This window comes from Marinobacter sp. (assembly GCF_034669625.1).
Lineage (GTDB): Bacteria > Pseudomonadota > Gammaproteobacteria > Pseudomonadales > Oleiphilaceae > Marinobacter.
Window position 1 is genome coordinate 113,336 of record NZ_JAXMOY010000008.1, and the last position, 49,044, is coordinate 162,379.

Consider the following 49,044-nt stretch of genomic DNA (forward strand, 5'->3'; position numbering starts at 1 on the left):
CCGCCGATTACAAACAGGTGCCAAATAGCGTGCATGTAAGGGATGCGGTCTGCCAGGTAAAACACCACGCCAGCGGTATAAACGATACCGCCCGCAACGGTGAGGTATAGGGCGGTTTCACTCATGCTGGCGGCCAGATCTGCTGACGCAAAAGTAATGAGCCAGCCCATGGCCACGTAGATGCCGACCCGGGCCAATTTGAAGCGATTCTTGAAAATCACTTTTAATACCACGCCGGTTAAGGCCAACGACCAGATGATGGCGAACAGTATCCAGCCGGTGGTGCCTCGCATGTTGACCAGTAGAAACGGAGTGTAGGTGCCGGCGATCAGCAGGAAGATGGCGCAGTGATCCAGGGTTTTAAAGAGGGATTTTAATTGCGGGCTGCGGGCACCGTGATAAAGGGCTGAGGCCATATAGAGCAGAATCAGCGACAGGCCAAATACACTGAAACTGACGATTTTCCAGATATCGCCCATCTGACTGGCGCCGGCAATCAGCGCAGTGGTGCCGATAACACTCAGAACGGCGCCCAGCCCGTGTGTGGCGCTGTTGATCCATTCTTCGATGCGGTCGTGAGCTGTTTTTGTGGTTGTTTCCGAGAGCTTCATTTCGTGTGTCATCTGCAATGCCTGAATCCGCTTAAGAGAGAATGCGTTTCAGCGTACAGGTGTACGCACAAATTTTCCATTAACATCCTGTGACAGTGGCGAGAAAAAAGACAACGGGTAATGGTTTCACCGATTCCAATCGTTCTCAGCGGTTGGTGTTGCCTGTTTTCAGGCGGGAGAACGTTGCCGGGACTACGCCAAGCCAGGCGGCCAGTTGGTTATCTGGTACACGCTTCATCAGCTCCGGATATTCGTCAAGCAACAGCTCGTATCGCTCTTTGGCGGGCATGGTTTGCTTGCGAAATTCCCGCATGCTGGTTAGTTCTGCAAGCTCTTCGGTCAGCATAAGCGCAAATTTTGCCCAGAGGCCGTCACCGTGACCTTGAATGGCCGAGCGAAACGCCGCGAAGTCAGCCACCCACAGTGTGGCTGGCACAACGCTGGTCAGGCACAGGGTGTTACGAATTGTTCTGGTGCGGCCAAACACTGGCCAAACCAAGTCACCTTCGGTGAAAAAGTGATGGACCGCGACTTTGCCGGTTGAGGATTCGCGGAATAAACGCAAAATTCCGTACTGGATCAGATACACGTTCGACCAAGGGCTGTCGTGCTTTTCCAGGGGCGTTTCGGCATCAAAGCGACGCAGATGAAACAGGCGGGCGATATCGTTCAGGAAAAGCGCCTCGTTGGTTTCCTGTTTTTCGTTCAGGCAGATGCCAAAAACACGGCTAAGGCTGTTCATCAAGGCCACTTCGGTAGGGGCGGCTTCTTGGTAAATAATCTCTGAATTATCTTCGCCCAAAAGGCAGGGAGCGGATGCCAGTGGGGGGCTGAAACGACTGTTCATAATCTCACCCTTTCTGCGTAGGCCTGCGCTCATTATCCTGCTGAAAAACAAAGATCTCAAATGACTTAAATAGTTAAGGGTTTGTGGTGAAATGAATAAGTCTGCACCTGGAAAGTTAACTCATGCTGGCCTGGTGGTAGACTGCCTCGTTTACTGTGTTTGCCGGAAATAACTTTGGAGACGCCATGACGGCCGCTTTGGCATTGTTTGTAAAGCTTCTACCTTTATATGTGACGGTGGCCCTTGGCTGGGTGGCAGGCCGCTATCTGGACGTTAGCGGAAAGCACATTGCGGGCATGATGCTCTATATCGTGACACCCTCGGTGGTGTTTTCCGGCGTGATGGCGGCACCCTTATCCACTGAAGTCATTCTGTTGCCATTTCTGGTGTTTGGCTTCTGTACGATTCTGGCTTTAATTCATATGGCGCTGGGGCGGAAGTTACTGACGGATGGCAGTGCGTCGGTGATTCCACTGACCGTGGGGACCGGCAATACCGGCTATTTCGGTATCCCGGTGGCGTTGTTGTTGTTCGGTGAACAAGGTTTGGCGCTGTATATCGTCTGCATGCTGGGCACCACCCTGTTTGAAAATTCGGTCGGTTTCTATCTGGCGGCTCGGGGCAAATACAGTATTCGCGATGCTTTGATTCGAGTCGCGAGGCTGCCTTCTGTGTACGCCTTCCTGGTGGCGGTCGGGTTGAACCTCTCCGGCATTGGTATACCCGATCCTTTCGTGCCGCTGTTTGACAACTTGCGCGGTGCCTACAGCATTTTAGGCATGATGATTATCGGGATGGGTATTCTGAGTTTCAGGGGATTGGCTGGAAACCCGGTGTTCACCGGGGTGGCATTTTTCGGAAAGTTTGTGTCTTGGCCGGTGCTAGCGTTGGCGTTCTGGTGGCTCGATGCCAGTGTACTGGGCATCTACGACCAAGCCGTACATCAGGCGATTTTTCTGATTTCCATTACTCCGATCGCAGCCAATACGGTGGTGATTGCCACGCTGCTGGACGCATCGCCCCAGCAGGCGGCAGGTACCACGCTTCTCAGCACGTTGTTTGCGCTTGTCTTTATTCCGGTGATGGTGTCGCTGGTGCTCTAGTGGCTGTGTGACGGCGATGCGGCCGTTTCCTGGTTTGTGTTTTCAGCACGCGCCTCGGCAATATCTTTTCGGGCATGGCGCACGACACTCACACCGGCGGTGATGGCAAGCGTGCCCATGATCGCTGCCACAGCAAGATCCGGCCATGCGCTGCCGGTGCCGAAAACGCCCAACGCCGCCCCCATAACCGCGATGTTGCTGATGGCGTCGTTACGGCTGCAGAGCCACACCGAACGCATGTCGGAATCGCCTTCCCGAAACTTGAACAGTACCACGGCAACACAAACGTTGGCCGCCAGCGCGAGAACACCGATGCTGCCCATAGTGAACGGTTCAAGCCGTATGCGGTCGGGCGGGTTTATACGCCGCCGGCGTTGCCATGTGTTCCGGGTACGTGGTTGTGGAACTCGGTTTCAGCGGCTTTGCCAAGCTCGGTATTGAGCCCGTCAAGAATGCCTTAGTCGCTGATGCTGCCGGTTGATGAACACGCACGCTGAAGACTTACTAGGGTTTGTTCCAGGCTGGCCAACTCTTGCAGGCGTTCCAGATGTGCTTTCCGGTAACTTCGGTATCCGTTTTTCCCGCGTTCGGGGCGGGGCATCAGTTCGATCTTTTCGTAGTAACGAATGTTTTCGACGGGCACATCGGCTTGTTGGGAAAGGGCTCCGATTTTCATGTTATACCTCGCTCAGCTTCAGGTCTGCACTGTTACGCACTTTATGCGTCAGGTAAATCACCGTTAAAGCTCCTCAAGGTGTTCCAGCAACCAGTTGGCCCGCTGTAGCAGCGCGTCGCGGCGTTCCGGATTCTGTTTGTCCCAGTTCCGATACATCATGCCCATGCGGTGATTGCTGGCAAAATCGTCCCGGTGCCGATCGATGAAGTGCCAGTAAAGGGCATTGAAGGGACAGGCATCCCCTTCCGTTGCCTTGTTGACGTTGTAGTGGCAGTTGGCGCAGTGATCGGACATGCGCTGGATGTATTTACCGCTGGCTGCGTAGGGTTTGGAGCCCAAATAACCGCCATCGGCGTGCATCACCATGCCTAATACATTCGGCAGCTCAACCCAGTCATAGGCGTCGGCGTAGACGGCCAGATACCAGTCGCAGATCTCTTCCGGATTCACTCCGACCAGCAGGGCGAAGTTGCCGGTGACCATTAAGCGCTGAATGTGATGGGCATAGGCGTTCCGGTAAGTGGCGTCGATCGCCTTGTGCATGCAGCGCATTCTGGTGTCACCGGTCCAGTAAAACCAGGGCAGTTTTCGAGTATTGCCTAAACGGTTCTCCTGAGCGTAGTCGGGCATTAACCGCCAGTAGATGCCACGTACAAACTCTCGCCAGCCGAGGATCTGGCGCACAAAACCTTCGACGGCGTTTAAGGGAGCCTGGCCCGAGTGCCAGGAATGGACTGTGGCCTCGCAGACGTCTATGGGTTCGAGTAATCCGGCGTTAAGGTATGGCGATAGAATGGCGTGGAACAGCCAGTCTTCGCTGTCAGACATGGCGTCTTGATAATCGCCAAAGCAGGGCAACGCGAAGTCGATGAAGTGTGCCAGTGCCTGCTGGGCTTGCTCTGCCGTGACGGCAAAGTGAAAGTCGTCTGTGGTACCAAAGTGTTCTGAAAACTGCTCATCCACCAGCTTGATGACCGCTCGAGTGATGTCGTCGGGCTCGACTCGAAACGGGCTGGGGGCGGGCGGCTTGCCGCTCCACTTTTTTCGGTTGTCGGCATCGTAGTTCCAGTTTCCTCCCTCAGGTTGACCGTCCGGTGTCATCAACAGGCCGGTTTTTTTACGCATTTCCCGGTAAAAGAACTCCATGCGCAGCTGCTTCTTGCCCTCCGCCCATCGGGCGAATTCATGGATGCTGCAGATGAACCGGGTGTCTGGGCGGATCTCGACGTGGACACCCAAGATTTTGTGCCACTGACGGATCTGGGCATGCAGTCGCCATTCACCGCATTCGGTCGTGATCAGGCGTTTCGGTGAATGCTCTTGAACCGCAGCGCGGATGAACTGTTCAAGCGATTGCGCCGGATTATCCGGGTGATAAGGTTGATATTGAACCCGCCAACCTTGCTGTTCCAGTTCTTGGGCGAAGTGCCTCATGGCACTGAATAGAAACACCAGCTTTTTCTTGTGATGATTGGTATAGCTGGCTTCATCATGAACCTCGGCCATCACAATCAGATCGCTTTCCCGGTCTGCTCCTTCAAGCGCCGAGAGGGTAGGGCTGAGCTGATCACCCAGAATCAGAATGAGGTTGGCCATAGAGTTCTCCGGTAAAGAGTATTCTTAAGAGGTAGACACACTACGCCATGAGCACAAGTTTGGTTCAGAGGGCGGAGTGATATGCATCACTGATCCGCGTCAATATATACGGCGGCCCGGTCAGGCATAATCTTCTCTTCCGGTTTACCGCTTTACCTGACGCTAGAGTTACCCCTATGGCTCCCAATAGTTCTGTCGACAGTAACCTGCCCGCTTTTATCTGGGACGAGGCCCTGATTCGCCGTTATGACCTCAGTGGTCCGCGATATACCTCTTACCCTACGGCGGTGGAGTTTGCTCAGGAATATTCCATTGAAGACATGGCAGAAGCAGCCGCTCGAAGTAAAGCCGCGGGCGGGCCTATTTCTTTGTATACCCACCTGCCGTTCTGTGCTCACCTTTGCTACTACTGTGCCTGTAACAAGGTGATCAGCAAAAAACGCGACAAGGCAATGCCCTATGTTGAGCGGGTTTTGAAAGAAGCGGCGATCCAGTCAAAGCTGTTTGGTGCAGACCGGCCGGTGCAGCAGCTGCACTGGGGAGGCGGTACGCCAACGTTTCTGCCCAAGGATGTCATGCGGCATCTGATGGAAGGCTATGCTGAACTGTTTAATCTGCAGTCCGGGGGGCATCGGGATTACAGCGTTGAAATTGATCCTCGCGAAGTGGATGAAGATACCCTGCCCACCCTGTGGGATCTGGGATTTAACCGCATCAGCTTGGGGGTGCAGGATGTGAATCCTGACGTGCAGAAAGCGGTTAACCGGATTCAGCCCCGGGATATGACGGAAGGGGTGCTGAATGAGGCGCGCCGTCTTGGTTTTCGCTCGATCAATCTTGATTTGATCTATGGTTTGCCGCACCAAACCCCTGAGAGCTTTGCTGAGACGTTGGAGTCCGTGATTGAAATGTCGCCCGATAGGTTGTCTGTGTTTAGTTACGCACACCTGCCGGATCGCTTCTATCCGCAAACCCGAATCCTGACGGACACTCTGCCAACTCCTCAGCAGAAGCTGACGATCCTTCACAACACCATCAATCGCTTGCTGGAAGCGGGTTACGAATACATTGGGATGGACCACTTCGCCAAGCCCGATGACAGCTTGGCGGTCGCCCAGGGCGCGGGCCGTCTGCATCGGAACTTCCAGGGCTACACCACTCACGCGGATTGTGATTTGGTCTCGCTGGGTGTGTCGGCCATTGGTCAAACCGATGATGCGTATTTTCAGAACAACCACGATTTACCTTCCTGGGAAGCTTCGATTGATGCCGGGCAGTTGGCCATTGTTCGTGGTGTGGGGCTAAGCCGGGATGACCGTATCCGGCGCTGGGTAATCGGCCAGTTGATTTGCCAGTTCCGATTGGATCGTAAGCAGTTTTCGGATCATTGGAGTGAGGACTTTGACCGTTACTTTGCGGATGAATTGGCGCGTTTGAAACCGATGATTCAGGACGAACTGATTGCAGATTCGGGCTCGGTTCTTCAGGTTCAGCCCGCAGGAAGATTGTTAATTCGTGCCATTTGCCAGATCTTCGATCTGTACCGAAAAGAGGGCGCCAGCCAGCGTTTCTCCAGAATTATCTGAAAACGATAATGATGATGTTAATGAGCAAGCAGGGCTGCCTTCGGGTGTCCCTGTTTGCGTTGTGCCCGACACCGAGCCTGGAAAGAGTGTGAGTTAGTAGTTGTGTCGTACACTAATATTCTGCCCTCTATAGACTAGACAATGTGCCGCTAAATGCGTATCGTTTTTTGGCCTCACGTCTGGGCTGCTATGTAATTAACCTGAAACTCAATGCATTGAAGGCGTCTGTTCTGTTACTCAGAGCGCTCTCTGATATCGAAAATGGGCGTCAGTCTGTTTAGCTTCTGGTTAAAAGGATTGAAAATACCATGACATCTAAAGAATTTTCCGAGCTTTTGCCTCGCCTTAATATTCCCTAGCTACGTTTAGCTACCGGGCCTCCTAGCCTGCTTCCTGTTGCCCCAGGCAATATCCCCCCCGCTTGAGCGGAAATGACAGCTCCCTGCTCGATCCTTGGCGACCGAAATTAATCATTCGGGCAGACAGCGGATATTTGTTTCTTCGAAAAGAGGTTGAGTCTTGAACGAGAACGGATTTACCCAGTTTTCCACAGTGACCGTGCTGTTGCTGCTTGCTGCCTTCTATGGCGGTACTTACTTGCTGACTTTGCTGATCCGCAAAGACAAGGAAGATACTTCCGGCTTTATGGTGGCAGGTCACCAGGTTGGTTTCGGAATGGGCGCGGCCAGTATGACCGCCACCTGGATTTGGGCCGCGTCTTTCTACGCTGCCGCGACTTCCGGTTACACCTACGGGGTTTCCGGGCCTATTCACTACGGTTTCTGGGGCGCGTTGATGATTCTGTTCATCTATCCGTTCGGACGCCGGTTCCGCGAGTTAGCCCCGAACGGTCATACTCTTGGGGAGTTGATCCACGCACGCCACGGCGCATCCAGTCAGCTGATTCTGGCCGGCTCCAACGTGTTGGGCAGCGTTATCAGTTTGATGGTGAACTTCACCGCCGCCGGCGCATTGGTGTCTGTGTTGTCGCCTTTGTCGTTTGAAACCGGCGTGCTGGTGGCTGGCGTGGGGGTGTTGTCCTACACCTTGACCTCAGGCTTCCGTGCATCGGTCTTTACCGATTTCGCCCAGTTGGTAGCGTTGATGGCCATCGCCGTGGTGATCATCCCGGCTGTACTGTTCTCTGCCGGTGGTCCGAGTGTGATGGTGGAAGGCCTGAGCCGCATGACCGATGAACAGGCCAGCTTGTTCTCAGTCGATGCGATTATGAATCAGGGCGCTCCGTTCTTTGTGGCGGTACTGGCCTATGCCATCGGTAACCAGACCATTTCCCAACGCTTGTTTGCGGTTCGCGAAAAGAACATCAAATCCACCTTCGTAACTGCCACGCTTGGCTACGGCGCGATCGTGATCGGGCTGGGTATGATCGGCTTGATGGCGCTGTCTGTGGGTGTAGAACCGATTAATGGCGAAATGAATAACCTGATTCCGCAGATGGTTTCCACCTATCTGTCGCCGTTCTTTGTGGCGTTGTTCTTCGTGCTGGTGATCGGCTCTCTGTCCTCAACGGCGGACTCCGATCTGTCTGCGCTGTCCACCATCATGATGGCGGACGTCTACGGTAAAAATATTGCCGGCGATAACCCCAACCCGAAGGTCATGATGATGATCGGTCGGATCACCATGATTGTGGCCACTGTGGCAGGCCTGATCTTCGCCAGCTTCTCGTTGGATATTCTGGTCATGCTGGTGTTTGTTGGTGCCCTGTGGGGCGCGATTGTATTCCCGGTTATCGTCAGCTGCTATTGGGACCGAGTGACGAACGCGGCTTTCACCTGGTCGGTTGTGGTGGCGATGGCCTTCTTCTGCATTGCCCGCTTCGAGCTGGTGGAAATGACAGGCCTGACGGTGCTGTTGTTTGAAATTCTTGCGTCAGCGGGTGGCGCTGTGGTGATCGGCATGATGGTGTTCGGCTTCTTTGGCCGTGCCGCGGGATTGGTTGCTGGCGTTGTTACATTGATCGTGATGCTGGTGTTTGCGACCGGATTCCTGCGTGATTACATGGTTCTGGTGGCATCGTTGACTGCATACGGAGCCAGTGCCTTGGTCTGCACGGTAATGACATTGCTCAGTAAGGAAGAGCGTTTTGACTTTGATTTGATCGAAAAACGGGTTGGCTCCTACGACGATGTAGAAGCAGACGAAGCTGTTGATATGATCCCGGAGGGTGCAAAATGACAAACGAATTGGTTTATGGCGCGTATATTCTGGTGTGGCCGGCCCTTACGTTGGGGGTGCTGGCGGTTATCTGTGGCGCGGTGGTGCGTGATGCGCGCGCCTGCCGCAAGTCGGATGAAGATTTGATCTGACCCGTATCAGGTCGTGTTGCCAGCAGCCCTTCGGGGCTGTTGGTGTTGGCGAGCCCCGTTAGCTGTCGTGCCAGATGTCTGTGGGCCGCCAGTTTGCCAGCCATCGGGGAACCTCTTCGGCAGGCATGGGGCGGCCAATCCCGAACCCTTGCCCGGCGCTGCAGCCGAGTGCAATCAGTTCCTTTCCTTGCTCTTCGGTTTCCACGCCTTCTGCGATCACCTTGAAACCAAATGCGTCAGCCAACCCGATAATACCTTTTACAATCGCCTTGTTGCCCGTGTCGGACTGCATGTCCTGAACAAACCCCTGATCGATTTTCAGCGTTTCGGCCGGAAGGCGTTTCAGATAATCCAGTGATGCGTACCCCGTTCCGAAATCATCCAGAGACGCATGAATGCCCAGTCTCCGGCATTTCTCAAGAACGTCACCAGCCAGTTTTATGTCGTTAATGGCTGTGCTTTCGAGAATCTCGAGTTCCAGGCTTCTGGCGTCAAATTCGGGATGGTTTTGAATCTGCTCTTCCAGTTGCTGTACGAAATTCGGGGCCAGCAACTGCAGTGAGTTAATGTTGACGCTCACGGACGTTTGAATACCTTCCGCTTTCCAGTGTTCAATCTGAGCAATGGCAGACCGAATGACCCAGTTCCCCACGTTGATAGATATGGGGTGTTGCTCGATTTGAGGTAGGAACTGTCCGGGTGGCACTAACCCTCGGTGAGGGGCTTGCCATCGTAACAAGGCTTCGAAACCGATCACGTCGCCGGTCACCATGTTGACCTTCGGTTGAAAATGCAGGCGGAATTCGTTGTGGGTGAGAGCGTTCTCCACTTGTTTCAATAACAGTGACAGAGCGCTCTGGCTGCGCTCTTTTTCCGAATCAAACCAGATTAGGCGGCCTCTACCGTTTCGTTTGGCCTCATGCAGAGCTTGTGTCGCGTGGCGGATGAGTGCATCACCATCAGACCTGTCTTCGGGAAAGTAGCTGGCACCGATACTGGTTCTCACTGATATAGTTTGGCCGTCGAGACAGATGGGTTGGGCGAGTTCACTCTGGACTCGTTCCAGAATATGATTCACCAACGTTGTATCGTTGATCGATTCCAGAACCATGAGGAACTCATCGCCACCGGTGCGAGCGAGTGAGTCGACATCACGCAAGCTGGCAAGCAAGCGTTTGCCCACAATCTCGAGCAGCTGGTCGCCAACGGCATGACCATGACGGTCGTTGATCTCTCTGAAGTGGTCGATGTCCAGAGCGGCCACAACGACCCCCTTACCTCTGTGGGCCGAGGTGCTCAGAGCGTGCACCAGTCGGTCGCGGATCAGGGCCTCGTTCGGTAACTTGGTCAGCGGGTCGTGATAGGCGCTGAATTCCAGTTGTTCTTGGTGCTGCCGGGCTCTCTCGGTGATCTCGGAGGACACTGAAACATAGTAGTTGGTGGTGCCTTTGCGGTTTTTTACCGCGCTGATGGTGGTCAGTTCGGCGTAAAACTCTCCGTTTTTTCGACGATTCCAGACTTCGCCTTGCCAGCTACCGGTGCGTATGAGCTGTTCCCATAGCTGTTTGTAGAAGGCTTTGTCTTGCCTGCCAGATTGTAAAATACGGGAATTTTTGCCTAACACCTCGCTCCGTGAGTAGCCGGTAATCTCGGTGAACGCCTTGTTAACTTCAACAATATTCCCGTTCTGGTCGGCGATCGTAACTCGATCATGGCTGTGCTCAAAGACCGCTTCAGCGAGTTGGAGCTGTGTTTTGATGTGCCTGAGCACCAGATAGGCGAAGCCCAGACTGCCTAGCAGTATTAAGGGTGAGAAGATAATGTAGCGCCATAAATGTTGCTGGGCTTGAGAGCGCATGGTTGATGTTTCATGCAGTATATCTTGAGCCAGAGCGGTCTCAATCGTGCTGAGTTGTGCGATATGCTGGTCTTGAAGCGTGATCCACTCCTGCAGTGACATGCTTTGTAATAGCGGAGCTAGGTTCGGTGATTTCATCAGTTGATCACTGAACCGTATACCTTCTGGGATAATCGGGGGCGCTTGAAGGCCATTCCGGGACTCGGTTTGAATATCAAGCATCATACGGGCACTGAATTGGCGACCTGCGTTGAACGTAAGCTCGTATAGCTGGCTTTCCGTGAGCCGTTGATTGATTAAGGCTCCGGAAATAATGACGCGCTCCCGTCCCACAAGCTCTTTCAATCTGTTAAGCAGGAAATAAGCTCTGAGTTTACGGCCGATATGATTGAGGCTGGTTTGCTCGGAGAGGCTGCTAATCAGTTCATTGAACCCGTCGACGTGAAGGGTGAAATAGTTGCGTGCCTCTGCACTGGGAGCACTGAGCGAATCGACACGTTGCCTATAATGTTGCAAGCGTGTCAGTGCTTTTACTCGCCGCTTGAGGTTCTGCTCAAAGTTGGATGCTGACGTTCCCTTTGCGGTGTCGGTCAGCGCTGTTTTTAGTATTGCCAGTTTCCGGTTTGTGTTTTTTCGTGCGTCTTGGAGCTTCTGCGAGTGGAGTTGTCCGCGGCTTTCGACGTAGATACTGCTTGCGGCTCGTTCATTCTGAAGCGCGCCAACCAGAAACCCTGCGTCAACGGCGCGCTGGGTGTCTTTTTCGAGTAGTTCAAGATCCTGTGCAGTCTGGAACAGTGTCAGGCCATTGGCCAGAGACATCCAGGCCACCGCAATAAACAACGGTGTAAAGGTCAGAAAAGCCCGAGCGGCCAAAGGGAGTTTGTCGAATCTCCGGATCGTTTTTTCAACGTAACGTTTATGGAACATTAACCCGGTTGGCCTGCAGTAAAGGTGAGTGGCGCGGTAACTAGAAAGGTCAGGCGGTAGCGTGGTGAGAGTTTGCGCAAAAACCTTTGATTTTGTGGGGGTAATCTTACTTCTATTTCCGGGTGGGGTCACCGAAGTGTCGATGATCTTTAGTCTTAATACGTATCGTGTACGTACCTTTTCGTATGCGTGATGGGTCGCTGGTAGGGGCTGGGGGAATGGAACAGGTTAGAAGCTGACGGGTCTTTTTGTTTGGTGAGGGTCTGGCATTATTGCCAGACCCCGAGCAAGGCACCGGAGCCCAACACGAAAGATCCGGCCACTTCCGCAACAACCAAAGCGATCATGAAACCATGTATCAGCCAGCCGGGCAGGTTTGACTGGCCCAATTTATGGGGCTTACGCAGTTGGTTGCTGGTGTCCCGAAGAATGCCGTGAATGATGTAGGTGCCAATCGCCAGGGCAAAGAAGCCCAATGCGCCCGCAGCAGCTAAGGTATTCAGCCAGTCCGCGTACACACTATAGCCGGCAAACCAGCCCAATAGCATGGCGGCGAAGCTATACATGAGTGAGCTTCGGTGCGCGATGTCAACGTACCTGGGGGCGGCCGCCTTGGGGCTGGTGGCTATGCACCAATACTTCCAGATGCCGGTAATCAGCCCGGTCATAAAGAAGAGAAAAGCGGCGGATAGGCAAAGCTTTACGGCCAAAGTCATTACGGTCAGTCCTTCCAAGAAAGTCATGACCAAGGTCATGTCTCAATGTGTGAGCTTGGGTTGAGGCAAGGCTAGCTAGCGAATCTATCAGAAACCCTGACACAAGCCCTAGTCCGGACAGGCCGGTCTGTATTTCCGGCGCCGAGCTTATACGCGTTCGGCGTGGAAGGTGTTTCCGGATTGTCGTAAAGTGCATAGCGCTGACTTCTAATAAAAACAGTGAGCTAAAAGCTCCGTAACATGAGTGTCGCCTATGCTTGCCCCTGCATCTGTCTCTGATTACCGCATACTCGCCAAACGAAAGTTACCTCGCATGTTGTTCGACTATCTGGATGGCGGTGCCTTTTCTGAACATACCCTTGCGGAGAATCGCCAGGCCTTTACTCAGTGGAGCTTTCGCCAGCGGGTGATGCAAGATGTGGCTCAGGTTGATACGTCTACGACGTTGCTGGGCGCGCCAGCCTCTCTGCCATTGGTTATGGCACCCATGGGGCTGGCGGGGATGTTGGCTAAGCGAGGGGAGGTGCAGGCGGCCGGTGCCGGTGCTCGCGCAGGCGTTCCGTTTTGTTTGAGCACCGTGGGCATCTGCTCGGTCGAGGAAGTGGCGAAGGACGTCCCGAACGCAGACCTGTGGTTTCAGCTCTATGTCCTGAAAGACCGAGGGTTCTCGGCGGAATTGTTGCAAAGGGCCTGGCAAGCGGGGTTCAAGACCTTGGTGTTCACGGTCGATCTTGCACGCTTAGGGCTGCGCTACCGTGATGTACGTAACGGCATGAACGGAAATCTGTCGTTCTCAGCAAAGATACGCAAGGCACTGGATTTGCTGGGTCATCCACGTTGGTTGGCGGATGTTCCCATTGGGGGCAAACCACTGACATTTGGCAATCTCGCCAGTGCCGTGCCGTCCGGGCGCAAGCTGGAAGACTTCAAGGCGTGGGTGGAGAGCCAGTTTGATCCTTCGGTGACCTGGAGCGACCTGGATTGGATACGCCAGAATTGGCCAGGAAAACTGATCATTAAAGGCATTATGGAGGTTGATGACGCTCTGTCAGCGGTTGAGGTCGGGGCCGACGCCGTGGTGGTGTCGAATCATGGGGGCCGCCAATTGGACGGAGCGCCAGCGTCTTTAAGTGTGTTGCCCGCTATTGCGGAAACGGTGGCGGGAAAGTGCCAGGTATTTGTGGACGGTGGCGTTCAGTCCGGTCAGGATTTGGTGCGGGCTTTGTGCTTAGGAGCAGACGGTTGCCTGATGGGGAGGCCCTGGGGATATGCCTTGGCAGCAGGTGGGCAGGCTGCTGTGGAAAGCCTGTTGGATAACATCCGGCTGGAAACCGAGTTAACCCTATCGCTGATGGGTAAAACGGCGCTTGGCGAGCTGAGTCGATCGGATCTGTTGTCACTGTCGGAAGTGCAGGCGATGGCAAGGCTAGGCGGCTGAAGGGGGTTATCCCCCCGTCATATTCATAAACCGGAGTATCTCCACATCCCCCTCACTGGAGAAGTGGTGCCGTTCCGGTTTTAAATCCATCGCCGCAATAATTGCTTCCCGAAGCCGCTCATCATCCCCCGGATGCTCCCGCAACAACGGCAACAAATCCATAGAGTGCTCATTGCCGAGACACAACAACAGGCGCCCCTCCACCGTTACCCGAACCCGATTACAGGTCGAACAAAAATTATGAGAATGTGGTGAGATAAATCCAACCCGGGTAGAACTGTCCCGCATCCGGTAATAACGGGACGGCCCACCAGAATCATCATCGGTCAGCTCGAGATCATGATGCCGAGCAATGATTGCCCGAACCTCCTCGCTCGTACACAACGCCAACCCCCGGTCATGCTCCGAGATCTCCCCGAGTGGCATCTCCTCAATGAATGTAATATCCAGACCTTTGGCACGAGCAAACTCAACCAGATCCGGGATTTCCTCCTCATTACGGCCTTTCATCACCACCGTATTGAGCTTAATGTTCTTGAACCCCGCCTGTTGGGCAGCATCAATGCCATCCAGAACCTGACTCAGTTTGCCGGTACGGGTGATGTTCTTGAATTTCTCCGTATCCAACGAATCCAGGCTGACATTGAGCCGGTCCAGACCGCCTTTTCGCAAATCCTCGGCCAGCGCAGGTAACTGGCTTCCATTGGTCGTCATGGCAAAGTCACGCAAACCGAAACTGCCGATTTCCCGAACCAGATCAACAACACCCTTCCGGACCAATGGTTCCCCGCCGGTCAGACGAATCTTCTGCGTGCCCAGCGAGACAAAATTGCGAGCCACCTGAGTAATCTCTTCAAGCGACATGATTTTTTCCCGCGGAAGAAACGTCATCTCCTCAGCCATACAGTACACGCAGCGGAAATCACAGCGATCTGTCACCGAGAGACGAACATAATTCACTGTGCGGCCGAAGCGGTCTACTAGCTCGGATTGCGGCATGTCATGGATCCTATGTGTGCATGGGCACAAGCGTAATGACTCAGTATCTCAAAGCACAGGGTGTTGTTGATACCCCCTTTTCCCATTATGCAAGCTAACGGACCTTCGTATGGATTAAAGGCATGATTGGTCTGACAACCAGAATCTTTAGTTTTCAGTCCGCCCGACGCTCCGGATGTGCATCCCCCCCGAATTGCTTCGCTTGTTGCAGGGTGTGTAGCGGGGCGATACACACCGTTACGAACAAACGCCATTCCTTACGCTTGATATAGCCGGAATCAGCTACTATTTAGGTGCGTGTATAGAACCATAAATTTATTCGGGGTCTGCTTGATTCGTTTACTGTTAGTCACAATGCTGGCTTTAAGCTCGTTGCAGGCCATGGCTGCAGGGGCTCCCGATATCTTTTCCGTTGAACTGGATAGGGCCAGTGACGAGATTGATATATCCCGAAATCTCGCTTTCTATGAAGACCCTAGCTCCAACCTGAATATTTATCAGATCAAACGGCGCTGGCCGGAGCTTGGTTCAAAAGAGATTCCGGAAAAAGCCTATAATTTTGGTTTTACCGACTCGACGTATTGGTTTCATACTCGTGTGGAAAATGTCTCCAGCCCGAACGATCAGTGGGTGATCGAAGGGTTGTATCCGATTATTGATGAAATGGAGTTGTTTGTTGTCCGGGCAGCGGGGCCGATGGAACGCCAGATCGCCGGCGACTCAGTACCGTTTCACCGGCGCGCCAAGGGTCACCACAACATCAACTTCGACCTGAATCTGAGCCAAGGTGAAAGTGCCGATTTGTATTTCCGCGTGAAAACCAGTGGCGCGGTTCAAATGCGGACCAAGCTCTGGAGTTTGGACAGCTTCAGTCAGGCCGATCATCAGGAGCGATTTGTTCTGGGTTTGTTCTATGGCTTGCTGGTGGCCATGCTGGTCTTTAGCTTTCTGATTTTCCTTTCAATTCGCGACACCAACTATCTCTGGTATTCAGGTTACATCCTGAACTATGCGGTTCTTCAATTCAGTTTGAATGGCCTTTCTTTTGAGCATCTGTGGCCGGAGTCTCCCTGGTGGAATAATCGCTCTGTAGCCTTTCTGATCGCCTCGGGCATGGTCTTTGTGCTGGGTTTCTCCCGGTCGTTTTTGGCGTTGAAAGTGAATGCACCGCGGTTGAATCGTGCTTTTCTGGCCATGATGGGTGTCTTTGTTGTGGCGGCTGTAGCGCCGATTATTTCTTCGAATTACGCGCCGGTTATCCGCTTTAATAGTTTCGTCGCCGTTTTGGCGACAATGTTGGTGATGTTCGCCGGTGGTTTGTGCCTGTATCGGAAGTTCAGGCCCGCGCGCTTCTTTATGCTGGCTTGGACGGCTTTATTGGCGGGTATGCTGCTCTATCTGTTCAAGACATTTGGTGTTTTGCCAACAAATTTCGTGACTGAGTATGCCATTCAGATAGGCTCGGCGTTCGAGGTGATTCTCCTGTCGATAGCACTGACAGATCGTTTGCGGCATATGGCACAGGAAACTCAACGGATTCAGGGGGAAATGAACACCGCTCTCGAATCGCGTGTTGCAGAACGAACGGCGGCCTTGGAATCGGCTAATCGACAGCTGGAGATGCTGAGTTCAACGGATGGGTTAACCGGTATCTTCAATCGGCGATACTTCGATACGCACTTGCGGGAAGAGGTGATCCGATGCCGTCGTAAGGGATCGCTGGCACTTATCATGCTGGACGTGGATCATTTCAAAGCGTTTAACGATAATTTGGGCCATCAGGCAGGCGACAGTTGCCTGAGCAAATTAGCGGACAAACTGACCAATATTATTCGGCGTGAAACGGACATCGTGTGTCGATACGGTGGCGAAGAGTTTGCCATTGTATTGCCCTACACCGATGCGGCAGGTGCCGAGCAGGTTGCCCAGAACATACGCAGGGGTATTGACTCAGATCTATGGTTTGAATGGGAAGGTCAGCCGATTTCCGTGACCGTAAGTATCGGTGTGGCTGTGGTTGGTTCAGGTATTATCGTTGAGCCGGATGATGTTGTGGCTGTGGCGGACGAAGCGCTGTATGCGTCCAAGGCCGCAGGTCGAAACAGAGTGACCACTCTGGATGTGAGCGGTCACTCATTTCGTCAGACCGCTGCAATTACGCGGTAGCTGGTCGGTGAGTAAAGCGATCCGGCAACGAGTATCGAAGGATGCGCTTTAACACGGTGCTGTACTGCTTTCCGAAGCTGCCGGTGTTGTAGTGAATGCCGTGCTTACGGCACACCTTTTGGACCTTTTCGGATATTTCCGGGTATCGGTGGGCCGGTAGGTCTGGAAATACGTGGTGCTCAATCTGAAAGCTCAGGTGGCCACTCATGATGTGCATCCATTTCCCGCCGCTAAAGTTGGACGATCCCGTCAGCTGTCGAAGATACCAATGGCCTTTACTTTCCCCTTCCGCTTCTTCCTCGGTAAACGTTTCTGCATCCTGAGTGAAGTGTCCACAAAAGATTACGGTGGACGACCACAGATTGCGGATCAGGTTCGCACAGGCATTGCCCGCGAGCACGATTGGCGCAACCGGCAGGGTCAGGACCGGGAAGAACACATAGTCTTTAAAAGCTTGGCGGCCAGCTTTCTTGGCCGCGACTTTTAGAAAAGGCCGCTTTTCTTTCAGGTGGCTTTTCCCATGGTTCAGCTTTTCCGCTTCTAATTCATGCAGGGCGACGCCCCACTGGAACAGGATGCTTAACGCCGCATAGTTCAGAATCTGGAAGGTGTGGCGGGGCTTCCAGGGGTCGTCGTCGCTCAATCTGAGAACGGCGTAACCGTAATCCCGGTCTTTACCGATCACGTTGGTGTAGGTGTGGTGCTCGAAGTTGTGCGTGCGGCGCCAGGATTCGCTGGAACAGGCCGTATCCCACTCGTAGGTCTGAGAATTCAGGCTGGGGTCGTTCATCCAGTCGTATTGGCCGTGCATCACGTTGTGGCCTATTTCCATGTTCTCGAGGATTTTGGCCAGACCCAGTGACACGGTAGCCGCAAGAAACACCGGAGGAATGAAACCAAAGGGCATCATCACCCGGCCCGCGACTTCCAGTTTGCGGTGCAGGCGCACCATGCTGCGGATATGGTTGGCATCGCGTTCGCCCAGATCGGCCAGTACTTCATCGCGAATGGCGTCGAGATCTTTTTGAAGTTCGTCCAACTGTTGATCACTTAGGTTCTTCATTGTGTACTCCTTGCAGCCAGTCCGGCCACAGTGCAAATAATAAAAAGGGTTATGCCTCCAGAGCCACCGGGCCCTGGGGGATGGAAATGCATAATTGAACGCTCTCTGAGCCGGGGCCGGACACTTGACCTGTCAGCCGGTTTACCACCGTGCCGCTGGTTTTCGTGCAGCTGCACTGATGGCATATGCCCATACGGCAGCCATGCTGGGGCGATAGGCCGGCGGCTTCCGCAATCTCCAGTAAATTGGCGTCGCCTTTAGAGTCCACGGTCAGGTTGCTTGTACTGAACGTTACTTCGCCACCGATGTCGTTAGTGGCAAGCTTCGCCGGAGCCGGTGGGGCGAAGAAGGTGCTGTGCAGTTCATCCTCGTTGATGCCCCGCTGGCAAAGCTGTTCTGTGGCTAAATCCATCAAACCTTTCGGTCCGCACAGAAAGATCTCGCAGCCTGTCAGACCGGGGATCGAGTCCAGATCTTCACCCTTCAGATAGCGAGGCGCTGAGCCCTCGTGGGTGGTGATGATGTTCAGTGAGAAAGCCGGATAGCGGCTACGCAGCGCGCTCAGCTTTTCCTCACCGATCACATCGCTTTGAGTGCGGACGTAATAGAGCAGCGTGACGGGCCCCGGATAATGTTCCAGGGCCATGGTGTCGAGTTGGCTCAGGATTGGCGTAATACCGCTGCCGCCCGCAATGAACAGTACGGGCTTCTTTTCCTCCGGAATCAGGAAGTCGCCAAAGGCTTCCGTGAGCCCGATTACATCGCCAGCTTTCAGGTCGTCGTGCAGCCAGTTTGTGACCAACCCGCCCGGTAAGCGCTTGATCGTCAGAGTTATGAGTCCCTGACTTTCCCAGAGCGCCGGTGAGCTGGACAGACTGAAGGTTCTGGTTCGCCGAGTGCCGTTGATTTCAACATTCACATTCAAATGCTGGCCCGCTTTAAAACCACCCCAACGATTCGCGGGTCTCAGTTCAAACGTTTTGGTGTCTTGGGTCTCTGCTGTTATGCGCTCGACTCGGGCGGGTGTGTACTGTTGTACCCACATGGGGTTAATGGCCGTGGTCAGAGGGTCAAAAAATGCGCGGGGATCTTCGCGATTCAGCAACTGCCGGCCAAGCCAATGTAACGTTTTGGACTGCGTAATTTTTGCCAGCATGGTGTATCTCCAAGTGCTTAAAGCGGTCATTTAAAATATCATGTGTACAGTTGTTCACTTGATGTGTACGACTGTACACATGAGTTTGGGCCTGAACAATGGCTTGGGTGGAAAGATGGCTCATAATGACAAGCTGGGAAGGTTTTTAATCGGCTGAGTGTGTACACTTGTGAACTTGATCTTGTTGTACGGATAGAGCCATGGCAAATGTACAAAGGCGACGGCCGGGAGAAACCCGCGAAAAGCTGATGACGGCGGCATTGACGCTGGTGGGTAAAGGGCGGCATTTCGCCAGCATAGGTATTCGCGAAGTCACCCGGCAGGCAGGTGTGGTGCCGACCTCTTTCTATCGGCACTTTCGCAGTGTTGATGACCTGGGGCTGCAGCTGGTTGATGAGCTGGGGTTGGTGTTACGCAGGATGATGCGTGAAGCCCGGGCGAATGTGTTGCAAGCCGATAAGTTGATAGAAGAGTCGGTGGGTATTTTCGTGGCTCATGTTCTGGCCAATCGAAACTTCTTTATGTTTATGGCGCAAGGATTGGCGGGTGAAAGCCGTGCTGTCCAGGAAGGCATTCGCAGTGAAATGCGGTTCTTTGCTGGCGAGTTGGCTAACGACTTACGTCGACTCAAATTGCTCGGGCACCTGAGTGATTCGGATCTGGATATGGCGTGTGATCTGCTGGTCAGGACTGTTGCCTTCAGCCTGACCGACATCCTCAGTATTTCACCGGAAGACGATTACCAGATCGAACAGGTGCGCAAGCTCACCTCCCGTTTTTTGCAGCTTGTTATGATAGGCGCTGGCCACTGGGAAAGTGGCTAGGCCTTACTGCTTTTTTTCTTGCGAGCCGGAGCTTTCTCCGGTTTCGGCGGCAGAATCAGCGCTTCCAGCTCGTCCAGAGCTTCACCGGTGAAAACGGCGATTTTCTGCATGCTCGGGAGGGTATCCCGACATCCGGTGTAGCCGAAGTTGAGCGTGCCTGCGTAGCTCAGGCAGGTGATGTTCAATGCACCACCATGAGCGATCAGAGAGACCGGATAGGTCGCTTCCAGTTTTGCCCCTTCAAAGTACAAGGTTTCTTCCGGGCCTGGCACGTTGGAAATCGTCACGTTGAACACCGGCCGCATGCGCCCGCCCAACCCAGACATCAGCTGCAGAATGTATGGTGACATTAACAGCATGGTGTATTGGGTCAGCGCCTTTTTAGGCAGCTTTTGTAAGTGTTCTTTGGCGCGGCGGCAGGACTCTTTGATCTGCTGCAGACGGTTCAGAGGGTCGGCTTCGTCGGTCGCCAGCGAGGCAATCATAAAGCTGATCTGAGTACCTGTTCCCTGATCGTCAGCCGGACGTATGTTGACCGGGATGCCGGCGGTGAGCGGCGTGTGGGGAAGGTTGTTTTGCTCTAGCAGGAAACGACGCAAGGCTGTTCCACACAAGTACAGAACTATGTCGTTCAGGGAGCCGCCTGAAGCGTGCGCTAGCGCTTTAATACGATCGATCGGATAGTGCTGAGTGGCTAGCCGGCGCTGGCCTTTGACCCGATGGTTAAGAATGGAAACAGGACCGGTAAACGGTGCAGTCAGACCATCCGAAGGATGCAGCGCAGACTGTGCCAGCCGGTTACCGGCTTGCCACAGCCTGGGGGCCATATCGACCTGCAGCTTCAAGGCATCCACGGCCTGAGAAAAGGCTCCGGGTACACTGGCTTCGCGATCGCCTTTGTGGGCTCTCCGCTTGATCGGCTGCACAGCCCACGGTGGTGGCATGTTTCTGCGTTGCGAATCGGTGGTCAGCACTCGCTGCATCAAACGTACACCGCTTATGCCATCGATCATTGAGTGATGCATCTTGGTATACATGGCAAAGCGGTTGCCTTCCAGCCCTTCAATCACATGACATTCCCAAAGTGGTCGGGAAAAATCCAGAGGGTTGGAATGGAGGCGTGATACCAGAATACCGAGTTCTCTTTCGCCGCCGGGGCGCGGAAGCGCTGAATGTCGGACGTGATAGTCGAGGTCGATGTCCTTGTCTTTGACCCAAGCCGGAGCAATCAGCCGCCCGAGAAAGCCCGACCAGGCCAGCTTGTCGCCCCATGGCGCGGCCACCTCGTGGGATTCCTTCATGCGGAGAACCATGTCCCGCAGATAAGTTTCAGGGGCCCCTTCGGGTAAAGAAAAAATTTGCAGGTTGCCCACGTGCATCGGGGTATCTTCAGATTCTACTGCCAACCAAGATGCGTCCAGTGTGTTGAGGCGTGCCATTCCGTTGTAGTCTCCGTCAATTATAAAATTATAGTTATGAATGCAAGTATACCGACTAGCAGACGTTTCCACGATGAAAAGCGTTCCGTCTCCAGCGTCCTATTTCAGGGTTTGGAGCAGGAATTAAGGGGCGCTCGTCAGAACTAATCTTCATCGACAATTTGAGGGGGGCAGCGATGCGTGTTTTGTACCTTGCCGTTGTCCACTGTCTCGAGAAAAACATCAAACCCCCACAGTCGGTGAACGTGCCGAAGGACCTCATCGGTCTCCTTGCCCAGAGGGATATGATCAACCGGGATGTGCCTGAGGGTCAGTGAACGGTCGCCGCGTACATCCACATTCCAGATCTGAATGTTAGGTTCGCGATAACTCAGGTTGTATTGACCCGCGAGTTTCTCGCGCAGGGTGCGATATCCGGATTCATCGTGGATTGCCGTCACGGTGTAGTGGTTTTCCTGGTCGTCATCCTCTATCGCAAACAGCTTGAGGTCTCGCATCACTTTCGGTGAAAGGTATTGCAGAATGAAGCTCTCGTCTTTGAAATTTTGCATGGCGAAGTGCAGGGTTTCCAGCCAGTCGGTACCTGCGATGTCCGGGAACCATTCGCGGTCTTCGTCAGTTGGCTCTTCACACATCCGGCGCAAGTCTGTGTAGATCGAGAACCCGAGCGTATAGGGATTGATCCCCGAATACCAAGGGCTATTGAAGGGGGGCTGATACACCACAGAGGTGTGGCTTTGCAGAAATTCCAGCATGAAGCCATCAGTCACCAGTCCTTTTTCGTACAGCCGGTGCAGCAGTGTGTAATGCCAGAAGCTCGCCCAACCTTCATTCATGACCTGGGTTTGGCGTTGAGGGTAAAAGTATTGGGCCAGTTTACGCACAATGCGAACCAGTTCCCGTTGCCAGGTTTCTAGCAAGGGAGCGTTTTTCTCGATGAAATACAGAAGGTTCTCTTGTGGCTCCGACGGATATCGGGGCTGGCGCTTTACCGGGTCGTCTTCGTCCGGTTTTGGAATGGTGCGCCACAGATCGTTAATACGGCGTTGCAGGTACTCTTCTCGTTCCTGTTGCCGAAGAATCTCTTCGTCTGCCGAGATCGGGGATGGTCGTTTGTAGCGGTCTACGCCATAGTTCATCAGGGCATGACAGGAGTCCAGAATCTCCTCGACCGCATCAATGCCATGGCGTTCTTCGCATTCGGACACGTAGTTTCGGGCGAACACCAGGTAATCGATAATAGCGTTAGCGTCGGTCCAGGTACGGAACAGATAATTGCCTTTGAAAAACGAGTTATGTCCGTAGCTTGCATGGGCGACAACCAACGCTTGCATCGGTAAGGTGTTCTCCTCCATCAGGTAGGCGATGCAGGGGTTGGAGTTGATCACAATCTCATAGGCCAACCCCATCTGGCCGCGCTGGTAGCCCTTCGACGTTTGCAGGAACTGTTTGCCGAACGACCAATGGTTATAGCCCACCGGCATGCCCACGGAGCTGTAGGCATCCATCATTTGTTCTGCGGTGATCACCTCGATCTGGTTGGGGTAGGTGTCCAAACCGAACTCCGCAGCACATTTGGCGATGGCGTCATCGTATTTCTGAATCAGCTCAAAGGTCCATTCCGAGCTGGTCGAAATGGGCGTGCGAACACCCGGCTCTGGACTTTCTGCATCGTTGGGGCGATCAATGGAATCGTTCATGCAGCTTTCCTCTCGAACAGCTTTCGGAAAACCGGGTATATGTCTGCTGGGTCTGCGATCTGTTGCATGGCAAAGCTTTGCGGGTGCTCGGCCATGAGTTTTTCATATTCATACCAGAGGGTTTGATGGTCCAGCGGTGTGATCTCGATGTAAGAGTAGTACTGCACTTGAGGCAAAATGCCCTCAGCTAACAGTTTGCCGCAGGCGGGCGAGTCATCGTTCCAGTTGTCGCCATCGGAGGCCTGAGCTGCGTAGATGTTCCATTCGTCCGGGGAATATCGCTCCTCGATAATCTTGCGCATCAGTTTCAGGGCGCTTGAAACAATGGTACCGCCGGTTTCACGAGAGTAGAAAAACTCTTCCTCCGTCACTTCTTTGGCACTGGTGTGATGACGAATAAACACCACATCGATTTTCTTGTAGTTCTTCTTCAGGAACATGTAGAGCAGAATAAAGAAGCGCTTTGCGATGTCTTTGTGCATCTGGGTCATGGAGCCAGATACATCCATCAGGCAAAACATCACCGCACTGGTGGCGGGCTTCGGTTGTTTCTGGTGCTGTCGGTAGCGCAGATCGATTTCGTCGATAAACGGTATGCGTTTAACGTTGGCTTTAAGTTCAGCAATCTCGTCCATCAGCGCTTTGATTTGATCTTCGTGGCTGAACGCTGGGTCCAGATCATCTGGCGCTGTTTTCAGAACCTCCAGTTGGGCCTCTAAATCACGGATCTTTTTCTTTCGAGCGCCACTCAACCCGAGTCTTCGGGCGTGGGCGCCACGCAGCGACCGAACGACGTCCAATTTTGCAGGTACCCCCTGACTGGTAAAACCGGCTCGAACGTAACTAAAGGATTCGGTGTCTTTAAGTTTCTTGCGGGCCAGATTTGGCAATTCCAGATCATCAAACAGGAATTCCAGAAACTCTTCCTGAGTGATCTGAAACACGAACTCGTCCATGCCCTCGCCGTCGGGGCTGGCTTGCCCTTCGCCCTGGCCTTGACCGGCACCGCCTTCGGGCTTCGCTATGGTGTCACCGGCTACCCATTCCTGGTTGCCGGGGTGCACCGCTTCCCGGCGCCCGCCCGCCCCGTGACGGAAAACCGGCTCCTGAATATCTTTGGCCGGAATGCTGACTTTCTCGCCCCGTTCGACGTCGGTGATGGAACGTCTCTGCACGGCTTCAGAGACCGCTTTTTTGATGTGATGGCGGTAACGGCGCAGGAACCGTTCCCGGTTCACCGCACTCTTGTTTTTACCGTTCAGTCGCCGGTCGACTATGTGGGTCATGCCCATGCTGCTTGCTCCCGCTGGTCGTTAATGGGACTTACGTACACGCAGATACCACTCGGCAAGCAAGCGGACCTGTTTCTCGGTGTATCCCCGATCGACCATGCGTTCGACAAATTGTTTGTGCTTGTTTTGATCCTCCTGACTGGCTTTCGGGTTGAACGAAATAACCGGTAGCAGATCTTCGGTGTTCGAGAACATCTTCTTCTCGATCACGCTGCGCAGCTTTTCGTAGCTGAGCCAGGACGGGTTTTCCCCATGATTGTTGGCGCGGGCCCGCAGCACGAAATTGACCACTTCGTTGCGGAAATCTTTCGGGTTGCTGATGCCCGCGGGTTTTTCGATTTTTTCCAGCTCGTCGTTGATGGAGGCACGGTCCAGAATATCGCCGGTTTCCGGGTCCCGGAATTCCTGATCCTGAATCCAGAGGTCGGCGTAAGTGACGTAACGATCGAACAGGTTCTGACCGTATTCGCTGTAGCTCTCCAGATAAGCAGTCTGAATTTCCTTGCCGATGAACTGAACATAGTGCGGCGCCAGATATTCTTTGATGAAACGCAGGTATTTTTCCTGGGTATCAGGTGCGTACTGTTCCTGCTCAATCTGCTTTTCCAAGACATACAGCAGGTGAACCGGGTTGGCGGCGATTTCAGTGGTGTCGAAGTTGAAGACTTTCGACAGGATCTTGAAGGCAAAGCGGGTGGAGAGGCCGTCCATGCCTTCCATCACGCCCGCGGCATCGCGATATTCCTGAATGGATTTGGCTTTCGGATCGGTGTCTTTGATGTTCTGGCCATCGTACACCTTCATTTTGGAGAAGATGCTGGAGTTATCCGGATCCATAACGCGCGACAGCACCGAGAATTGGGCCAGCATATCCAGTGTGTCCGGAGCGCAGGGGGCGCCTGACAACGAGCTGTTTTTGAGCAACTTGCGGTAGATTTCGATCTCTTCTGTAACTCTTACGCAGTAAGGCACTTTGACAATATAAACCCGGTCGAGAAAGGCTTCGTTGTGTTTGTTATTGCGGAAGGTTTGCCATTCGGATTCGTTGGAGTGAGCCAGTATCACGCCATCAAAGGGTACCGATCCCATGCCTTCGGTGGTGTTGTAGTTGCCTTCCTGAGTGGCGGTGAGCAGAGGGTGAAGCACTTTGATCGGCGCTTTGAACATCTCCACAAATTCCATCAGGCCCTGATTGGCTTTACAGAGGCCGCCGCTGAAGCTGTAAGCATCCGGGTCATCCTGTGAGAAGTCCTCCAGCATGCGGATGTTAACCTTGCCGACCAACGCGGAAATGTCCTGGTTGTTGTCATCACCTGGTTCGGTTTTTGAGACGGCAATTTGGTCGAGTATTGACGGGTAGCGTTTGACCACCCGGAACTGACTGATGTCTCCGCCAAATTCATGCAGCCGCTTGACCGCCCAGGGCGACATGATGTTTTTCAGATATCGGCTGGGAATTCCGTACTCTTCTTCCAGAATCGGGCTGTCTTCCTCCGGGTTAAAGAGGCCTAGTGGACTCTCGTTGACCGGTGAGTCTTTAATGGCATAGAACGGCACTTTTTGCATCAGCGCCTTGAGCTTTTCCGCAAGCGAGGATTTACCGCCGCCGACGGGGCCCAGTAAATATAGGATTTGCTTCTTTTCTTCCAGCCCTTGGGCGGCATGACGGAAGAACGACACGATATTTTCGACGGCTTCTTCCATGCCGTAGAATTCGTCGAATTCCGGGTAGCGTTTGATGACTTTATTGGAAAAAATACGTGAGAGGCGAGGGTCACGGGAGGTGTCAATCAGTTCCGGCTCGCCGATGGCAATCAACATGCGTTCTGCCGCAGTAGCATAGGCTGTTGGATCGTTTTTGCAGATCTCCAGGTATTCCTCAAGAGAGAACTCTTCTTCTTGAGTTTGTGCATACCGGTCTTTGAAATGCTGCAGAATGCTCATAGATACCCCTCGCTTACATTCGCTTGTTATCGACAGTTTTAACTCACGCAGTGTCTCCATAGTGCCCCGGCGGTTGTCGTGCCGGGGCCGTGTGAATGATTGGATGGTTTGTTTAATTTGAGCTTAGTTCAGACTCGTAAAGTTGGACAGGCTGAGTGCTGAATGGGTTCATTAAATTATGCTTTGGTGAGTTTGAACACGCTTTCGGTGGCGCCTTTGCTCAGTCCTTTGCGTTTAGCGAACGGGCTATCGTGAGCCATGTCTTGCCTGTGTATTTGGGTGATGCTGTAGTCTTCAGCAAAGAGCTCGTGGACTTCATCATCGGTGACGTTGAAAGGAGGGCCTTTCATCTCGTGATTGTCGTAATCGAGGGTGACCAGCAAGATCGTGATGTTGTCAGGCGTGACGGCAGTCAGATGGTTGACGTATTCTTTTCGCATTTCCGGGGGAAGCGCGATTAAGGCCGCTCTGTCGTAGACTAACCGGATGTGTTTCAGATCTTGTGGAACCAGCTGAAAAAAATCGCCGCACCAGAGTTGCAGGCTGCCGTGGGTGAATGTGGTGAAGGGCTCGCCGGGGCTGACCATGGCTTTTTCACCGGCTTCCTCGAAGAAGTCTTTGCAGGCAACGTCGCTGAGTTCGACGCCAATAATAGGGTGACCGCGGTCGTGCAGCCACCACATATCGTGGGCTTTACCGCACAGTGGCACAAACACCGCCTCGGTTCCTGAGCCGGACAGCGCCGACCAGTGATCGCGCAGGTATTGGTTGACGGTGCCTTCGTGAAAACCAATTTGTTCTTTGGCCCAGCGTTCGTGCCAGAATTCGTGTTCCATGATGTACCTCCGGGTTTTATCAATTTGTTTCAGTCTAGCTTAATCTGTTTTGAGCTTGAGTCAGGAGAAAAGTATGAAGGCCGTTTTTCTGGATGCAAAAACCCTTGGTGGTGATGTGGACCTATCGTCTATTGAGCGGGTGACGGGCGGACTGACCTGCCATGAACGCACAGCGCCAGAACAGGTACGGGAGCGTATCCGCGGTTTTGACACCGTATTGGTGAATAAAGTGGTGTTGGGGCGGGAGCACTTTGAGGCCTGCCCGGAACTGAAGATTATTGCGGTGGTTGCGACCGGCCTGAACAACATCGATCTGGGGGCAGCTAAAGCGTGTGGGGTTGAGGTTCTGAATGTGACCAACTACGGCCGCTCCACCGTCGCGCAACATACGATGGCGCTGATTCTGGCGTTGGCAGCGCGCCTGTTGGATTACAACCGGGATGCTCGCAATGGCACCTGGGCGCGCAGCGAGATGTTCTGTCTGATGGACCACCCGATCATGGAGCTTGAGGGCAAAACGCTCGGTATTCTGGGCTACGGTGATTTGGGGCAGGGAGTTGCTGAGCGGGCGAAGGCTTTCGGGATGAACGTGGTGCTGGGGTGTCGGCCGGGGCAGGAAGCTGGCAGCGTGGATGGTTATTCCCGCATTCCGTTGGATGAGCTGCTGGCGCAGGCGGACGTATTATCGCTGCATTGTCTGCTGACGGAAGACACGCGTAATTTGATTGGCGCCAGGGAATTGGGGCTGATGAAACCTACGGCCTTGCTGATTAACACCAGCCGCGGTGGTTTAGTCGATGAAAGCGCCTTGGTGAACGCTCTGCGTGAAGGGCAGATAGCCGGGGCCGGGTTTGATGTATTGACCGAAGAGCCTCCGCGCAAGGGTAACCCGTTGCTGGTGGAGAATATTCCGAATCTGATTCTGACTCCCCACTCCGCTTGGGCCAGCCGCGAGGCCCGTCAGCGGATTGTGGAGATAACGTCGAGAAATCTGCAGTCTGTGAAGTGTTAACGGGCGGGGCTTTCGAAAATACTCAGTGGCAGGTTGTTTACTGCCATCTGCCTGATAAGCTGTAGAAAAGACTACAAAATAGGACTGCATGTGGCGTCTACCCAATTTAAGGAGCGGCTTCAGGCCGCTGAAGACTGGATTCTTTCCAACCCTAACCCACCGCAATCTTGGCCTTGGACATGGCTGTATAAGTCCGGTCGTTCATTGTACGCGTTAGTTCGGGATGTGGTCAGTGGCCAGCTCACGTTGCACTCCATGAGTCTGGTGTATACCTCGCTTTTGAGCATTGTGCCGTTGTTGGCATTGAGTTTTTCTGTGCTGAAGGCGCTGGGCGTGCACCAGAAGATGGAGCCGTTTCTGTATCAGTTCTTTCAGCCGATGGGGCCGCAAGGGATTGAGATTGCGGAGCAGATTCTGGGGTTCGTCGATAACATCAAGGTTGGGGTTCTGGGGTCAGTGGGTCTGGCCATGCTGGTCTATACCGTGATTTCACTGGTCCAGAAGATCGAGCGGTCCTTTAATATGATCTGGCGTGTGCCGGATATGCGCTCTATGGCACAGCGCTTCAGTAACTATTTGAGCGTGATCATGATTGGTCCGCTCCTGATGGTTTCCGCTGTTGGTGCAACTGCGACCTTGCTGTCGTCAGACGTGGCTCAAACATTGATGGCCATTGAGCCCTTCGGCTCGCTCATCGTCATTGCCACCCGTTTCACGCCCTTCTTCCTGGTGGTGGCCGCCTTCACGTTTGTCTATATCTTCATTCCTAATACCCGGGTTAAGTTCCGGTATGCCTTTATAGCGGGTTTGCTGGCGGGTATTTCGTGGCAAGCAGGGGGCATGCTCTTTGCCTCCTTTGTGGCCGGTTCGGCCAAGTACGCGGCCATCTACTCCGGTTTTGCGGTCGGGATCATTTTGCTGATCTGGATCTACCTGAATTGGATGATTCTGTTACTGGGTGCCAGCCTGGCGTTCTACATGCAGAATCCCGGCTCTGTGGCGAAAAAGCGCAACGTGCAAATGGCTCCGGAGCTGCAAGAGCGAGTCGCCCTTGTGTTGATGTGGATGGTCGCGAAGCCCTTCAGTCAGGGCGAGCCCGCGCCGCAGCAGGAAGCGCTGGAGCATGAGTTGCGGGTACCTGGCGAGGTCACGCGCCGCATCAGTGATAAGTTGATCCGGGCTGGTGTGTTAAGTCTGGCCGGGCGTAATGGCGATCAGTTGGTGCCCGGTCGCGCACTGGATCTGATCACGGTCGAGATGGTTTTGAAGGTGGTGCGCCGTGACGAAGACAGGGTGGTTGATCGCTTGCCGGCTAACGCATTGCCCGCTCAGTTGATGGATCTGTCGTTCGGGCGTGACGATGTCAGTTTTGCTGAGCTGCTCGGCAAAGAGGATGGTGGCGAAACGGAATGATCTACAGCCGCCTGGATTGGGCGGCTAGTGTTCGGTACCGCCTTCTTTGAGCATGGTCAGAACCGCAGCCCGGACTTGATCAAGCTGTTGTGGCGAGATGTGAACGATGTTCTGTAACTCGTCCTCCGCCAGGTTGCGCTGCCGGGCATGGCGCAGAACTTCCCGCGTACCCACCACCAGCCCATCCAGTAGGGGCCAGTTTTCCTGTGTAGGCGATGGGCGCTCTGCCGTTAGAAGCCAGGCGTGGTATTTCGGCGGCAACGCCCAAATGTTGGCGAGTAACTGGCACGTTGCCCATTGGTACTGTGCCAACGCCTGCTTGAGCAAGGCGGGTTCCGGTTCGCTATCAATGTTGTGCGTTCTGCAGATGGCGGTGATTTCCCTGCGAATGGTGATGTAGGCCAGAGAGGGCAGTAAACCCACCATAAAATGAGCACTGGTGTCGTCGTTGTGAATTCTTGCAATCATCTCGGCGGAACGGGCGCAGGTCAGGCCCCAGCGCCAAGCTCGTTGAGCGAACAGTGCTTCAGAGCTGTTTCGAGCGGCGATCATCGGGCGCATAACGGCCGCCGCAATGACGTTTTTGATACCGTTCAAACCCAGTACGAATACCGCTTGGTCTACCGACTCTATGACATGGTCCCCCGGCTTGAACTGCGGGCTGTTGGCTACTTGCAGTAGTTGGTCGGTCAGAGAGGGGTCACTCAGAATGATATCCGTTAGATGCTTTCGGTCAGTGGTTTCCGCAGAGAGTGCGCGCATCAGCATGGGCAAAGTGCCGGGCTTTCGAGGCAGCTCTTCCATGGCGTTAGACTGCAAACGTTGTCCCAGTTCGGCGAGCACTTTGTCAGCGCTGGGCACGTGCTTCTTGAGGTGCGCCGGTTGAGCGTCCAGAAGCCAGCAGAACAAGTGTTCTTCCAGGCGAGGGGGTGGTTCAGCTGTGGCGTTTTCGGTGTTTGCCTGTTCATCCAGTGTATGGCTGAACAGGCGAGTCTCTTGCGCACTTTGTTCGGGCTGTTTTTTTGAAAACAAGCCCGAAACCCAGGAAAAGAACCCCGGCATCCATTGCCTCCGCACCGCTGACGTTGAGTGAATTATCCTGAGAGTATAGATATGTGCAGCTTTTCTGCACAGTATTCATTGTCTTTACAGTAAAGCGTCCCCGAAAATAAAGATCAATTGGCTGACGCCGGCTACCAGTCCGAGGAAAGCGCCAACCAGGATCAGCTTGATTTCGTCTTCCTGGAAACATGGGCGCAGCAGATCCTGGAACTCTTCGGAGGAGAGCGCGATCATTCTTTCCACCATGATGGATTCGACCGCGCGGGCACGATCTTTTTCAAACGCGGGGTTGTCGAAGGAGCTTTGCGAGATGGTGATGGCTTTCTCGCCGACATGATTTTTCATGGCGGCAAATCCGGTGGGGCCAAACGCCACTTGAGTGAATGCTTTTCCCATGCCTGCGGTTTCGTCGACCAGCGGTTTAATGTGTTTTTTCACCATGTTGCGGGCACGGTCACCTTTGGGGCCTTCAAGGATTCCTTGAATAATGTTGCCAACGGTGAGGATCTCGTGGGTGACGATATGACAGAAGGAATGAGCCACTTCCGGCTGGCGTTTGAGAAAGAGGCCCTGGATCTTCAGCGGCCCGATGTTGTGTTGTTTCAAGGGGCGGAAGATAACGTTCAGGGCAATCCAGTTGGTGGCCCAGCCGACCAGAAGGCCAAAGACCGGAAGTACCCAAGTAGCTGGATAGAGGTACCAAACGGCCATTTGGATAAGGCCAAAGAGGAATCCAAAATACATGCCGGAGTTGATGATGAATCGAAACTCCACGTCGCCACATTCCAGAAAAATGCGGTTTAGCAGCCGTTTGTCTTTGGCCAGACGGTCAATCACCATGCCTTTGATGTCGAGAAGGTCTTCGATGTTGGTGGCGATGTCTTGCACCAGGTTGTCGACCAGGTGTGGGGTGGCTTTTCTGACGCGCTCGTAGACGAGTTTCCGTGCCGAGGAAGGCAGGTTTTCCCAGAAAGTAGGGTGCTCTCTGAGCATGAGCTCGTCGACGTATTCTTCAATGCGCGGATCGACGGTGTAGATGATGTGCGCAGCGAGTACGTTTGGATCGATTTGTTCGAAGATCTCTTGAACAGTGCCAATTTTGGAAATGGTGGCATCGACGCTGATGGCGGCCATTTTTCGGGCTTTCGAGGGGATGATGCCTTGCCAGCCTAGTAGGGGAGGCTTGCCGATGAACTCCAACGGGTAGAAGGTCATTTTGATGGCAAGCCAGTTGGTGCCCCATCCTATAAGAGCAGCGATTACAGGAATGCTGAGGTACTGCCAGAATTCTGGGTTGAAAAATAAGTCTGTCATCCTGCGCTCGCATAATCGGTTGTTGTTGCCAGAAAGCATCCATCTGGCTTTTGTAGATTATGAATAATGTTGAGCGCGGCGTTCTCTGTCAATGACTGAGTTGCCGCCAGAAATGCTCTTGGTGGTCATATGCGCTTTAGCTGCCAATGTCACCCCATAGCCACTGGCACAGGGCCATGGCCGCAACCGGTGCGGTTTCTGTTCGCAGAACGCGGGGGCCAAGGGCGATAGGAAGAAAGCCGCTTTGCTCCGCTTGCGCGATTTCGTCGGCGGTTAACCCCCCTTCGGGGCCAATCATCAGAGCGACGCTGGCGGGTTTGCTCAGAGTGTTCAGGGAGTGTTCGGTGCGGTGATGAAGCACCAGGCGCAGATCACTGGCCTGGCTGTACTCCAGCCATGCTTGAACCGACATGACGGGGAGTATGTCCGGTACCTTTGCTCGGCCGCATTGTTCGGCAGCACTGATGGCGACTTGCTGCCAGTGACGCAGGCGTTTTTCTTCGCGGTCTCCCTTAAGCTTTACGTCGCAGCGTTCGGTGCTGAGCGGCACGATAGTGGTGACGCCCATTTCCACGGCTTTTTGTACGGCGTAATCCATGCGATCACCCTTAGACAGCGTTTGCCCCAGGGTGATCGTTAACGACGATTCCGTCTGGTTCTGCTCGCTGCTCAGGATTTCAACGGTGACGTTTTTCTTGCCGGTCTGCGTGATGGTCGCACGGTAGTCGTGACCGTCGTTGTTGAAGAGCCGCAACTCCTGGCCCGGTTGCATGCGCAGTACCCGGCCCACGTGATTCGCGGCGTTTTTGTCGAGTTCGCACTGGCTGCCCACACTGAGCGGGCTGTCGGTGAAAATTCTGGGTATACGCATGAGGTTGGGCGCTCCTTAACCTTTTACTGCAATGTCGATGCCTTCGGTGGCCACCTGAGCCAGATGACGAATCTGGTCTTCAGTGATGACATAAGGGGGCATGAAATATACCACGTTACCCAGCGGACGTAGCAGGGCCTCCCGAGTCAGTGAGTGTTGGTACACTTTTAAACCACGGCGTTCCTGCCAGGCGAAGGGAGTCTTGGTCGCTTTATCTTTGACCATTTCGATGGCCAGAGTCATGCCGTGTTGACGGATGTCCCCTACGTTGGGGTGGTCGGCCAAATGGGCTACCGACTCGGCCATGCAGCGTGACAGCTGGCGGTTCTTTTCGATGACGTTGTCGTCCCGGAAAATGTCCAGTGTCGCCAGAGCGACGGCACAGCCGATGGGGTTGCCGGTGTAACTGTGGCTGTGCAGGAAGGCCTTCAGGGTTTCGTAGTCGTCGTAGAACGCGTTGTAAACGGTATCGGTGGTCAGTACGACGGAGAGCGGAAGATAACCCGCCGTCAGTCCTTTGGATAAGCACATGAAGTCCGGCGTGATGCCGGATTGTTCACAGGCAAAGAGGGTGCCGGTGCGGCCGAAGCCAACGGCAATTTCATCAGCAATCAAATGCACGCCGTAACGATCACAGGCTTCACGCAACTTGGTGTGGTAAATCGGGTGGTGCATGCGCATACCACCGGCACACTGAATCAACGGCTCCACCACAACGGCGCAGATTTCCTCGTGTTGTTCAGCCAGCAGCTTTTCCATCGCCTCGAACTGGCGCAAGGCGTACTCTTCGTCGGTTTCGCCGGGCTCGGCGTTATAGGTATCCGGGGAGGGGGCGGTGATCACTTCCATTAACAGCGGCTGGTAGGTGTCCTTGTATAAAGCGACATCGCCCAAAGCGAGAGCACCGAGGGTTTCACCGTGATAACTGTTGCTCAGGTTAACAAAGTTCTTTTTGCCCGGTTTGCCCAGATTCTTCCAGTAATGAAAGCTCATCTTGAGCGCAGCCTCGATGGCCGACGATCCGTTATCGGCGTAGAAACATTTGTTGAGGCCTTCCGGCGTCACTTCAATAAGTCGTTCTGAAAGGTTCACCACGGGTTCGTGGGTGAAACCGGCAAGAATGACGTGCTCCAGTTCACCAATCTGCTGCTGAATTGCCGCGTTGATTCTCGGGTTTGAATGGCCGAAAAGGTTGACCCACCAGGAGCTGACCGCGTCTATAAATCGGTTGTTTTCGAAATCCTCCAACCACACACCTTCACCACGTTTGATGGGTACCAGTGGCAGGGTTTCGTGGTCTTTCATCTGAGTGCAGGGGTGCCACACAGATTTGAGGCCGCGGGCGACAAGATCAGCATTACGCATAAGGCGGGACTCCAGTAGGGCGTTAGTTCAAAGGTCAAAATGGATCGCTGTTAACCAGTGCCGATAATACAGTTAACAGCGGCGACTGACTACCGTGCCAATCGCCGTTGACTAAGTGCCTGTAGCTTTGAAGCGCCTCCTATTGCGCAGGTTTTTCTCCCGTCGGCCTTAGGGGTTGTTAAACGTTGCGGGAAAGCACGCTACTGGCGCCAACGCCAGCTAAATCTCACCGACATGTGATCTGTTCGCTCTGGCCGCCATGCCACAGCGTGCCGCCGACACGGCCAATGTTGCGGATGTGTTGTGTCGCAACAATACAGCTATCTTACGATGGAGGTTTTATGGAACTTACGCTTGAGCATGCATACGATGCAGGGCTGGATCACGTCATCAGTCACTTTTTTTCTGAAGATCATATTCTGGCAAAGAATGAAAAACTGGGTGCCCGCAACGTAAAGGTTATCGCTATTCAGAAGGACGATGTAGCGGGTAAATTGGTCGTCGAGCGCGAAATGACGGCGTCAACGGAAGTGCCAGGGATGCTCGCCAGTTTTCACCGTGAGTGGAACGAAATCCGACAAGAAGAGCACTGGGTTAAAAAGGACGATAGCGAATGGCACTGTGAATTCAGGGTTAAAGTCGAAGGCGTTCCTGCAAAGATCAAAGGCGTGATGCGCGTTCAGGGTAATGGTGATCGCTGCATCAATTACATCAACCTGACGGTGAAATCGGAAGTGCCTTTCCTAGGCAAGAAGATTGCGGGCTTTCTGGCGAATGACACTCGTATCAAGATTGACCAGGAGCGGGAAGCCATAGCCTCCCTGCTTTGAGTGCCGCTGAGAATCTGCCGGCAGATTCCGGCAGACTCAGCGCAACAGTGAGCCCGCATGGTTCAGCGTGGAAGCCGTTCCCAAATCGTCACTTCTGATAAGGTGTGTTGGAATTTGTGCTGGGTCTCGCGGATCACGAAGGGCACTTTCTCCGGCGCTTGTATTAGCCTGAAGTGAGTACTCAGGATCTCTTTCAAACCATCCAGTGTGGTGTAATCTTCCCCGTCTTTTTTGAAGCCACCGATCCACTCTTCTTTCGGTGTATGTTCTTCCAGCCAGGTATACGGTGAGGCGATTAGCAGAACGCCGCCATCATTGATGCGTTCGTGAATGCTGCCCAGGAATTGTCTCGGCTTGTAGAGCCGGTCAATGAGGTTTGCTGCCAATACCAGATCGTAGCCGGTGTGGCGGGGTTTGAGGTTGCATGCATCGCCTTGCTGGAATGATACTTTGTCTGCCGTCTCAGCCAGCCCCAGATCTTTCAGGGAGCGAGTGTGGTAGCTAACAAGGTCTCCTTCTTCGGCCCGTGCGTAGCGCACTGAACCCTGTTCAGCCATTTCGATGCCTAACCGAATAAAGTTGGCGGAGAAGTCGACCCCATCCACTTCATCAAAATGTTTGGCTAATTCGAAGCTGGCGCGGCCGCAGGCACAGCCGAGGTCCAGAGCTTTGAGAGTGGGCTTACCGGCCATGGCTACAAGCGCGCGCTCGGATAGAGCTTGCGGGAAGTTGCGGACGCCGTACCAGGTGTCGCCGAAATGGAACTCCGCGTATTCGGTCAGCAACCGGTCACTTTCATAGTAGGCATGGGGTTGTATCGCCTCGGTTTCGGAAGCGACATAGCGAAAGCCTGCGTGCTGGAAGAAATGTCGTCTGAAGGCGTAACGGGCCGACAAACGCGCTTCATTGCCGCAAGAAACCCACGCGCCCCCTTTGATCAGGTTGTGCTGGCCATCAAAAGTGGGGGTAGTGAAGTCATCGTACAGCGGGTGCACTTTGAAATTATCGAACGGATAAGTCGGGGTTTCGGTCCATTGCCAGACATTGCCCACTACATCAAACCAGTCGCCATGACGAAACCGGGTGACCGGGCATGAAGACGCACCGTGGTCCAGATGCAGGTTAGCGTTGGCGGGTTGATCGCCCACTTCGTGTATGCCGGCTTCTGAACATAGCCGGTGCCACTCGTCTTCGGTAGGCAGGCGAATGGGCAGGCCGGATTGCTCCTTTTTCCATTCACAGAAAGCCTTGGCTTCGTGGTAGTTCACCTCCACTGGCCAATCCCAAGGCATTTCAACTTCTTCGGTCATCAGGCGAAGGTGCCAGCTGTTCTGCCAGCGCCAGAAGGTCGGATGTTTGGCCTCGGTAAACTGACGCCAGGCTTGACCTTCCTCGCTCCAATAATGGTTTTGCTGATACCCGCCGTCTTCTACGAAGGCCAGAAACTCCTGATTGCTGACCAGGTGCTGGCTCGCTTTGAATTCATCGATTTCCGACTGGTGGTCACCATATTCGTTATCCCAGCCGTAATAGGCGTCGTCGTAGGATTTACCGATTTTAACTGAACCGGCAGGCACGGTGATCAAGCTGTTTTCCGGTGCTTCTCCGGTTTCGCGAATCGGGGACCATTCCGCTTGGGGCCGGACTTTGTCCAGGTCATGCTGGCGGATCAGAACGGAACTCGTTTCAAGGTGAATTCGTTCATGCTCGATGCCCATAACGATCGGCCACCAAGGGCTGTCCCAAGTGATGGGCAGATGGAGAGGCAGGGTTTCAATCAGGTCGAGTACGGTGGCGCGGACCTTAGCCCGGTAGGCCATCACGGCGGAGACGCTGGGCCAGTCGTAATGCTCATCGTTCAGGTCGTCCCAGCTCATTTCATCCACCCCTACGGCAAAGGTGGACTCCATGTAGGGATCAACGCGCTCAGGTAGAAGCTTTGCTAGGACCAGCTTGTTCACGAAAAAGGTGGCGGTGTGGCCCAGGTAAAAAATGAGCGGGTGCCTCAGCGGAATCGGTTTTTCATAGAAGCCGCTATCGTCTGCCAGGCAATTGAAAAGGCCCGTGTAAATATCAAAAGTATTGGTAAAGTAGCGTGCAATTTCCGTTCGTTTTTCTTCCGAATCACCGGCATCAAGCTTGGGTGTTCTGAGCAGTGTTAAATGTGTTCGTATTGATTCCGGTGAGCCAGCGGGTGAAAGGCCTTCGTGTGATGGCTTGGTCATGTCGAACACGTCCTGTTTGTTAATGTCATTAGTTAATGAATGGCATGGGATTCAGCGGTAAGAGATTCCGGCCTCGATGGGGGTATACGCGCTATCGAGGCCGGTGGATTAATGTCGACAGACTATGTGTCTCTGGGTTCTAGTGTGCCAGTACCCGAGACAAGAAGGCTTGCGTCCTTTCGTTTTGCGGGTTGTCGAACACGTCCGAGGGTTTGCCTTCTTCGACAATTTGCCCTTCGTGAATGTAAATGACCCGGTCAGCTACCTCTCGGGCAAAGCCCATTTCGTGGGTAACGACCATCATGGTCATGCCTTCTTTGGCCAGCTCCCTCATGACATCCAGCACTTCACCGATCATTTCCGGGTCGAGCGCAGAGGTGGGCTCATCGAACAGCATCAGTCGGGGCTCCATGGCCAGTGCGCGGGCAATGGCTACCCGTTGTTGTTGCCCGCCCGATAGCTGACTGGGGTATTTGTCCGCTTGATTGCCAATGCCAACGCGCTCCAGAAGCCGTTCTGCCGTGGCGTTGGCGATAACCTGGGACGCGTTTTTCACCTTCATCGGCGCCAGCATGATGTTCTTTTTCACTGTGAGGTGAGGGAACAGATTGAACTGCTGGAACACCATGCCCACTTCTTTGCGGATCTCTGCCAGTGCTTTCTGGTTACCGCCTTTCGGGGCCAGTGCCTGGTTGTCGACACTCAAGGTGCCGGATTCGTACTCTTCCAGACCGTTCACACAGCGGATCAGGGTGGATTTGCCGGAGCCACTGGCGCCGATGATAACCACTACTTCACCCTGTTCCACGGTCAGGTCTATTTCTTTAAGGACATGCAATTTGCCGAAATACTTGTTCATGCCCTTCATCGTTACAATCTGAGTCATGGTTCGAATTCCTTCAGACGGATGCAAGGCCACGGCGTTCCATCAGCCGCAGAACCAGGGATAAGGACAAGGTGATCGCGAGATACATCAGTGCCACCACGAAATACACCTCAAAGGCGGTGAAGGTGTTGGCAATGTAAACCTGGCCCTGACGAACCAGTTCACCCACGCCGATGACCGAGAACAGGGACGTGTCCTTGATGCTGACGATGGCTTGGTTGCCGAGCGGCGGAATCATACGCCGGAAGGCCTGGGGCCAGATGATCGACCAGAAAGTCTGTGTGCGTGACAAGCCCAAAGATAGACCGGCTTCGCTTTGGCCTTTGGCAATAGACTGAACGCCGCCACGCACGACTTCTGAAATGTAGGCCCCGGAGTTAAGGGCTATTGCGGCGATACCTGCGGTGAGCGGGTCGATTGGGCCGCCGACCAGGTCGGGCAAACCGTAGAAGATGAACAGCACCTGAACCAGAATCGGCGTGCCGCGGAAAATCTCGATGTAAGCGGTGGCCGGCCAGCGCAGAAACCATTTCTTGTTGATACTGAGCAAACCGAAAATGATGCCCAGCACAAAGCCGATGGCGAGGCCACCGAAGGAAATCATCAGGGTGTAAGGAATGCCCTTGGCGAGATAGGGGATGGCATGAATTGCTGCCTGCCAGTCAAATTGAAACTGGAATTCCACAGTGTGAGTCTCCGTTGGGTTGGGAGGGACCGGTCAGGGCATTGTGCGCCCTGACCGGAACGAGCGGAGGTTTAGTTGCCTTCAGGCATCGGGCCAAACCATTTTTCATAAATGGTTTTGTAGGTGCCGTCTTCTTTGATTTCAGCCAAGGCTTCGTTGACTGGGCCAACCCACTTGCTGCCTTTCTTCAGGGCAATGCCGTACTGCTGGCCTTCGTAAAGTGGGCCAACGGCTTCGACCTTGCCTTTGCCTTTGGTGCTGGCGAAGTAGCCGACGTTCGGTGCATCGTAGAACACCGCATCAATGGCGCGGGACATCAGCGCCATGTACATGTCGGAGCTACCCGGGTAAGGGGTTACTCCGTCATCATCGTCGAGGGATTTCATCAGATAGTCGTAGCTGGTGCTACCGATTTTGGTGCCGATTTTCTTGCCTTCAAGATCGGACATGTCATCCATGTCGGCGCCGGAGCGAACCAGAATTCGGAGACCGGAATCGTAATACGGGTCGGAGAAATCAACGATCTCGCCACGCTCTTCAGTAATGGTGATGCCGGCGATGGCGATGTCTACGTTGCCCGCTTGCAGGGCGGGGATAATGCCGTTGAAATCCATGGTGTTCAGGTCGTAGTCAAAGCCTGCCCGTTCGGCGACGGCTGCAATGACTTCCATATCGAAACCGATCATTTCGCCGGTTTCCTGATCCATCATTTCAAATGGAACGAAACTGGGGTCTGTGACCACTCGAAGGGTTTCCGCACTTACCGACGTTGCGGCAACTGACAGTGCCAAACCTGCGCCCAGTGTTTTTAGCCATTTGCTGCTCATGCTTTCTCCTAAGTCTTGTTATGGCTCCTTCTGCCCGGTAAGGCAGACCACAATGACGCAGAGTTGTGACTGCGCATCACGGGGAGCGTTAATGGGATTGCATCAGAGACACTTTAGACTAAAAAACGAGGAGTTTCAGGTGATCAGGGGGGATTAATGAGCAGAATAAAGGAGGAAAACTCTCTCCCGGGGTGGGAGAGAGTTGATGACGAAAGATCAGAAGGAGATCTTTTCGCGGTCCGTAATGCCCAGATTCTTCCAGATCGAAAGGCTGGGTTCGGTCTGGTTCAGGGTGTAGAAGTGCAGTCCGGGCGCGCCGGCCTGAAGCAGTTCTTCGCACATACGGGTCACGATTTCTTCGCCGAATTTCCGGATGCTGACAGTGTCGTCACCGTAGGCTTCCAGCTGCTTGCGAATCCAGCGCGGGATTTCTGCACCGCACATGTCGGAGAAGCGCACCAGGCTGGAGAAGTTGACGATGGGCATAATGCCTGGCACCACCGGAATGGTGATGTTCATCTTCTCTAGACGGTCGATGAAGTAGAAGTAACTGTCCGCGTTAAAGAAGTACTGGGTGATCGCGCTGTTGGCGCCAGCCTGTACCTTGCGGGCAAAGTTATTCAGATCATCTTCCGCGCTGCGAGCCTGCGGGTGGAATTCCGGGTAGGCCGCCACTTCAAGATTGAAGTGGTCGCCGCTGTGTTCCCGAATGAACTCTACCAGTTCGTTGGCATAACGCAGTTCACCGGAAGCCCCCATACCTGACGGCAGGTCGCCCCGCAGGGCAACGATCCGGTTGATGCCGTTGTCTTTATACTCGTCCAGCAGCTCTCTGATCTCTGCGCGGGTACCACCCACGCAGGACAGGTGCGGTGCTGTGGAGATGCCCTGCTTGTGCAGGTTCAGCACGGTTTCAATAGTGCGGTCACGGGTGGAGCCGCCGGCACCGAAGGTGACCGAGAAAAAGTCAGGGTTCACTTCGGCGAGTTGGTCGCGAACAACCTGAAGTTTTTCTTTGCCCGCATCTGTCTTGGGCGGGAAAAACTCAAAGCTGAAGCGACGTTTAAATTGCTTCTGGGATTGCATGATTCTGTCCGCTTAGTACCTGTAAGTTTCCGGCTTGTACGGGCCTTCTACCGGCACGCCGATGTATTTGGCCTGGTCCGGCGTCATTTTGGTGATCACGCCACCGAAACCTTCGACCATAGCGCGGGCCACTTCTTCGTCCAGCTGCTTGGGCAGTACCTGAACGTAAACGCCTTTGGCTTTTGCTTCTTCTGGCAGATCGGCAAACTTGCGCTCGAACAGGTACATCTGTGCCAGTACCTGGTTGGCGAAGGAGCCGTCCATGATCCGTGAGGGGTGGCCGGTTGCGTTGCCCAAATTTACCAGGCGGCCTTCGGACAGCAGGATCAGGTGGTCGTTGGTTGCTTTGTCGCGGTAGATCAGGTGTACCTGCGGCTTAACCTCGTCCCATTCCCAGTTTTTACGCATGTAAGCGGTGTCGATTTCGTTGTCGAAGTGGCCAATGTTACAAACCACAGCGCCGCTCTTCAGGGCTTTCAGCATGTTGGCGTCGCACACGTTGACGTTGCCAGTGGTGGTTACCAGCAAGTCGGTGTTGCCCAGCAGGTCAGTGTTGATGCCTTGCTCTGTGCCGGTGTTGAGGCCGTCAATGTACGGAGATACCACTTCAAAGCCGTCCATGCAGGCTTGCATGGCGCAGATTGGGTCGGCTTCGGTCACTTTTACAATCATGCCTTCCTGACGCAGAGACAGGGCGGAACCTTTACCTACGTCGCCGTAGCCGATGACCAGTGCTTTTTTGCCGGACAACAGGTGGTCGGTGGCGCGTTTGATGGCGTCGTTAAGGCTGTGGCGGCAGCCGTATTTGTTGTCGTTCTTGGACTTGGTTACGGAGTCGTTAACGTTGATGGCTGGAATTTTCAGGGTGCCATCGCGTAGCATTTCTTGCAGACGGTGCACGCCGGTGGTGGTTTCTTCGGTCACACCGTGGCAGTTAGCGATGATCTGCGGGTACTCGTTGTGCAGCAGCTCGGTCAGGTCGCCGCCGTCGTCCAGGATCATGTTGGGTTCCCAACCGTCTACGTCTGCGCCAACGGTCTTGTGCAGGCACCATTCGTATTCTTCGTCGGTTTCACCTTTCCAGGCGAACACAGGAATGCCTTGGGCAGCGATGGCGGCTGCGGCCTGGTCCTGAGTAGAGAAGATGTTGCACGATGACCAGCGAACGTTCGCGCCCAGTTCGACCAGCGTTTCAATCAGCACGGCGGTCTGGATGGTCATGTGGATGCAGCCCATGATGTTGGCGCCTTTCAGCGGCTGCTCGGCTTTGTATTTCTCACGTAGCTTCATGAGGGCCGGCATTTCGCCTTCGGCGATGTGTACTTCTTTGCGGCCCCAGTCTGCCAGGGCGATATCGTGTACTTTGTAGTCGTCGAAGTTGCTCATAGATGTTCTCCGGTTAGTTCTGTTTAGGCGCATGACATCCATCATGCGCCTGAAAATTGTTTAGATGCCGGCGGCGTCTTTAAGGGCCAGCGCCCGGTCCGTCTTTTCCCATGGGAAGGCGGTGAAGGTTTTGCCGCCAACGGTCATTTCGTATGGGTCACGGCCAAAGTGGCCATAAGCTGCTGTGGCCCGGTACATCGGGTGCAGCAGGTCGAGCATGTTGGTGATGGCGTAGGGGCGCAGATCGAAGTGCGCACGTACCAGGTCAACGATCTTTTCATCGCTGAGTTTGCCGGTGCCGAAGGTGTTCAGCGAGATGGAGGTCGGCTGTGCGACACCAATGGCGTAGGACACCTGAATCTCGCATTTGTCGGCCAGACCGGCAGCAACGATGTTCTTGGCAACGTAACGGCCCGCATAGGCGGCTGAACGGTCAACCTTGGAGGGGTCTTTGCCGGAGAAGGCACCGCCACCGTGACGAGCCATGCCGCCGTAGGTGTCTACGATGATTTTACGGCCGGTCAGACCACAGTCGCCTACCGGGCCACCGATGACGAATTTGCCGGTCGGGTTAATGTGGAACTCGGTGTCTTTGTGCAGCAACTCGGTGGGCAGAGTGTGCTTGACGATCAGTTCCATCACAGCTTCTTTCAGGTCTTCCTGGCTGACGTCCGGGTCGTGCTGAGTAGACAGGACAACCGCATCGATACCCACGACTTTGCCGTTTTCGTAGCGGCAGGTTACCTGGCTCTTAGCATCCGGTCGCAGCCACGGCAGCAGTCCGCTCTTGCGAGCTTCGGCCTGACGCTGCACCAAACGATGAGAGAAGGTGATCGGTGCCGGCATCAGTACGTCAGTTTCGTTGCTGGCGTAGCCGAACATCAGGCCTTGGTCGCCGGCGCCTTGGTCTTCGGGCTTCTGGCGATCAACGCCTTGGGCGATTTCGACCGATTGTTTGCCGATAATGTTGATGACGCCACAGGTGTCGCCGTCGAAGCCAACATCTGAAGAGGTGTAGCCGATGTCTTTGATAACACCACGAACCAAGTCTTCCAGATCAACCCAGGCGCTGGTGGTGATCTCACCGCCGACAATGGCCACGCCGGTTTTTACCATGGTTTCACAGGCAACGCGGGCGTGCGGGTCGTCGGTCAGGATGGTGTCCAGGACCGCATCGGAGATTTGATCCGCAAGTTTGTCCGGGTGGCCTTCAGAGACCGATTCGGAGGTAAAGATGTTGTAGTCAGACATACGTGTGTCCTCTATGAGCGTTGTCAAATTCGTGCTGGCGACCGGCCAGCTCTTTTTGTGTTTCCGGAGGGTAAGTAGTAGTACTTACTTCTATATCAAATCTTTTAGATATTCCGTGATGTGCGTGCGTTTTAGGCTCTTTTGGTGGTTTTCCAAAACTCCCGAACCTGAATCTGGAAGCCGTTCCGCAGCCCGATAAACAGCTGTTCTCCGGCGTTCAGGCCAGCGTCGGCTGCCCAGGCGGTGAGTTCTTCCGGCTCGAAGCCAAGCCAAAGATCGCCGCAGTTTTCTTTTGCCCAGTCCTGATCGTGGCTGCACAGGTCGCTGATGATGAAGCAGCCGCTGTTGTTCATCAGAGCTGCGGCATCCAAAAAGATGTCTGCCGGGCTGGGGACGTGGTGCAGCACCATGTTGGCAACAATCAGGTCGAAAGCATCGCCGCTTGCCAGAATTGTGTCGGTCACGCCTTCAATCAAATCCACGTTGTTCAGCCGGCTTTCAATGCAGGTGCGGGTGGCCTTTGCGAGCATATCTTTGCTGTTGTCCAGGCCTACCGTGTGCTCGAAAAGTTCCGACAGAACGGGCAAAAATCCACCTTCGCCTGGTCCGATTTCCAGTACGCTCTGCCAGTTCTGTTGGCTCACCCTTTTACGGATGAGTTCGGCGGTTGGATCGGCATACAAGTCAAAGGCGGCAATCAGTTCTTGCTGCTCCCGGAACTGCGCTGAGTGGCGTGAGAAAAACGCCTGCGACTGTTCCGCCCGTTGTGCCCGAATGGCCTCGATTTTTTCGGCCAGCTCTGTGGGTAAAGGAATACGGTCGACCGTTTCAAAAATCTGCCGAATCGCCTGATCCGCCAGTTTTACGCTGTCCAGGTGCAGCGGCCGACGGTAAAAAATGGCATTGCCTTCCCGCTGGGGCTCGAGCAAACCGGCTTTGTGCATCACCTTCAGGTGGTGGCTCATGCCGGATTGACGCATATCAAACAGTTGGCTCAACTCAAGTACGCCGAAGGTGTCCCGGCGCAGCACTCGCAGAATTTCAAGGCGCAGAGGATCACCGCTGGCTTTGAAGATCGGTGCCAGAGTCTCTGCGGAGGAAGCTTCGAGTGCGTGGGTGTTGAGTGATGTCATGGGGGAGGAGTGTAGGGGGGTTCGGTTGATCGATCAATAGCCATATCAATTTTTTTTGATATAGATTTATTCTCGTCTGAAATTTGCCCCCGGATACCGTAATCGGCGAAAATACGCGCCTTCTTTTTAAGCAGTTTTTGCAGCTTGAAGTCTTGTCCTGAAAAACACTGGAGAATTGTCAATGCCGTCTCGTAAAGATCTCGCCAACGCCATACGCGCGCTGAGCATGGATGCGGTTCAGAAAGCCAAATCCGGCCACCCGGGTGCGCCCATGGGGATGGCGGATATCGCCGAGGTACTGTGGAACGATTACCTGAGCCACAACCCGGCTAACCCGCAATGGGCCAACCGCGACCGCTTTATCTTGTCTAACGGCCACGGTTCCATGCTGCAGTACTCCTTGCTGCATCTGAGCGGGTACGACGTGTCGATTGATGACATCAAGAATTTCCGTCAGCTGCATTCCAAAACTCCAGGGCATCCTGAGTACGGTTACACCCCAGGTGTTGAAACAACGACCGGCCCACTGGGTCAGGGCATTGCCAACGCCGTTGGCTTCGCGTTGGCCGAGAAAGCAATGGCGGCTCAGTTCAACCGTCCGGGTCACGACATTGTTGATCACTACACCTATGCGTTCCTGGGCGACGGCTGCCTGATGGAAGGTATTTCTCACGAAGTAGCGTCTCTGGCCGGTACGTTGGGCTTGGGCAAACTGGTGTTTTTCTACGACGACAACGGCATTTCCATCGACGGCGAAGTGGAAGGCTGGTTTACCGACAATACTCCGCAGCGTTTTGAATCCTACGGCTGGCAGGTTATCCCGAACGTGGACGGCCACGACGCCGACGCGATTCGTGCCGCCGTTGAAGCGGCTCGTGCGAACGCCGAGCAGCCAACGCTGATTTGCTGCAAGACCATCATCGGCTTCGGTTCCCCGAACAAGCAGGGTAAAGAAGATTGCCACGGCGCCCCGCTGGGTGACGATGAAATCGCTCTGACCCGTGAAGCGTTGGGATGGAAGCACGGTGCATTTGAAGTTCCTGACGACATTTATGCAGCATGGAACGGCAAAGAGAAAGGTACAGCGGCTGAGAGTGCCTGGAATGAGAAGTTCGCGGCCTATGAAAAAGCAGAGCCGGAACTGGCGGCTGAGTTCAAGCGCCGCATGGCGGGTGAGCTACCAGCCGATTTCGCTGACAAGGCACAAGCCTACGTTCAGGAATGCCAGGACAAGGGCGATACCATCGCTTCCCGTAAGGCTTCCCAGAATGCCCTGAATGCCTACGGCCCAATGCTGCCGGAACTGATGGGCGGCTCTGCCGACTTGGCTGGTTCCAACCTGACCATCTGGTCTGGCTGTAAAGGTGTGACCAAAGACGATGCCTCTGGCAACTACATCTATTACGGTGTGCGCGAGTTCGGCATGGCCGCCATTATGAACGGTATGGCCCTGCACGGCGGCTTTGTCCCGTACGGCGCCACCTTCCTGATCTTCATGGAATACTGCCGTAACGCTGTGCGCATGGCCGCACTGATGAAGCAGCGCTCCATCTTCGTATTTACTCACGACTCGATTGGTCTGGGCGAAGACGGCCCGACCCACCAGCCGATTGAACAGCTGGCTAGCCTGCGTACCACACCGAACATGAGCACCTGGCGCCCGGCCGATGCGGTTGAATCTGCCGTAGCCTGGAAGTCAGCGCTGGAGCGCAACGATGGCCCAACGGCCATGGTGTTCTCCCGTCAGGGTCTGCCGCATCAGGACCGCGATGCCGAACAGTTGGCGAACGTTGCCAAAGGTGGCTACGTGCTGTCTGACAGCGAAGGTACACCTGAGCTGATCCTGATTGCCACCGGCTCTGAAGTGGGCCTGGCGCAAGACGTGGCCGGCAAGCTGCGTGAGCAGGGCAAAGCCGTGCGTGTGGTTTCCATGCCGTCGACGGACGTATTCGATGCCCAGAGCGCGGAATACAAGCAGCAAGTACTGCCGCTGGAAGTCACCAATCGCATTGCTATCGAAGCCAGCATCGCTGACTACTGGTACAAGTATGTGGGCCTCGACGGTCGGGTTGTAGGCATGACCACCTTCGGTGAGTCTGCGCCTGCCGGTGAACTGTTCAAGGAATTCGGCTTCACCGTCGAAAACATCCTGGAAGTGGCTGCCGAACTGCTGGACGCTTGATGAACCACTCAAAGCCTTTTCGGATTGCTATCAACGGGTATGGCCGTATCGGCCAGTGCGTGTTGCGGGCATTATATGAGAATGGCTTTCGCGACCACCTGCAGGTGGTCGCGATTAACGAGTTGTCGGACATCGACACTATTGCCCACCTGACCAAATACGATTCCACCCACGGGCGGCTCAATGGAAAGGTGGCAGTAGAAGGTGATGATTTGGTGGTGAACGGCGACCGCATTCGCGTGCTGCGTCATCCAGACCCGGAAGATCTGCCTTGGCGATTGCTGGACGTGGATTTGGTACTGGAATGCTCCGGTGCCTATTCGGATCGCGCGACTGCGGAAAAACACATCGCCTCGGGCGCCAAGCGCCTGCTGTTCTCCCAGCCGGGCGAAACCGATGTGGATCGTACCGTTGTGTTTGGTATCAACGACCAGGCTCTGACCCAGGACGATGTGATTGTGGCGGCCGGTTCCTGTACCACCAACTGCCTGGTGCCAGTTATCAAAGTGCTGGACGAGGCCTTTGGTGTGGAGCAGGGCAGTACCACCACCATCCACGCCGCGATGAACGACCAGCCCGTGATCGATGCATACCATCATCAGGATTTGCGCCGTACTCGAAGTGCGTTGCACAACATCGTGCCTGTCGACACCGGGTTGGCCCGTGGCATTGAACGGTTATTGCCGCATATGGAAGGCCGCTTCAGCTCCGTTGCCATTCGAGTGCCCACGCTCAACGTGTCGGCCATCGATATGGTGGTCAACGTGCGCGAAACCACCGATGTGGCGGCGGTAAACCAGCTCTTGAAGCGTTCAGCTCAAGGGCCGCTGGAAGGCATTCTCGACTACACCGACGAACTGCTGGCCAGCTCCGACTTCAACCACGACTCCCATTCTGGCGTGGTCGATGGCGGGCAAACACGAGTAACCGGCGGCACGATGGTAAAGGTGCTGTGCTGGTTCGATAACGAATGGGGCTTCGCCAACCGAATGCTGGATGTAAGCCAGAGTTGGTTGCAGAGAGTGAATTAACGCCCCTCTCTCCCCAATCCCAAATATTAATGACTGAATCCATAACTACGGACTTTGATTATGGCCATCAAAAAAATGACTGACCTGAACCTCGCCGGCAAGCGGGTTCTGATTCGTGAAGACCTGAACGTACCGGTAAAAGACGGCAAGGTATCCAGCGACGCCCGCATTCGTGCCTCGTTGCCCACCATCAAAGCAGCGAAAGATGCCGGCGCCAAAGTCATGCTGATGTCCCACCTCGGCCGCCCGGAAGAAGGCGTGTACGACGAAGCTTCCTCCATGAAGCCCGTAGCTGACCATCTGTCCACCGTGCTGGGGCAGGAAGTACGCCTGATCAAAGATTACCTCGGCGGCGTTGAAGTGGCCGATGGCGAAGTGGTTTTGTTCGAAAACGTTCGCTTCAACAAAGGCGAAAAGAAAGACAACGAAGACCTGGCCAAACAGTACGCTGCCCTGTGCGACATCTACGTAATGGATGCCTTCGGCACCGCGCACCGCGCTCAGGCTTCTACCCACGGCGTCGCCAAATTTGCACCCGAAGCTTGCGCTGGCCCACTGCTGGCGGCTGAACTGGAAGCCCTGGGTAAAGCTCTCGACAAGCCGGCTCAGCCGGTGGTTGCTATTGTTGGCGGCTCCAAAGTCTCCACCAAGCTGGACGTGCTCAACGCTCTGGAAAAAGTGTGTGACCAGATCATCGTAGGAGGCGGCATTGCCAACACCTTCCTGGCAGCCGCTGGCCACCCGGTGGGTAAATCTTTGTGCGAACACGACCTGCTCGACACCGCCAAAGACATCGCCAGCCGTGTGGAAATCCCACTGCCGGTTGATGTTGTGGTCGCCAGTGAATTCGCTGAAACCGCCACCGCAACCGTCAGAAACATCTCCGACGTCACCGCCGATGACATGATCCTCGACGTAGGCCCGGAAACTGCTGGCCAGTTCGCCGAGTTGCTGAAGAACGCCAAAACCATTCTCTGGAATGGCCCGGTTGGTGTATTCGAATTTGACCAGTTCGGCAACGGCACCAAAGCCCTCGCTGAAGCCATCGCCGAAAGCGATGCCTTCTCTCTGGCTGGCGGCGGAGACACGGTAGCGGCCGTTGACAAATACGATATAGCTGACAAGATTTCCTACATCTCTACAGGCGGCGGCGCCTTCCTCGAATTCGTAGAAGGAAAGACCCTGCCGGCAGTGGCTGTGCTGGAAGAACGCGGTCAGTAAGTTTTAACGAGCCGCCAGATAATGGCGGCGAAAGCAGAATCCCAACATCAAAAGTTAACGAAGGAGACAACCCATGGCCCTGATATCGCTGCGGCAACTTCTGGACCACGCCGCCGAGCATGGTTACGGTGTGCCAGCCTTTAACGTAAACAACCTC

General features: G+C 54.3%; 40 protein-coding genes and 1 pseudogene (1 of these 41 running past the window's edge). 14 read left to right on the forward strand and 27 right to left on the reverse strand.

All coding sequences use genetic code 11. The features are described from left to right. A protein-coding gene (gene trhA, locus VOI14_RS09320; RefSeq protein ID WP_323751774.1) for a PAQR family membrane homeostasis protein TrhA crosses the window boundary here: on the reverse strand, positions 1–623 show its 5' portion. Its footprint begins 55 nt before the window's first position; the window shows 623 of its 678 coding nt (coding positions 1–623); the start codon lies at positions 621–623; its stop codon lies beyond the left edge, outside the window. Between the two features lie 133 nt (positions 624–756). Next, positions 757–1,458 (reverse strand): Crp/Fnr family transcriptional regulator, encoded by a 702-nt coding sequence (locus VOI14_RS09325; protein ID WP_323751775.1) that lies wholly within the window; start codon positions 1,456–1,458, stop codon positions 757–759. A 185-nt stretch (positions 1,459–1,643) separates the two neighbouring features. On the opposite strand from VOI14_RS09325, the gene VOI14_RS09330 reads away from it, so the two are divergent. Next, complete coding sequence (locus VOI14_RS09330; protein WP_323751776.1) at positions 1,644–2,561, forward strand: AEC family transporter; 918 nt, start codon at positions 1,644–1,646, stop codon at positions 2,559–2,561. Here VOI14_RS09330 and VOI14_RS09335 read toward each other — a convergent pair. The 3 genes and pseudogenes from VOI14_RS09335 to VOI14_RS09345 form a co-directional block, all read right to left on the reverse strand. After that, positions 2,558–2,896 (reverse strand): annotated as a pseudogene (locus tag VOI14_RS09335) (cation transporter); the annotation flags it as partial. The gene VOI14_RS09330 and the pseudogene VOI14_RS09335 sit on opposite strands and share 4 nt — an antisense overlap. A 122-nt stretch (positions 2,897–3,018) precedes the next feature. Beyond that, complete coding sequence (locus VOI14_RS09340; protein ID WP_323751777.1) at positions 3,019–3,237, reverse strand: MerR family transcriptional regulator; 219 nt, start codon at positions 3,235–3,237, stop codon at positions 3,019–3,021. 63 nt (positions 3,238–3,300) lie between these two features. Beyond that, complete coding sequence (locus VOI14_RS09345; RefSeq protein WP_323751778.1) at positions 3,301–4,833, reverse strand: cryptochrome/photolyase family protein; 1,533 nt, start codon at positions 4,831–4,833, stop codon at positions 3,301–3,303. Positions 4,834–5,009: 176 nt separating this feature from the next. Between VOI14_RS09345 and hemN the strand changes: the two genes are divergently transcribed. The 3 genes from hemN to VOI14_RS09360 all read left to right on the forward strand — a co-directional run bounded on the left by hemN (position 5,010) and on the right by VOI14_RS09360 (position 8,749). Next, on the forward strand, positions 5,010–6,419 hold the full coding sequence (gene hemN / locus VOI14_RS09350; protein ID WP_323751779.1) for an oxygen-independent coproporphyrinogen III oxidase: 1,410 nt from the start codon (positions 5,010–5,012) through the stop codon (positions 6,417–6,419). Between the two features lie 519 nt (positions 6,420–6,938). Then, positions 6,939–8,618 (forward strand): sodium:solute symporter family protein, encoded by a 1,680-nt coding sequence (locus VOI14_RS09355; RefSeq protein WP_323751780.1) that lies wholly within the window; start codon positions 6,939–6,941, stop codon positions 8,616–8,618. Then, positions 8,615–8,749, forward strand: coding sequence for a putative transporter small subunit (locus tag VOI14_RS09360; protein ID WP_323751781.1), 135 nt, complete (start codon positions 8,615–8,617; stop codon positions 8,747–8,749). Before VOI14_RS09355 ends, VOI14_RS09360 begins: the two co-directional genes overlap by 4 nt. Positions 8,750–8,807: 58 nt before the next feature. Here the strand turns inward: VOI14_RS09360 and VOI14_RS09365 are convergent, their stop codons facing one another. Both VOI14_RS09365 and VOI14_RS09370 read right to left on the reverse strand, forming a co-directional pair. Beyond that, positions 8,808–11,534 (reverse strand): EAL domain-containing protein, encoded by a 2,727-nt coding sequence (locus VOI14_RS09365; protein ID WP_323751782.1) that lies wholly within the window; start codon positions 11,532–11,534, stop codon positions 8,808–8,810. 269 nt (positions 11,535–11,803) lie between these two features. Then, complete coding sequence (locus VOI14_RS09370) at positions 11,804–12,250, reverse strand: hypothetical protein (RefSeq protein ID WP_323751783.1); 447 nt, start codon at positions 12,248–12,250, stop codon at positions 11,804–11,806. 253 nt (positions 12,251–12,503) lie between these two features. Here VOI14_RS09370 and VOI14_RS09375 point away from each other — a divergent pair, with 253 nt between their 5' ends. After that, the gene (locus VOI14_RS09375; protein ID WP_323751784.1) at positions 12,504–13,688 is read left to right on the forward strand and encodes an L-lactate dehydrogenase; all 1,185 of its coding nucleotides are present in this window, start codon (positions 12,504–12,506) and stop codon (positions 13,686–13,688) included. Positions 13,689–13,694: 6 nt separating this feature from the next. On the opposite strand, the gene moaA is transcribed toward VOI14_RS09375, so the two are convergent. After that, the gene (moaA, locus tag VOI14_RS09380; protein ID WP_323751785.1) at positions 13,695–14,687 is read right to left on the reverse strand and encodes a GTP 3',8-cyclase MoaA; all 993 of its coding nucleotides are present in this window, start codon (positions 14,685–14,687) and stop codon (positions 13,695–13,697) included. A 330-nt stretch (positions 14,688–15,017) separates the two neighbouring features. Here moaA and VOI14_RS09385 point away from each other — a divergent pair, with 330 nt between their 5' ends. Next, positions 15,018–16,853, forward strand: a complete 1,836-nt coding sequence (locus tag VOI14_RS09385) for a 7TM diverse intracellular signaling domain-containing protein (RefSeq protein ID WP_323751786.1) — start codon at positions 15,018–15,020, stop codon at positions 16,851–16,853. On the opposite strand, the gene VOI14_RS09390 is transcribed toward VOI14_RS09385, so the two are convergent. Together VOI14_RS09390 and VOI14_RS09395 are read right to left on the reverse strand one after the other, a co-directional pair. Next, positions 16,843–17,916, reverse strand: coding sequence for an acyl-CoA desaturase (locus VOI14_RS09390; protein WP_323751787.1), 1,074 nt, complete (start codon positions 17,914–17,916; stop codon positions 16,843–16,845). The two genes, VOI14_RS09385 and VOI14_RS09390, sit on opposite strands and share 11 nt — an antisense overlap. Positions 17,917–17,965: 49 nt before the next feature. Further along, positions 17,966–19,072, reverse strand: coding sequence for a ferredoxin reductase (locus VOI14_RS09395; protein ID WP_323751788.1), 1,107 nt, complete (start codon positions 19,070–19,072; stop codon positions 17,966–17,968). A 200-nt stretch (positions 19,073–19,272) separates the two neighbouring features. On the opposite strand from VOI14_RS09395, the gene VOI14_RS09400 reads away from it, so the two are divergent. Then, positions 19,273–19,896: a TetR family transcriptional regulator gene (locus VOI14_RS09400; protein WP_323751790.1), complete on the forward strand. Its 624-nt coding sequence runs from the start codon at positions 19,273–19,275 to the stop codon at positions 19,894–19,896. Here the strand turns inward: VOI14_RS09400 and VOI14_RS09405 are convergent. The 5 genes from VOI14_RS09405 to tmpT form a co-directional block, all read right to left on the reverse strand. Further along, on the reverse strand, positions 19,893–21,335 hold the full coding sequence (locus tag VOI14_RS09405; RefSeq protein ID WP_323751791.1) for a wax ester/triacylglycerol synthase family O-acyltransferase: 1,443 nt from the start codon (positions 21,333–21,335) through the stop codon (positions 19,893–19,895). The genes VOI14_RS09400 and VOI14_RS09405 overlap by 4 nt on opposite strands. 143 nt (positions 21,336–21,478) lie before the next feature. Continuing rightward, positions 21,479–23,035 carry a SpoVR family protein gene (locus VOI14_RS09410; RefSeq protein ID WP_323751792.1) on the reverse strand — a complete coding sequence of 519 codons (1,557 nt, stop codon included), beginning with the start codon at positions 23,033–23,035 and terminating at the stop codon, positions 21,479–21,481. Then, complete coding sequence (locus VOI14_RS09415; protein ID WP_323751793.1) at positions 23,032–24,321, reverse strand: YeaH/YhbH family protein; 1,290 nt, start codon at positions 24,319–24,321, stop codon at positions 23,032–23,034. Before VOI14_RS09415 ends, VOI14_RS09410 begins: the two co-directional genes overlap by 4 nt. A 27-nt stretch (positions 24,322–24,348) precedes the next feature. Next, positions 24,349–26,271: a PrkA family serine protein kinase gene (locus tag VOI14_RS09420; RefSeq protein ID WP_323751794.1), complete on the reverse strand. Its 1,923-nt coding sequence runs from the start codon at positions 26,269–26,271 to the stop codon at positions 24,349–24,351. Positions 26,272–26,447: 176 nt separating this feature from the next. Then, entirely contained in the window at positions 26,448–27,107 is a 660-nt protein-coding gene (gene tmpT / locus VOI14_RS09425) for a thiopurine S-methyltransferase (RefSeq protein WP_323751795.1), read from the reverse strand. Between the two features lie 73 nt (positions 27,108–27,180). Between tmpT and VOI14_RS09430 the strand changes: the two genes are divergently transcribed. Both VOI14_RS09430 and VOI14_RS09435 read left to right on the forward strand, forming a co-directional pair. Further along, complete coding sequence (locus VOI14_RS09430) at positions 27,181–28,119, forward strand: D-2-hydroxyacid dehydrogenase (protein WP_323751796.1); 939 nt, start codon at positions 27,181–27,183, stop codon at positions 28,117–28,119. Between the two features lie 90 nt (positions 28,120–28,209). Further along, positions 28,210–29,532 (forward strand): YihY/virulence factor BrkB family protein, encoded by a 1,323-nt coding sequence (locus VOI14_RS09435; RefSeq protein WP_323751797.1) that lies wholly within the window; start codon positions 28,210–28,212, stop codon positions 29,530–29,532. 24 nt (positions 29,533–29,556) lie between these two features. Here VOI14_RS09435 and VOI14_RS09440 read toward each other — a convergent pair whose 3' ends face one another. The 4 genes from VOI14_RS09440 to VOI14_RS09455 all read right to left on the reverse strand — a co-directional run bounded on the left by VOI14_RS09440 (position 29,557) and on the right by VOI14_RS09455 (position 34,144). Continuing rightward, the gene (locus VOI14_RS09440; protein WP_323751798.1) at positions 29,557–30,564 is read right to left on the reverse strand and encodes an HDOD domain-containing protein; all 1,008 of its coding nucleotides are present in this window, start codon (positions 30,562–30,564) and stop codon (positions 29,557–29,559) included. Between the two features lie 114 nt (positions 30,565–30,678). Beyond that, positions 30,679–31,908 carry a hypothetical protein gene (locus tag VOI14_RS09445; protein ID WP_323751799.1) on the reverse strand — a complete coding sequence of 410 codons (1,230 nt, stop codon included), beginning with the start codon at positions 31,906–31,908 and terminating at the stop codon, positions 30,679–30,681. Between the two features lie 136 nt (positions 31,909–32,044). After that, complete coding sequence (locus tag VOI14_RS09450; protein WP_323751800.1) at positions 32,045–32,779, reverse strand: 16S rRNA (uracil(1498)-N(3))-methyltransferase; 735 nt, start codon at positions 32,777–32,779, stop codon at positions 32,045–32,047. Positions 32,780–32,794: 15 nt separating this feature from the next. Next, positions 32,795–34,144, reverse strand: coding sequence for an adenosylmethionine--8-amino-7-oxononanoate transaminase (locus VOI14_RS09455; RefSeq protein ID WP_323751801.1), 1,350 nt, complete (start codon positions 34,142–34,144; stop codon positions 32,795–32,797). Positions 34,145–34,485: 341 nt separating this feature from the next. Between VOI14_RS09455 and VOI14_RS09460 the strand changes: the two genes are divergently transcribed. Further along, positions 34,486–34,974, forward strand: coding sequence for a DUF2505 domain-containing protein (locus VOI14_RS09460; protein ID WP_323751802.1), 489 nt, complete (start codon positions 34,486–34,488; stop codon positions 34,972–34,974). 62 nt (positions 34,975–35,036) lie between these two features. Here VOI14_RS09460 and ovoA read toward each other — a convergent pair whose 3' ends face one another. The 8 genes from ovoA to VOI14_RS09500 form a co-directional block, all read right to left on the reverse strand. Next, positions 35,037–37,199, reverse strand: coding sequence for a 5-histidylcysteine sulfoxide synthase (gene ovoA / locus VOI14_RS09465; protein WP_323751803.1), 2,163 nt, complete (start codon positions 37,197–37,199; stop codon positions 35,037–35,039). Between the two features lie 139 nt (positions 37,200–37,338). Beyond that, on the reverse strand, positions 37,339–38,085 hold the full coding sequence (locus tag VOI14_RS09470; RefSeq protein WP_323751804.1) for an amino acid ABC transporter ATP-binding protein: 747 nt from the start codon (positions 38,083–38,085) through the stop codon (positions 37,339–37,341). Positions 38,086–38,098: 13 nt separating this feature from the next. After that, positions 38,099–38,770, reverse strand: coding sequence for an amino acid ABC transporter permease (locus VOI14_RS09475; protein ID WP_323751805.1), 672 nt, complete (start codon positions 38,768–38,770; stop codon positions 38,099–38,101). A gap of 71 nt (positions 38,771–38,841) precedes the next feature. Further along, complete coding sequence (locus VOI14_RS09480; RefSeq protein ID WP_323751806.1) at positions 38,842–39,597, reverse strand: transporter substrate-binding domain-containing protein; 756 nt, start codon at positions 39,595–39,597, stop codon at positions 38,842–38,844. 216 nt (positions 39,598–39,813) lie between these two features. Next, a complete protein-coding gene (gene metF / locus VOI14_RS09485) occupies positions 39,814–40,683 on the reverse strand; it encodes a methylenetetrahydrofolate reductase [NAD(P)H] (RefSeq protein WP_323751807.1) in 870 nt (289 codons plus the stop codon). Positions 40,684–40,695: 12 nt separating this feature from the next. Further along, positions 40,696–42,069 carry an adenosylhomocysteinase gene (gene ahcY, locus VOI14_RS09490; protein ID WP_416361403.1) on the reverse strand — a complete coding sequence of 458 codons (1,374 nt, stop codon included), beginning with the start codon at positions 42,067–42,069 and terminating at the stop codon, positions 40,696–40,698. Positions 42,070–42,129: 60 nt separating this feature from the next. Then, the gene (metK, locus tag VOI14_RS09495; RefSeq protein ID WP_323751809.1) at positions 42,130–43,320 is read right to left on the reverse strand and encodes a methionine adenosyltransferase; all 1,191 of its coding nucleotides are present in this window, start codon (positions 43,318–43,320) and stop codon (positions 42,130–42,132) included. 131 nt (positions 43,321–43,451) lie between these two features. Continuing rightward, complete coding sequence (locus VOI14_RS09500; RefSeq protein ID WP_323751810.1) at positions 43,452–44,453, reverse strand: metalloregulator ArsR/SmtB family transcription factor; 1,002 nt, start codon at positions 44,451–44,453, stop codon at positions 43,452–43,454. A gap of 181 nt (positions 44,454–44,634) precedes the next feature. Here VOI14_RS09500 and tkt point away from each other — a divergent pair, with 181 nt between their 5' ends. The 4 genes from tkt to VOI14_RS09520 form a co-directional block, all read left to right on the forward strand. Next, positions 44,635–46,635, forward strand: coding sequence for a transketolase (gene tkt, locus VOI14_RS09505; RefSeq protein WP_323751811.1), 2,001 nt, complete (start codon positions 44,635–44,637; stop codon positions 46,633–46,635). Further along, on the forward strand, positions 46,635–47,666 hold the full coding sequence (locus VOI14_RS09510; RefSeq protein WP_323751812.1) for a type I glyceraldehyde-3-phosphate dehydrogenase: 1,032 nt from the start codon (positions 46,635–46,637) through the stop codon (positions 47,664–47,666). The genes tkt and VOI14_RS09510 overlap by 1 nt, the downstream gene beginning before the upstream one ends. A gap of 60 nt (positions 47,667–47,726) precedes the next feature. Further along, positions 47,727–48,887: a phosphoglycerate kinase gene (locus VOI14_RS09515; protein ID WP_323751813.1), complete on the forward strand. Its 1,161-nt coding sequence runs from the start codon at positions 47,727–47,729 to the stop codon at positions 48,885–48,887. A gap of 73 nt (positions 48,888–48,960) precedes the next feature. Beyond that, positions 48,961–49,044 (forward strand): hypothetical protein (locus VOI14_RS09520; RefSeq protein WP_323751817.1); only part of this gene is annotated, 84 nt, incomplete at its 3' end.

Bases quoted from the DNA above. Each gene is read 5' to 3' on its own strand.
- VOI14_RS09325 (WP_323751775.1), bottom strand. From the start codon at position 1,458: ATGAACAGTCGTTTCAGCCCCCCACTGGCATCCGCTCCCTGCCTTTTG.
- VOI14_RS09330 (WP_323751776.1), top strand. From the start codon at position 1,644: ATGACGGCCGCTTTGGCATTGTTTGTAAAGCTTCTACCTTTATATGTG.
- VOI14_RS09340 (WP_323751777.1), bottom strand. From the start codon at position 3,237: ATGAAAATCGGAGCCCTTTCCCAACAAGCCGATGTGCCCGTCGAAAAC.
- VOI14_RS09345 (WP_323751778.1), bottom strand. From the start codon at position 4,833: ATGGCCAACCTCATTCTGATTCTGGGTGATCAGCTCAGCCCTACCCTC.
- hemN (WP_323751779.1), top strand. From the start codon at position 5,010: ATGGCTCCCAATAGTTCTGTCGACAGTAACCTGCCCGCTTTTATCTGG.
- VOI14_RS09360 (WP_323751781.1), top strand. From the start codon at position 8,615: ATGACAAACGAATTGGTTTATGGCGCGTATATTCTGGTGTGGCCGGCC.
- VOI14_RS09365 (WP_323751782.1), bottom strand. From the start codon at position 11,534: ATGTTCCATAAACGTTACGTTGAAAAAACGATCCGGAGATTCGACAAA.
- VOI14_RS09370 (WP_323751783.1), bottom strand. From the start codon at position 12,250: ATGACTTTGGCCGTAAAGCTTTGCCTATCCGCCGCTTTTCTCTTCTTT.
- VOI14_RS09375 (WP_323751784.1), top strand. From the start codon at position 12,504: ATGCTTGCCCCTGCATCTGTCTCTGATTACCGCATACTCGCCAAACGA.
- moaA (WP_323751785.1), bottom strand. From the start codon at position 14,687: ATGCCGCAATCCGAGCTAGTAGACCGCTTCGGCCGCACAGTGAATTAT.
- VOI14_RS09390 (WP_323751787.1), bottom strand. From the start codon at position 17,916: ATGAAGAACCTAAGTGATCAACAGTTGGACGAACTTCAAAAAGATCTC.
- VOI14_RS09395 (WP_323751788.1), bottom strand. From the start codon at position 19,072: ATGCTGGCAAAAATTACGCAGTCCAAAACGTTACATTGGCTTGGCCGG.
- VOI14_RS09400 (WP_323751790.1), top strand. From the start codon at position 19,273: ATGGCAAATGTACAAAGGCGACGGCCGGGAGAAACCCGCGAAAAGCTG.
- VOI14_RS09405 (WP_323751791.1), bottom strand. From the start codon at position 21,335: ATGGCACGCCTCAACACACTGGACGCATCTTGGTTGGCAGTAGAATCT.
- VOI14_RS09410 (WP_323751792.1), bottom strand. From the start codon at position 23,035: ATGAACGATTCCATTGATCGCCCCAACGATGCAGAAAGTCCAGAGCCG.
- VOI14_RS09415 (WP_323751793.1), bottom strand. From the start codon at position 24,321: ATGACCCACATAGTCGACCGGCGACTGAACGGTAAAAACAAGAGTGCG.
- VOI14_RS09420 (WP_323751794.1), bottom strand. From the start codon at position 26,271: ATGAGCATTCTGCAGCATTTCAAAGACCGGTATGCACAAACTCAAGAA.
- tmpT (WP_323751795.1), bottom strand. From the start codon at position 27,107: ATGGAACACGAATTCTGGCACGAACGCTGGGCCAAAGAACAAATTGGT.
- VOI14_RS09430 (WP_323751796.1), top strand. From the start codon at position 27,181: ATGAAGGCCGTTTTTCTGGATGCAAAAACCCTTGGTGGTGATGTGGAC.
- VOI14_RS09445 (WP_323751799.1), bottom strand. From the start codon at position 31,908: ATGACAGACTTATTTTTCAACCCAGAATTCTGGCAGTACCTCAGCATT.
- VOI14_RS09450 (WP_323751800.1), bottom strand. From the start codon at position 32,779: ATGCGTATACCCAGAATTTTCACCGACAGCCCGCTCAGTGTGGGCAGC.
- VOI14_RS09455 (WP_323751801.1), bottom strand. From the start codon at position 34,144: ATGCGTAATGCTGATCTTGTCGCCCGCGGCCTCAAATCTGTGTGGCAC.
- VOI14_RS09460 (WP_323751802.1), top strand. From the start codon at position 34,486: ATGGAACTTACGCTTGAGCATGCATACGATGCAGGGCTGGATCACGTC.
- ovoA (WP_323751803.1), bottom strand. From the start codon at position 37,199: ATGACCAAGCCATCACACGAAGGCCTTTCACCCGCTGGCTCACCGGAA.
- VOI14_RS09470 (WP_323751804.1), bottom strand. From the start codon at position 38,085: ATGACTCAGATTGTAACGATGAAGGGCATGAACAAGTATTTCGGCAAA.
- VOI14_RS09480 (WP_323751806.1), bottom strand. From the start codon at position 39,597: ATGAGCAGCAAATGGCTAAAAACACTGGGCGCAGGTTTGGCACTGTCA.
- metF (WP_323751807.1), bottom strand. From the start codon at position 40,683: ATGCAATCCCAGAAGCAATTTAAACGTCGCTTCAGCTTTGAGTTTTTC.
- ahcY (WP_416361403.1), bottom strand. From the start codon at position 42,069: ATGAGCAACTTCGACGACTACAAAGTACACGATATCGCCCTGGCAGAC.
- metK (WP_323751809.1), bottom strand. From the start codon at position 43,320: ATGTCTGACTACAACATCTTTACCTCCGAATCGGTCTCTGAAGGCCAC.
- VOI14_RS09500 (WP_323751810.1), bottom strand. From the start codon at position 44,453: ATGACATCACTCAACACCCACGCACTCGAAGCTTCCTCCGCAGAGACT.
- tkt (WP_323751811.1), top strand. From the start codon at position 44,635: ATGCCGTCTCGTAAAGATCTCGCCAACGCCATACGCGCGCTGAGCATG.
- VOI14_RS09510 (WP_323751812.1), top strand. From the start codon at position 46,635: ATGAACCACTCAAAGCCTTTTCGGATTGCTATCAACGGGTATGGCCGT.
- VOI14_RS09515 (WP_323751813.1), top strand. From the start codon at position 47,727: ATGGCCATCAAAAAAATGACTGACCTGAACCTCGCCGGCAAGCGGGTT.